The 57671-nt window shown below is 56.1% G+C and carries 51 protein-coding genes (1 of these 51 only partly in view); 28 read left to right on the forward strand and 23 right to left on the reverse strand.

The genetic code is table 11. The annotated features are described in order from the left end of the window. From AC3CHX_RS00280 to lpxC, 22 genes are all read left to right on the forward strand, one after another. Nucleotides 1–1044 carry the 3' portion of a sensor domain-containing diguanylate cyclase gene (locus tag AC3CHX_RS00280; protein ID WP_488631521.1) on the forward strand. Its footprint begins 174 nt before the window's first position, so 1044 of the gene's 1218 nt are visible here — the last part of the coding sequence; the start codon falls outside the window, past its left edge; it ends in the stop codon at nucleotides 1042–1044. A 95-nt stretch (nucleotides 1045–1139) separates the two neighbouring features. Beyond that, nucleotides 1140–2153, forward strand: a complete 1014-nt coding sequence (dusB, locus tag AC3CHX_RS00285; RefSeq protein WP_488631522.1) for a tRNA dihydrouridine synthase DusB — start codon at nucleotides 1140–1142, stop codon at nucleotides 2151–2153. A gap of 99 nt (nucleotides 2154–2252) precedes the next feature. After that, nucleotides 2253–2486 (forward strand): Fis family transcriptional regulator, encoded by a 234-nt coding sequence (locus AC3CHX_RS00290; RefSeq protein ID WP_488631523.1) that lies wholly within the window; start codon nucleotides 2253–2255, stop codon nucleotides 2484–2486. 186 nt (nucleotides 2487–2672) lie between these two features. Continuing rightward, nucleotides 2673–4238, forward strand: coding sequence for a bifunctional phosphoribosylaminoimidazolecarboxamide formyltransferase/IMP cyclohydrolase (gene purH / locus AC3CHX_RS00295; protein WP_488631524.1), 1566 nt, complete (start codon nucleotides 2673–2675; stop codon nucleotides 4236–4238). 120 nt (nucleotides 4239–4358) lie between these two features. Then, nucleotides 4359–4901, forward strand: a complete 543-nt coding sequence (gene ruvC, locus AC3CHX_RS00300; RefSeq protein ID WP_488631525.1) for a crossover junction endodeoxyribonuclease RuvC — start codon at nucleotides 4359–4361, stop codon at nucleotides 4899–4901. Nucleotides 4902–5308: 407 nt separating this feature from the next. Next, nucleotides 5309–5737 (forward strand): division/cell wall cluster transcriptional repressor MraZ, encoded by a 429-nt coding sequence (gene mraZ, locus AC3CHX_RS00305; RefSeq protein WP_488631526.1) that lies wholly within the window; start codon nucleotides 5309–5311, stop codon nucleotides 5735–5737. A 10-nt stretch (nucleotides 5738–5747) separates the two neighbouring features. After that, the gene (gene rsmH / locus AC3CHX_RS00310) at nucleotides 5748–6734 is read left to right on the forward strand and encodes a 16S rRNA (cytosine(1402)-N(4))-methyltransferase RsmH (RefSeq protein ID WP_488631527.1); all 987 of its coding nucleotides are present in this window, start codon (nucleotides 5748–5750) and stop codon (nucleotides 6732–6734) included. Continuing rightward, nucleotides 6731–7003, forward strand: a complete 273-nt coding sequence (gene ftsL / locus AC3CHX_RS00315; RefSeq protein ID WP_488631528.1) for a cell division protein FtsL — start codon at nucleotides 6731–6733, stop codon at nucleotides 7001–7003. The genes rsmH and ftsL overlap by 4 nt, the downstream gene beginning before the upstream one ends. Next, nucleotides 7000–8763, forward strand: a complete 1764-nt coding sequence (locus tag AC3CHX_RS00320; RefSeq protein WP_488631529.1) for a peptidoglycan D,D-transpeptidase FtsI family protein — start codon at nucleotides 7000–7002, stop codon at nucleotides 8761–8763. The genes ftsL and AC3CHX_RS00320 overlap by 4 nt, the downstream gene beginning before the upstream one ends. Beyond that, nucleotides 8763–10319, forward strand: coding sequence for a UDP-N-acetylmuramoyl-L-alanyl-D-glutamate--2,6-diaminopimelate ligase (locus AC3CHX_RS00325; protein ID WP_488631530.1), 1557 nt, complete (start codon nucleotides 8763–8765; stop codon nucleotides 10317–10319). Before AC3CHX_RS00320 ends, AC3CHX_RS00325 begins: the two co-directional genes overlap by 1 nt. Further along, complete coding sequence (locus AC3CHX_RS00330; protein WP_488631531.1) at nucleotides 10316–11746, forward strand: UDP-N-acetylmuramoyl-tripeptide--D-alanyl-D-alanine ligase; 1431 nt, start codon at nucleotides 10316–10318, stop codon at nucleotides 11744–11746. The genes AC3CHX_RS00325 and AC3CHX_RS00330 overlap by 4 nt, the downstream gene beginning before the upstream one ends. Continuing rightward, the gene (mraY, locus tag AC3CHX_RS00335) at nucleotides 11746–12915 is read left to right on the forward strand and encodes a phospho-N-acetylmuramoyl-pentapeptide-transferase (RefSeq protein ID WP_488631532.1); all 1170 of its coding nucleotides are present in this window, start codon (nucleotides 11746–11748) and stop codon (nucleotides 12913–12915) included. The genes AC3CHX_RS00330 and mraY overlap by 1 nt, the downstream gene beginning before the upstream one ends. A gap of 9 nt (nucleotides 12916–12924) precedes the next feature. Continuing rightward, complete coding sequence (murD, locus tag AC3CHX_RS00340; protein ID WP_488631533.1) at nucleotides 12925–14451, forward strand: UDP-N-acetylmuramoyl-L-alanine--D-glutamate ligase; 1527 nt, start codon at nucleotides 12925–12927, stop codon at nucleotides 14449–14451. Next, nucleotides 14448–15698, forward strand: a complete 1251-nt coding sequence (ftsW, locus tag AC3CHX_RS00345) for a putative lipid II flippase FtsW (protein WP_488631534.1) — start codon at nucleotides 14448–14450, stop codon at nucleotides 15696–15698. Before murD ends, ftsW begins: the two co-directional genes overlap by 4 nt. After that, nucleotides 15695–16783, forward strand: a complete 1089-nt coding sequence (gene murG / locus AC3CHX_RS00350) for an undecaprenyldiphospho-muramoylpentapeptide beta-N-acetylglucosaminyltransferase (RefSeq protein WP_488631535.1) — start codon at nucleotides 15695–15697, stop codon at nucleotides 16781–16783. The genes ftsW and murG overlap by 4 nt, the downstream gene beginning before the upstream one ends. Next, on the forward strand, nucleotides 16780–18189 hold the full coding sequence (gene murC, locus AC3CHX_RS00355) for a UDP-N-acetylmuramate--L-alanine ligase (RefSeq protein WP_488631536.1): 1410 nt from the start codon (nucleotides 16780–16782) through the stop codon (nucleotides 18187–18189). Before murG ends, murC begins: the two co-directional genes overlap by 4 nt. A gap of 63 nt (nucleotides 18190–18252) precedes the next feature. Further along, complete coding sequence (locus AC3CHX_RS00360) at nucleotides 18253–19239, forward strand: D-alanine--D-alanine ligase (RefSeq protein ID WP_488631537.1); 987 nt, start codon at nucleotides 18253–18255, stop codon at nucleotides 19237–19239. Nucleotides 19240–19313: 74 nt separating this feature from the next. Then, the gene (locus AC3CHX_RS00365; RefSeq protein WP_488631538.1) at nucleotides 19314–20081 is read left to right on the forward strand and encodes a cell division protein FtsQ/DivIB; all 768 of its coding nucleotides are present in this window, start codon (nucleotides 19314–19316) and stop codon (nucleotides 20079–20081) included. A 10-nt stretch (nucleotides 20082–20091) separates the two neighbouring features. Next, nucleotides 20092–21324: a cell division protein FtsA gene (gene ftsA / locus AC3CHX_RS00370; protein WP_488631539.1), complete on the forward strand. Its 1233-nt coding sequence runs from the start codon at nucleotides 20092–20094 to the stop codon at nucleotides 21322–21324. Nucleotides 21325–21534: 210 nt separating this feature from the next. Beyond that, the gene (gene ftsZ / locus AC3CHX_RS00375) at nucleotides 21535–22728 is read left to right on the forward strand and encodes a cell division protein FtsZ (RefSeq protein WP_488631540.1); all 1194 of its coding nucleotides are present in this window, start codon (nucleotides 21535–21537) and stop codon (nucleotides 22726–22728) included. 217 nt (nucleotides 22729–22945) lie between these two features. Continuing rightward, nucleotides 22946–23449, forward strand: coding sequence for a redoxin family protein (locus AC3CHX_RS00380; RefSeq protein ID WP_488631541.1), 504 nt, complete (start codon nucleotides 22946–22948; stop codon nucleotides 23447–23449). Between the two features lie 181 nt (nucleotides 23450–23630). Next, the gene (lpxC, locus tag AC3CHX_RS00385; RefSeq protein WP_488631542.1) at nucleotides 23631–24566 is read left to right on the forward strand and encodes a UDP-3-O-acyl-N-acetylglucosamine deacetylase; all 936 of its coding nucleotides are present in this window, start codon (nucleotides 23631–23633) and stop codon (nucleotides 24564–24566) included. 138 nt (nucleotides 24567–24704) lie between these two features. Here the strand turns inward: lpxC and AC3CHX_RS00390 are convergent, their stop codons facing one another. Continuing rightward, the gene (locus AC3CHX_RS00390) at nucleotides 24705–25226 is read right to left on the reverse strand and encodes a hypothetical protein (protein ID WP_488631543.1); all 522 of its coding nucleotides are present in this window, start codon (nucleotides 25224–25226) and stop codon (nucleotides 24705–24707) included. A gap of 66 nt (nucleotides 25227–25292) precedes the next feature. Between AC3CHX_RS00390 and AC3CHX_RS00395 the strand changes: the two genes are divergently transcribed. The 5 genes from AC3CHX_RS00395 to AC3CHX_RS00415 all read left to right on the forward strand — a co-directional run bounded on the left by AC3CHX_RS00395 (nucleotide 25293) and on the right by AC3CHX_RS00415 (nucleotide 32167). Then, nucleotides 25293–26255 (forward strand): M23 family metallopeptidase, encoded by a 963-nt coding sequence (locus AC3CHX_RS00395; protein WP_488631544.1) that lies wholly within the window; start codon nucleotides 25293–25295, stop codon nucleotides 26253–26255. Between the two features lie 305 nt (nucleotides 26256–26560). After that, nucleotides 26561–29329, forward strand: coding sequence for a preprotein translocase subunit SecA (gene secA, locus AC3CHX_RS00400; protein WP_488631545.1), 2769 nt, complete (start codon nucleotides 26561–26563; stop codon nucleotides 29327–29329). 200 nt (nucleotides 29330–29529) lie between these two features. Next, entirely contained in the window at nucleotides 29530–30768 is a 1239-nt protein-coding gene (argJ, locus tag AC3CHX_RS00405; RefSeq protein ID WP_488631546.1) for a bifunctional glutamate N-acetyltransferase/amino-acid acetyltransferase ArgJ, read from the forward strand. 95 nt (nucleotides 30769–30863) lie between these two features. Beyond that, a complete protein-coding gene (locus AC3CHX_RS00410) occupies nucleotides 30864–31745 on the forward strand; it encodes an ATP-binding protein (RefSeq protein WP_488631547.1) in 882 nt (293 codons plus the stop codon). Next, on the forward strand, nucleotides 31742–32167 hold the full coding sequence (locus AC3CHX_RS00415) for an NUDIX domain-containing protein (RefSeq protein WP_488631548.1): 426 nt from the start codon (nucleotides 31742–31744) through the stop codon (nucleotides 32165–32167). The genes AC3CHX_RS00410 and AC3CHX_RS00415 overlap by 4 nt, the downstream gene beginning before the upstream one ends. A 3-nt stretch (nucleotides 32168–32170) precedes the next feature. On the opposite strand, the gene yacG is transcribed toward AC3CHX_RS00415, so the two are convergent. The 21 genes from yacG to AC3CHX_RS00520 form a co-directional block, all read right to left on the reverse strand. Continuing rightward, complete coding sequence (gene yacG / locus AC3CHX_RS00420) at nucleotides 32171–32356, reverse strand: DNA gyrase inhibitor YacG (RefSeq protein ID WP_488631549.1); 186 nt, start codon at nucleotides 32354–32356, stop codon at nucleotides 32171–32173. Between the two features lie 23 nt (nucleotides 32357–32379). After that, entirely contained in the window at nucleotides 32380–33135 is a 756-nt protein-coding gene (gene zapD / locus AC3CHX_RS00425; protein WP_488631550.1) for a cell division protein ZapD, read from the reverse strand. A gap of 84 nt (nucleotides 33136–33219) precedes the next feature. Continuing rightward, nucleotides 33220–33855 (reverse strand): dephospho-CoA kinase, encoded by a 636-nt coding sequence (gene coaE, locus AC3CHX_RS00430; RefSeq protein ID WP_488631551.1) that lies wholly within the window; start codon nucleotides 33853–33855, stop codon nucleotides 33220–33222. A 7-nt stretch (nucleotides 33856–33862) separates the two neighbouring features. Continuing rightward, nucleotides 33863–34741 (reverse strand): prepilin peptidase, encoded by an 879-nt coding sequence (locus AC3CHX_RS00435; protein WP_488631552.1) that lies wholly within the window; start codon nucleotides 34739–34741, stop codon nucleotides 33863–33865. A 249-nt stretch (nucleotides 34742–34990) separates the two neighbouring features. Continuing rightward, nucleotides 34991–36232: a type II secretion system F family protein gene (locus AC3CHX_RS00440; RefSeq protein ID WP_488631553.1), complete on the reverse strand. Its 1242-nt coding sequence runs from the start codon at nucleotides 36230–36232 to the stop codon at nucleotides 34991–34993. Between the two features lie 24 nt (nucleotides 36233–36256). Then, nucleotides 36257–37981, reverse strand: coding sequence for a type IV-A pilus assembly ATPase PilB (gene pilB / locus AC3CHX_RS00445; protein ID WP_488644678.1), 1725 nt, complete (start codon nucleotides 37979–37981; stop codon nucleotides 36257–36259). 240 nt (nucleotides 37982–38221) lie between these two features. Further along, a complete protein-coding gene (locus tag AC3CHX_RS00450) occupies nucleotides 38222–39517 on the reverse strand; it encodes an HlyC/CorC family transporter (RefSeq protein ID WP_488631554.1) in 1296 nt (431 codons plus the stop codon). A gap of 161 nt (nucleotides 39518–39678) precedes the next feature. Continuing rightward, complete coding sequence (ispB, locus tag AC3CHX_RS00455; protein ID WP_488631555.1) at nucleotides 39679–40629, reverse strand: octaprenyl diphosphate synthase; 951 nt, start codon at nucleotides 40627–40629, stop codon at nucleotides 39679–39681. Nucleotides 40630–40861: 232 nt separating this feature from the next. Next, nucleotides 40862–43216 (reverse strand): Tex family protein, encoded by a 2355-nt coding sequence (locus AC3CHX_RS00460; RefSeq protein ID WP_488631556.1) that lies wholly within the window; start codon nucleotides 43214–43216, stop codon nucleotides 40862–40864. Nucleotides 43217–43377: 161 nt separating this feature from the next. Next, a complete protein-coding gene (gene prmC / locus AC3CHX_RS00465) occupies nucleotides 43378–44259 on the reverse strand; it encodes a peptide chain release factor N(5)-glutamine methyltransferase (protein WP_488631557.1) in 882 nt (293 codons plus the stop codon). Next, nucleotides 44256–44753 carry a disulfide bond formation protein B gene (locus AC3CHX_RS00470; protein ID WP_488631558.1) on the reverse strand — a complete coding sequence of 166 codons (498 nt, stop codon included), beginning with the start codon at nucleotides 44751–44753 and terminating at the stop codon, nucleotides 44256–44258. The genes prmC and AC3CHX_RS00470 overlap by 4 nt, the downstream gene beginning before the upstream one ends. A 249-nt stretch (nucleotides 44754–45002) precedes the next feature. Further along, entirely contained in the window at nucleotides 45003–46085 is a 1083-nt protein-coding gene (gene prfA / locus AC3CHX_RS00475) for a peptide chain release factor 1 (RefSeq protein ID WP_488631559.1), read from the reverse strand. A 101-nt stretch (nucleotides 46086–46186) separates the two neighbouring features. After that, a complete protein-coding gene (gene hemA, locus AC3CHX_RS00480; RefSeq protein WP_488631560.1) occupies nucleotides 46187–47476 on the reverse strand; it encodes a glutamyl-tRNA reductase in 1290 nt (429 codons plus the stop codon). A gap of 97 nt (nucleotides 47477–47573) precedes the next feature. Continuing rightward, on the reverse strand, nucleotides 47574–50003 hold the full coding sequence (locus AC3CHX_RS00485) for a CHASE2 domain-containing protein (protein WP_488631561.1): 2430 nt from the start codon (nucleotides 50001–50003) through the stop codon (nucleotides 47574–47576). 34 nt (nucleotides 50004–50037) lie between these two features. Then, entirely contained in the window at nucleotides 50038–51711 is a 1674-nt protein-coding gene (locus tag AC3CHX_RS00490; RefSeq protein WP_488631562.1) for a FecR family protein, read from the reverse strand. Nucleotides 51712–51738: 27 nt separating this feature from the next. After that, nucleotides 51739–52428: a response regulator transcription factor gene (locus AC3CHX_RS00495; protein ID WP_488631563.1), complete on the reverse strand. Its 690-nt coding sequence runs from the start codon at nucleotides 52426–52428 to the stop codon at nucleotides 51739–51741. 212 nt (nucleotides 52429–52640) lie between these two features. After that, entirely contained in the window at nucleotides 52641–52892 is a 252-nt protein-coding gene (gene minE / locus AC3CHX_RS00500) for a cell division topological specificity factor MinE (protein ID WP_488631564.1), read from the reverse strand. Nucleotide 52893: 1 nt separating this feature from the next. Continuing rightward, entirely contained in the window at nucleotides 52894–53709 is an 816-nt protein-coding gene (minD, locus tag AC3CHX_RS00505; RefSeq protein WP_488631565.1) for a septum site-determining protein MinD, read from the reverse strand. 27 nt (nucleotides 53710–53736) lie between these two features. Continuing rightward, the gene (gene minC, locus AC3CHX_RS00510) at nucleotides 53737–54504 is read right to left on the reverse strand and encodes a septum site-determining protein MinC (protein WP_488631566.1); all 768 of its coding nucleotides are present in this window, start codon (nucleotides 54502–54504) and stop codon (nucleotides 53737–53739) included. 99 nt (nucleotides 54505–54603) lie between these two features. Next, the gene (locus AC3CHX_RS00515; protein ID WP_488631567.1) at nucleotides 54604–54810 is read right to left on the reverse strand and encodes a hypothetical protein; all 207 of its coding nucleotides are present in this window, start codon (nucleotides 54808–54810) and stop codon (nucleotides 54604–54606) included. Beyond that, nucleotides 54791–55237, reverse strand: coding sequence for an Lrp/AsnC family transcriptional regulator (locus AC3CHX_RS00520; protein ID WP_488631568.1), 447 nt, complete (start codon nucleotides 55235–55237; stop codon nucleotides 54791–54793). The genes AC3CHX_RS00515 and AC3CHX_RS00520 overlap by 20 nt, the downstream gene beginning before the upstream one ends. A 186-nt stretch (nucleotides 55238–55423) precedes the next feature. On the opposite strand from AC3CHX_RS00520, the gene AC3CHX_RS00525 reads away from it, so the two are divergent. Continuing rightward, the gene (locus AC3CHX_RS00525; protein WP_488631569.1) at nucleotides 55424–56515 is read left to right on the forward strand and encodes a saccharopine dehydrogenase family protein; all 1092 of its coding nucleotides are present in this window, start codon (nucleotides 55424–55426) and stop codon (nucleotides 56513–56515) included. 70 nt (nucleotides 56516–56585) lie between these two features. On the opposite strand, the gene AC3CHX_RS00530 is transcribed toward AC3CHX_RS00525, so the two are convergent. Further along, complete coding sequence (locus AC3CHX_RS00530) at nucleotides 56586–57647, reverse strand: M29 family metallopeptidase (RefSeq protein WP_488644679.1); 1062 nt, start codon at nucleotides 57645–57647, stop codon at nucleotides 56586–56588. Between the last annotated feature and the right edge of the window lie 24 nt (nucleotides 57648–57671).

Raw genomic sequence — 57671 nt, forward strand, 5'->3', positions numbered from 1 at the left:
TCGCATGAGAATGGTGGCCGCAATAGCTTGCGACGTGCATGTGAAGCGATTTTGGCGGCGACGCCGAAATTGCGCCTGGTGTGGGTCGGGTTTTGCCATGACGATGTCGGCGCAGCGATCGAGCCGACGGCGGTCATGGGGCCGGCCCTGGCTGAATCCGGAATGTGGCAATTGCCGAAGGACAGTTTCGATTTTGTCGCCCCGTATACGCAGGTAGTTGATTGGCATGCCGCCCAGGAGCATGAATTTCACGCATTGTTTACACCGTGGCAAAACAATCAGCAGCAATGCTCTGCCACGAATGCGCTGGCGATTCCATTGCGGGTGGAAAAATCCCGGATGTGCGGCATGATTGTATTTTATGCAGAGGACCCCGAATACTTCAGCGCTACCGGTTTAGCCTCGTTTCAAGCCTTTGCCTATGTCTGCGAAGTGATCTGGAAGCAGTCGCATGTATCACATTTGCTGAGCCAGCACACGCGCCTGGATCGTTTGACAGGACTATTGAATCGGCAGCGCGTCGCCCGTGTTTTTGAGCGCAGCGTAGCTGAAGCTCTGCAGACCGAACCAGCGCAGGCGCTATCGGTCATATACTGTTGCCTGCACGATTTTGGCAAGCTTAGCGCCTTGTATGGTTGGGTAGCCGCCGATAACATGTTGGCGGCTTTTGCCAAGGCTACCAGTGCCCAGTTGCGGGAAACGGATAAGGGCGGGCGCTGGAGCAGTACCGAGTTCCTGTATGTATTGCCCGGCGCTGATGCGGACTTGGCGGCCAGCATGGTGGCATCGTTCATCGCGTATTTCAAGCAATCTCCCGTGATCGCCGATAACTGGTCGATTCGGATCGGGTTCTCGGTCGGCGCGGCGACCTATGGCGTCGATGGCCACGGACTGGATGAGTTGCTGCATCATGCCAGCCAGAACATGCGCAATTCCGCTGCTCCGACGGTGGCGTATGACAGCCCGGCGTATGACGACGCGGTGCGCTGGCGCACGGCAGCAACGGCACTCAATGGTGCGCCCGACGTCGAACCGCCGAGATGAGACGGATCCGGCACATTTCAGCTAGGCCATCGTCATTCGCGATAAAATACGCGCATTCCCCCGATTAATGCCCTCCTAACACTGCCCAAACTGCCGTGAATATTGGCCCTTATTTACTTCGTAACAATGTCTTTGTGGCACCGATGGCTGGTGTCACGGACCGTCCTTTTCGGCAGCTTTGCAAAGAACTGGGGGCCGGTTACGCAGTCTCCGAAATGGCAGCCTCCAATCCGCGTCTATGGCAGACCGAGAAAACGTCGCGCCGCATCAATCACGATGGCGAAATGGAGCCGCGTGCGGTGCAAATCGCCGGCGCCGATCCGAACATGTTGGCTGAGTGTGCCAAATACAACGTTGATCATGGCGCGCAAATCATCGACATCAACATGGGCTGTCCTGTCAAAAAGGTATGCAATAGCTGGTGTGGTTCCGCCTTGTTGCAGGACGAGCAACTGGTGGCGCGGATTCTGGATGCGGTAGTGGCCGCGGTCGATGTCCCTGTGACATTGAAATTCCGGACTGGCTGGGATCGCCTGAACAAGAACGCACTGAATATCGCGCGCCTGGCAGAAGCCAGCGGGATTGCCATGTTGACGCTGCATGGCCGCACGCGTGCCGACGCTTATCGCGGTGACGCCGAATATGCAACTATCGCTGCAGTCAAGGCGGCTGTGTCGATTCCAGTGGTAGCCAACGGTGACATTACGACCCCGGAAAAAGCCCGCGAGGTGTTGGATCTCACCAAGGCCGACGCCATTATGGTCGGCCGTGCCGCACAAGGGCGGCCATGGGTATTTCGTGAGATCGAACATTTTTTGCGCACTGGCGAGTATTTGCCGTCACCGCTGGTGACAGAGGTGCAGCACCTGATGGACGAGCATTTGCGTGCGCACTACGGGTTTTACGGTGAGTATTTAGGGGTCCGTACTGCGCGCAAGCACATAGGCTGGTACGTGCGCGACCTGCCTGGCGGCGAGGAATTCCGCCAGCGCATGAACTTGCTGGAAGATTGCGGACAACAACTTGCGGCGGTAAATAGCTTTTTTGAAATGCAGTTTGCGCATGGCGAGCGGTTACAATACGGACTCACCGAGCAGTTGGCGGCTTGAACAAAAGCAGGCAGGGATGTAGATCAGATCGTGCCGTAATGCCCGCTTCGGTCGAGTAAATAACATCAGATCAATAAAAAAAGAATAGCAAAGCAAAGAATGAGCAAAGAAAGTATTCAGGATGTCGTCAGGAAAAGCCTTGAAAAGTATTTCAAGGACTTAGGCGAACAACCACCATCAAATGTGTATGACATGGTGATTTCCACGGTTGAAAAGCCAGTGCTGGAAGCGGTCATTGCACGCGCCGAAGGTAATCAGTCGCATGCGGCCGAGATGCTTGGGATCAATCGCAACACACTGCGCAAGAAGCTGCAGCAGCACGGCTTATTGTAATTTTTTAAACCCTCGAAACGAACAATGCAAAACAAGGTGTGTCGGTAGTGGACAGTCTGATGTGCCGGGCGGATAGCTTCCGCTGGAGTAAGCAAGCGCTGCAGGCGCATGTGGTTAAACAGATTTCACGCCGGTTTGATTGTTCGTTGTTTGTCAGTTATTCATCATTTCCCGAGTTCCCCCACCATGATTAAACAAGCTCTCATATCCGTCTCCGACAAGACCGGCATTCTCGAATTTTCCCGCGAGCTGGCCGCGCTGGGTGTGAATATTCTGTCGACCGGCGGTACCGCCAAGCTACTTGCAGACAACGGCATCAAGGTGACCGAAGTCGCGGATTACACTGGTTTCCCGGAAATGCTGGATGGACGCGTCAAGACACTACACCCCAAAGTACATGGCGGCATTCTGGCGCGCCGTGATTTTCCCGAGCACGTTGACGCGTTGGCACAACATCAGATTCCTACCATCGATATGGTGGTGGTCAATCTGTACCCATTCCAGCAGACCATCGCCAAGGAACAGTGCACGCTGGAAGATGCGATCGAAAACATCGACATCGGCGGTCCCGCCATGTTGCGCTCGGCGGCCAAGAATCACAAAGATGTGATTGTGCTATGCGATCCATCCGACTACGCCAAGGTGCTGGCCGAGTTGACGGCGAATCAGGGCGAAGCCACTTACGAAACCAAATTTGCCTTGGCCAAGAAAGTCTTCGCTCACACCGCGCAATACGATGGCGCTATTACCAACTATTTCACTGCGCTCGGTGAAGACAAGCAGCACGCGACGCGCAGCGCCTACCCAGCCACGCTCAACCTGCATTTCGAAAAAGTACAAGAAATGCGTTACGGTGAAAATCCGCATCAGTCGGCTGCCTTTTACCGCGATATCAACCAGATGCAAGGTGCCCTGGCGAATTACCGCCAATTGCAAGGAAAAGAGCTGTCCTACAACAACATCGCCGACGCCGACGCCGCGTGGGAATGTGTCAAGACCTTCGACGAAACTGCCTGTGTCATCGTAAAACATGCCAATCCGTGCGGCGTTGCTGTGGGTGCGAACGTGCTGGAAGCCTACAGCAAGGCATTTCAAACTGACCCGACCTCGGCTTTCGGCGGCATCATCGCGTTCAACCAGGAAGTGGATGGCAGCGCTGCCGAAGCCGTTGCCAAGCAATTTGTCGAAGTCCTGATCGCGCCATCGTTTACCGAGCAGGCCAAGCAAATTTTCGCCGGCAAACAAAACGTGCGTCTGCTGGAAATTTCGCTCGGTAAAGGCCTGAATACGTACGACTTCAAGCGCGTTGGCGGCGGCTTGCTGGTGCAAGCGCCGGATGCCAGGAACGTCGCGCTGGCGGAAATCAAAGTGGTCAGCAAAAAACAGCCAACCCAGCAACAGCTGCAAGACCTGATGTTCGCCTGGCGCGTGGCCAAGTTTGTCAAGTCGAACGCCATCGTTTTTTGCGGCAATGGCATGACGCTGGGCGTCGGTGCCGGTCAGATGAGTCGTGTCGACTCTGCCCGCATCGCTTCGATCAAGGCGCAAAACGCCGGCCTGTCGCTGGTCGGTTCGGCGGTTGCTTCGGATGCATTCTTCCCGTTCCGTGACGGTCTGGATGTCGTTGTCGATGCTGGCGCAACTTGCGTGATTCAACCGGGCGGCTCGATGCGTGATCAGGAAGTGATTGATGCCGCCGACGAGCATGGGGTGGTCATGTTGTTGACCGGCACCCGTCATTTCCGTCATTAAGCCTGCGTCAGGCGACTGTCGTTGCTGTTTGGTTAAACGATCGTCGCCATCAATGTTGCGTCTGGGCTCGCCGGCTGATCGGTGAGCTGCAAGCGCTCTGAGTTAGTCTTCCGTCCGTATATGAGAATTCTCGGTATCGATCCCGGTTTGCGTACCACCGGCTTTGGTGTGATCGACAAGCAGGGCCACAAGCTGACCTATGTCGCGTCGGGCACCATCAAAACCCCGGATGCCACTTTGCCGCAACGTCTGAAGGTCATACTCGCCAGCGTTTCCGAAGTGGTGCGTACGTATTCCCCAGACTGTTCGGCGATCGAAATCGTCTTCGTCAACGTCAATCCGCAATCAACTCTGTTGCTTGGTCAAGCCCGTGGTGCGGCGATCTGCGCGTTGGTAAGCGCCGATTTGCCGGTGGCTGAATATACTGCGTTGCAAATCAAGCAAGCGGTGGCAGGGCATGGCAAGGCGCAAAAGCAGCAAGTCCAGGACATGGTGCAGCGCCTGCTGTCTTTGCCTGGCTTGCCAGGTACCGATGCTGCCGATGCATTGGCGGTCGCGATCTGTCATGCGCACAGCGGCGATGCGCTGGCGACGCTGGGGGCGCTAGCTCCCGCGCTGGCGAAAAAGGGCTTGCGCGTCAAGGGTGGTCGTTTAATCGGCTAGCTGGCTGCCAGATCTTTTAGGTGCACAAGCGTGTTCGTCTCATCCTCAGTCGGACCTCCAGTTGTTGCTTAAATCCGAATGGCGCCGCAAGCCAATTGCGCGGTTTTGCGAATAGTGATGCGCGCAAAACACATGTGTTTATCTCAGATGCGACTTTTATAGTGTTTTGTAAGTCCTTCATTTATTGAGGTATTTGGATTCCGAGTATCTCTGGAGTTGTTGAGAAGATTCGCTAAGTCATTGACTTTACACAAAAATTTGCAAATCACATGGGCTAAATGGCTTGACCGCACATAATGCATCCTCTAAAGTGGGTGCTAGTGTGAAAAAGTGTATTTTTGTGGGGCATTTTGCTGTTGTCGGTGCAAAATTTTTCCACTGTCCAAATAATTCAATAGGAGTCTGCGGTGTTTCAGGGTGCGTCAGCGTTAAATCTCGATGCAAAAGGACGGATGTCTGTGCCGTCCAAGCATCGTGACGCGCTGACCGTTCAGTGTGCAGGTCGCCTGACCGTCACCAAGCACCCGCATGGCTGCCTGCTGCTCTTCCCGCGCCCGACATGGGAAAGTCATCGCGAGCAAATCGCGGCCTGGCCGATGTCGGCGCGTGCCTGGCAACGTATTTTTCTTGGCAATGCCTCTGATGTCGAGCTCGATTCTGCAGGGCGGATTTTGATCGCTCCGGAATTGCGCACGGCAGTTGGCTTGTCGCGTGAAGTGATGTTGTTGGGAATGGGAAGTCATTTCGAGATTTGGGATGCAGCCAAGCTGGCCGAGAGCGAGTCGCAAGCGGTGGCGGCTGGCATGCCCGAAGTGTTAAGTAACTTTTCATTCTGACGGCGCCAAGATGACTGAACAATCGGTGCCCGAATTCCAGCACCGCACGGTGTTGCTGGATGAAGCTGTAGATGCATTGAACATTACCGGCCTGCGTGCGGACGGCATTTATGTCGATGGCACGTTCGGCCGTGGTGGACACAGCCGGAAAATTTTAGAAAGCCTGGGGCCGCGCGGCCGCCTGATTGCGTTCGATAAGGACCCGCAAGCGATTGCGACCGCGAACACCATCGTCGATCCGCGTTTTGAGATCGTGCATGACAGTTTTGCAACGATGGCAGAGGCTTTGCAGGAACGCAATATTGCGCAAGTAGATGGCGTGTTGCTGGATCTTGGGATTTCATCGCCTCAGGTGGACGATGCCAGCCGGGGTTTCAGCTTTCGCGCGGATGGTCCGCTTGATATGCGCATGGATACTACGCGCGGCATGTCCGCAGCGGCGTGGCTGGCGATCGCGGATGAACAAACAATTGGAAAGGTAGTGCGGGAATATGGGGAAGAACGGTTTGCTGTTCAGATTGCAAAGGCGATTGTTGCTGGCCGGGCAGTCCAGCCAATTTCAACCACACGACAGCTTGCCGCGATCGTGGCAAACGCTGTCAAAACCCGCGAGAAAGGTAAAGACCCGGCCACTCGCACCTTTCAAGCTATACGGATTTTCATCAATAAAGAGCTTGAAGAACTCGAAATAGTCCTGGATCAGGCGTTTGGACAGATGTCGCTGCAGGGGAGATTGGTCGTGATCAGTTTTCATTCGCTGGAAGATCGCATCGTCAAACAGTACATGGCCTCCAAAGCCAAGCTACCGCAGCCTGACCGTCGCCTGCCGATTCGCGCAGTCGATTTGCCGCAGCCGCAGTTGAAGCTGGTGTCGCGGGTTAAACCCTCTGACGCCGAAGTCGCCGCCAATCCGCGTGCCCGTTCTGCCATCATGCGCGTCGGTGAGCGTCTCGCCGACAGTCCAAAACCCGGTGCCACGCCTGGAACTCAGGCATGACCGGCCGTCTCAATTTCGTGTTGGCGCTGGCTTTAGTGCTGTGCGCGCTGGCACTCGTCAACGCACAGTACCAGGCGCGCCAGCTATTCATCGAATTGGAGCGGGCACAAAGCCAGGCGCGGCAACTGGATATCGAGTGGGCGCAATTGCAACTCGATCAATCGACGCTGGGCAAGAACGCAAGAATTGAAGCCAGCGCCCGGCGCGACCTCAATATGGTGCCGTTGACACCGGAACGCACCCAGTATTTGATGACGGGGGGCAAATGACGCGTAATCCTCCGCGTACCGCTGCTTCCAAAGGTGTGCCTTTTTCCGCCAGCCCGGTATTGAAAGTCAGATTGCCGACATGGCGTTCGCGCGTCGTGCTGTTCATGCTGTTTGCCGCTTTTCTGGCCTTGGTGGCAAGGGCGTTGTGGTTACAGGGAGTGTCTACCGACTTTTTGCAAAAACAGGGTGCCTCGCGCTACGCCCGCACGCTGGAATTGCCAGCGACACGCGGCAAGATTACAGATCGCAACGGTCAGGTATTGGCGTCATCGGTACCGGTCAAGGCGGTCTGGGCGATTCCCGACGACGTTCAGCAAGCGCCGCCGGAAAAGTTGCAAGCGCTGGCCAGGCTGCTGGATATGACGCAGGCCGAGTTAACAAAAAAACTCGATTCTGACCGTAGTTTTGTTTACCTGAAGCGGCAAGTCGAAAAGGATGCCTCGGACCAGATCGCCAAGCTGGGTATTGCCGGCATCGAAACTCGGCCGGAATACAAGCGCTTCTATCCGGAAGGTGAGGTGGCGGCGCACGTGGTTGGTTTTACCAACGTCGAAGATGCCGGGCAGGACGGCATGGAACTGTCACAGCAAAAATCGTTGGCGGGAACAACCGGCAGCCGGCGCGTCATTAAAGACCGTCTTGGTCGTATCGTTGAAGATATCGAAGCAGTCAAGGAGCCGCATGACGGCCATGATCTGGTGTTGTCGATTGATAGCAAGATTCAGTACATTGCCTTCACGCAGCTGAAAGAAGCGGTTGAAAAGTTCAAAGCCAAAGCCGGCGGCATCGTGGTGGTCGACGCCAAAAGCGGCGAGGTGCTGGCATTGGCCAATCTGCCCAGCTATAACCCCAACGACCGCTCGGTACTCACCGGTGCACAATTGCGCAATCGCGTGATGACCGATACCTTTGAGCCCGGTTCAACGCTGAAACCATTCACCGTGGCATTGGCGCTTGACACCAATCGCGTGCAGGCAGACACCACCTTTCAGGTTCCCGATAAAATGACGATAGGCACTGCCACCATCGGCGATTCGCATCCGCACGGCTTGCTGACGATGAGCGTCGCTCAGATCATCCAGAAATCATCCAATCTCGGCACCGCCAAGATCGCACTGCAAATGCCGGCCGAAGAGATGTGGGAAATGTTCACCACCGTGGGCCTTGGTCAGCAACCAAAGTTTGGTTTCCCCGGGGCTGTCGCCGGTCGTGTACGTCCCTTTAAATCATGGCGCCCGATTGAGCAGGCGACCATGAGCTACGGCCACGGGATCTCGGTATCGCTGATCCAGATGGCGCACGCTTACACGATTTTTGCACGCAACGGCGATCTGATCCCGTTGTCATTCCAAAAAGTAACCGAGCCGCCGGTCGGTCAGCGCGTGGTCTCCGAAAAGACTGCGCTCACCATGCGTGCCATGCTGGAACGGGTGACCGCGCCAGGCGGTACGGCACCGAAAGCACAGGTGCCCGGTTATCGGGTGGGCGGCAAAACGGGTACTGCCTACAAGATCGAAGGTGGTAAATACGTCAAGAAATATATTGCCGATTTTGTGGGTTTCGCGCCGGCCTCCGATCCTCGCCTGATCGTCGCGGTGATGATCGATGAGCCCAGCGTCGGCTCGCACTTTGGCGGAGATGTGGCCGCGCCGGTGTTTGCGACGGTGGTTGCCAATGCATTGCGGACGTTAAATATTCAACCTGACTCGAGCATCACCGACATCATTATCCCAGCCGATGGTCCAAAGGAGAGCTTCTGATGACTGCCACGGTATCTGAGCTGGCTACTATCCAGACATGGTTGCAGGGGCTTGCAACGCCGGCGCGGCCGACCTTCGCGCTGGTGTCCGACTCGCGCAAAATTAATGTCGGCGATGTATTTTTTGCCTATCCGGGCGATGATGCCGATGGCCGCGCATACATTGCCCAGGCACTGCAAAATGGCGCTGGCGGCGTGCTGTATGAGGCCGATCAGTTTAATTGGGATGCGGCCTGGGAGGTGCCGCATCTGGCGGTCGATGGGTTGAAAAAAATCGCCGGTCCGATCGCGAACGGTTTTTATCAACAGCCCGACCGGGACATGAGCATCATTGCGGTGACCGGTACCAATGGCAAGACTTCATGCAGTCAATGGTTAGGACACGCATTGGCGCAACTGGGGCAAGCCACCGGTGTGATCGGCACGCTGGGTGTCGGCATCTTTGCCCCGCAGCAGCAGGCCGAATTCGAGGTCACAGGTTACACCACGCCCGATGCGGTCCTGCTGCAGGGCGAGTTAACCAGACTGCAACAGGCGGGAGTACAGGCGCTGGCGATCGAGGCGTCGTCTATCGGCCTCGACCAGGGCCGGCTGAACGGCATGCATGTCGATATTGCATTGTTCACCAATTTCACCCGCGATCATCTCGATTATCACGGTGATATGGCGAGCTACGAAGCGGCCAAGCGAGCGCTGTTTGACTGGCCAGGCTTGCAGCATGCGGTGATTAATCTGGACGATGAGATGGGCATACGCCTGGTGCGCCATCTGCAACAAAAAGGCGCGCCGATAGCGGTTATCGGCTACGCATTGACGGATTTGGCGATGGAGGCGGCTGCGGCGTTGGGCGAGTTTCCGATATTGCGCGCGAGCGCGGTGCGTACCAGCGCTAGCGGCACGGTATTCCACCTGGACTCGCCGTTCGGTAGCGGCCAGATTAAAACGCAGCTGGTTGGCCAGTTTAATGTCAGTAACGTGCTAGGCATCTTCGGCGTGCTACTCGCCAAAGGGATCGCATGGGACGCGGCGCTCAACGCGATTGAACGGCTGACTGCGGTTCCGGGACGCATGGAGCAATTTGGTGGGCATGATGCGCCGCTAATTGTGATTGATTACGCGCACACCCCGGATGCGCTGGAAAAAACATTGCTGACTTTGCGTCAGGTGGCGCAGCAGCGCGGCGGCGAGTTGTGGTGTGTATTCGGTTGCGGCGGCGATCGCGATCCGGGCAAACGGCCGCAGATGGGGGCAGTCGCAGAGTTGGCGGACCACTTGATCGTCACCAGCGACAATCCGCGCAGCGAAGATCCGGCCGTCATCATTGAGCAGATTCTGCGCGGCATGAAGTCAGCGGCAAGCGCACAGACGCAGGCAGACCGGGCTGCTGCGATTTTGCGTGCGGTGCGTAAGGCCGGTAAAGCCGATGTGGTGCTGCTGGCTGGCAAAGGGCACGAAACCTATCAGGAAATCAAAGGAAAGAAATTGCCGTTTTTGGATGCCGATCATGCTGCGTTGGCGTTAGCGTCGCGCGCGACGACGAAAGGTGGTGCCGCATGATCAAGGCCTCACTAACAGAATTGCAATCCTGGCTGCAGTCACGGCAACAGCAGGTCAGTGTTGTCGGCACTGCGGATGCCGACAATGCTGTCGTCAATGGACTCACCACGGACAGCCGTGCGGTCGTAGCGGGTAATCTGTTTGTCGCTTTACGCGGCGAGCGCTTCGACGCCCACGACTTTCTGGATCAGGTCGTGGCCCAAGGTGTCGGCGCGCTGGTGGTTGAGCGCGCGCCGGCGAATGCATCGGTGCCGGCACTGGTGGTGGCCGATACGCGTAGCGCACTGGGCGCAATTGCGAACGGCTGGCGTCGGCAATTTTCTTTGCCATTGATCGCCGTGACCGGCAGCAACGGCAAAACCACGGTCAAGGAAATGATCGCCGCGATTCTGGCAGCGGCGTTCGGTGCCGACGGCTATCTGGCGACCCGTGGCAATCTGAATAACGAGATAGGCGTGCCGCTGACCCTGCAACGACTGGATGCCGGTCATCAGGCGGCAGTGGTCGAACTCGGCATGAATCATCCCGGCGAAATCGCGCTGCTGGCCGCCATTGCCGAGCCGACTGTCGCGCTGGTGAATAATGCGCAACGCGAACATCAGGAATTCATGGCCAGCGTCGAGGCGGTTGCCAAAGAAAACGGCGCGGTAATCAAGGCCTTGCCGGTGCACGGGATTGCGGTATTCCCGGCGGATGATCCATACACCGGGTTGTGGCGCGGCTATGCTGCGAACAAGGCCGGCTGCATGACTTTTGGCTTGTCCGCGGATGCCGATGTGCGCTGTACTTATCAGCCGACCGTATTTGGCAGCGACTTGCAAGTCAGCACGCCCACGCAGGCATTTGCGGTGCGCCTTGACGCCGCTGGCGAACACAATGTGCGCAATGCGCTGGCGGCAATTGCCTGCACCCTGGCGATAGGGGTCGAGGTCGCGGCCATTCAACGCGGTCTGGAATCCTTTGCTCCGGTCAGCGGTCGCTTGCAGCGCAAACTGGCGCAGCACACCGCTTGTGCCGGTGCTTTGGTGATAGATGACACTTACAACGCCAATCCGGATTCGGTACGCGCAGCGATAGACGTGCTGGCACAAGCTGCGGCGCCGCGTCTGTTGGTGCTGGGCGACATGGGCGAGGTCGGCAATGACGGTCCACGATTTCATCAGGAAATCGGTGCTTATGCGCGCCAACGCGGCATTACCGATCTGCTGACATTCGGTGCGCTGGCAGTCGATGCCAGCCAGGCCTTCGGCGCAGCAGCGCAACACTTCAACGACATCGCGGCACTGATTGCCGCTGTCGATTCCATTATGACGTCTGGCACGACGGTACTAGTAAAAGGCTCTCGCTTCATGCAAATGGAGCGTGTGGTTCAGCATCTGGTGAGCGTAGCTGGTGTCGTTCATTCATCATCACAGGAGACTCACTAATGCTGCTTTGGCTGGCGCAAAACTTTCAGCAGGATTTCAGTTTTCTGCGCGTGTTTAACTTTCTCACCTTCCGTGCGGTATTCGCTACGCTGACGTCGCTGGCGATTGGCCTGGTCGCCGGACCGAGCGTGATCCGCATGCTGGCGCGTCTGAAAGTCGGGCAAGCGGTGCGCACCGACGGTCCGCAAACGCACTTGATCAAATCCGGTACGCCGACCATGGGCGGCGTGCTGATTCTGATCGCGATCGGGATTTCGAGCTTGCTATGGAGCGATCTCAGCAATCGTTTTGTCTGGATCGTGCTGGTGGTGACGCTGGGTTTTGGCGCAATCGGCTGGGTCGATGACTATCGCAAGGTGGTCTACAAAGACCCGAATGGCATGCGTTCGCGTGAAAAGTATTTCTGGCAATCGCTGATCGGTGTGGTGGCGGCGATCTACCTCGCATTTTCAGTAGCGGGCGCGACCAATTTGCAGGTCTGGGATTTGTTTGTGGCCTGGATTAAATCCGGTTTCAGCATGGATTTGCCGCCGAAGGCCGACTTGATCGTGCCGTTTTTCAAGACCGTCAGTTACCCGCTGGGTGTCTGGGGCTTCATGGCGTTGACCTATTTCGTCATCGTCGGCACGAGTAACGCAGTCAATCTGACCGACGGTCTGGATGGCCTGGCCATCATGCCGACCGTATTGGTCGGTTCAGCGCTGGGTTTGTTTGCGTATCTGACGGGTAACTTTACTTTCGCCAAATATTTGCTGATTCCGCACATTCCCGGCGCCGGCGAATTGTTGATCTTCTGCGGCGCGATGGCGGGCGCCGGACTGGCTTTCCTTTGGTACAACGCCTATCCCGCCCAGGTTTTCATGGGCGACGTTGGCGCACTGGCGTTAGGCGGCGCGCTTGGCACTATCGCGGTGATTGTGCGGCAGGAAATATTGCTATTCATCATGGGCGGGATCTTCGTGGTCGAAACTCTGTCGGTGATGTTGCAAGTGATCTATTTCAAATACACCAAGATGCGTTTTGGCGTCGGTCGCCGCGTGTTGTTGATGGCGCCGTTGCACCATCACTATGAACAAAAAGGCTGGAAAGAAACGCAAGTGGTCGTACGTTTCTGGATCATCACGATGATTCTCGTGCTGTTTGGATTGTCAACGTTGAAGTTAAGGTAAAGAGCTGTAATGAATTACACGGGTAAACATGTTCTGGTGCTGGGCCTGGGTGAATCCGGGCTGGCAATCGCCTTGTGGCTGGCGCGCTGCGGTGCGACGCTGCGCGTTGCCGATACGCGCGATGCGCCGGAACGTTTGCAGCAATTGCAACAGGCGGTTCCGGACGTCGAATTTATCGGTGGTAGCGACGATGGTATTTTTCATCCAAGGCTGCTGGAAGGCATCGATTTTGCTGCGGTCAGTCCGGGACTGGCGCCGACTCGCGAACTGAAGGAAATTATTCCCGCAGCAGCGGCCGCCGGGATGCCGGTATGGGGTGAGATCGAGCTGTTTGCGCAAGCGCTGGCCGCTCTGCGCGAAAGTCAGGCGTATGCGCCGAAAGTGATCGCCATCACTGGCACCAACGGCAAAACGACCGTCACCAGTCTGACCGGCCTGCTGTGTCAACGCGCGGGGTTGACGGTACAGGTAGCCGGCAATATCAGCCCCGCGGCGCTGGACGTATTGCGGACTGCGCTGGATCAGGAAACCCTGCCGCACATATGGGTGCTGGAGTTATCCAGCTTCCAGTTGCATACGACTTACAGCCTGCAGGCAGACGCCGCCACGGTATTGAACCTGACGCAGGATCACCTCGACTGGCATGGCGACATGGCCGCCTATGCCGCCGACAAGGCGCGCATTTTTGGGGCAAACACTGTGCGCGTGTTGAATCGCGACGACGCTCTGGTGATGCAGTGGGCGAATGCCGCAAGTATTACCTTTGGCGTCGATGAACCCGATCAGGCGGATTGTTTTGGCCTGACGAATGAGAACGGCATGCAGTGGCTGGCGGTGGCCGTCGAAGTTGCTGAAGAAAGTGAGAAAAAACGCGGCAAGAAGCATCAGGTCGAAGTACTGCCCGTCAGCATCAAGCGTTTGATGCCGGCCGATGCATTACGGATTCGCGGTCAGCACAACGCCGCCAATGCTTTGGCGGCGCTGGCCTTGGGGCGGGCGATCGGTTTGCCGTTTGCGGCGCTGTTGCATGGCCTGCGTGAATATCGCGGTGAGCCGCACCGGGTGGAACTGGTGACGAGCATCGGCGGGGTTGCCTATTATGACGACAGTAAAGGCACCAACGTTGGCGCCACGGTGGCCGCGCTGAATGGTTTAGGGCGCGGCCCGGACGGCAGCGCCAGCGCGAATCGGCTGGTGCTGATTGCCGGCGGCGACGGTAAGGGACAGGATTTTACGCCGCTGGCAGAACCATTGGCGCGCTACGGTCGCGCGCTGGTGCTGATCGGCCGCGATGCCGATGCAATCCGCCATGCCGTGAATAGTGCATTACTGTCAGCGGGAATCGAGATTGTCGATTGCGAGACGCTGGAGCAAGCGGTACAACGTGCGGCTGAATTCGCCCATGCCGGCGATGCGGTGTTGTTGTCGCCGGCATGCGCCAGTTTCGACATGTTCCGCAATTATGCGCATCGTGCCGAGGTATTTGTCGAGGCGGTACGTGAATTGGCGCTGGCACGCGGTGAGGTGGGCCTATGAAATTCGCTTTCCCATTTTTTTCAGGGAATGGCGATAAGCCTGCGGAAAAGCCGCAGGTACCAACACGGACGCGCTCGGTCGATGGCATCAAGCCCGGCGTGCAGCGCTCCAAGATGATGGAGTACGACCAGCCGCTGGTATGGGTGGTGGTGTTGTTAATGCTGTTCGGCCTGGTGATGGTGTATTCGGCGTCCATCGCGCTGCCGGACTCACCTAAATATTCGAACTATAAAAGTTATAACTTTCTGCTGCGCCAGGCGATCTTCATCTGCGTTTCGCTGGTCGCCGGACTGGCGACGTTCCGTATCCGGATCGCCACCTGGCAACGCTGGGCACCGTATTTGTTTGTGATCACGCTGGTATTGCTGGCGCTGGTGCTGGTGCCGGGTTTAGGCAAGGGCGTGAATGGCGCCAAGCGCTGGTTATCGGTCCGCGTCTTTAATTTGCAGCCATCGGAATTAATGAAGCTGTTCATCGTCTTATACGCTGCCAACTACACCGTGCGTAAGCAGCAAGTGATGCACAAGCTGACCAAAGGATTTTTGCCGATGACAGCGGCGGTTGGGTTGGTTGGATTGTTGCTGATGCTGGAGCCGGACCTTGGCGCACTTGGCGTAATAGTCTGCATCGCGATGGGCATTCTGTTTTTGGGTGGCATTAACGGAATTTGGTTTGGCGGAATTACGGCGATGCTGGCGGTGATGTTTTCGATGGTGATCTGGCTGTCGCCCTGGCGTCGCGAGCGGATTTTTGCTTATCTGAATCCATGGGATCAGGACAATGCATTGGGTAAGGCCTACCAGCTCTCGCACTCGTTGATTGCGTTCGGTCGCGGCGAAATATTCGGCGTCGGCCTTGGTGCCAGCGTTGAGAAATTGCACTATTTGCCGGAAGCGCATACCGACTTTTTGCTGGCGGTGATTGGCGAAGAACTGGGTTTCGTCGGCGTGCTGGTAGTGGTCATGATGTTTTACTGGATCATCAAGCGCGCTTTTGAGATCGGTCGTCAGGCGATCGCCATGGAACAGGTTTTTGCCGGCTTGACCGCCAAGGGCATCGGCATCTGGATCGGGGTGCAAACCTTCATCAATATGGGCGTGAATCTGGGCCTGCTGCCCACCAAGGGTTTGACCTTGCCGCTGATGAGTTATGGCGGTTCCGGGGTACTGATTAACTGTGTCGGATTGGCGATTTTGTTGAGAATTGATTACGAGAACAGAGTCATGATGCGCGGGGGACGACAATGAAAAAATTGTTGATTATGGCGGCCGGTACCGGCGGTCATATTTTCCCCGGTCTGGCGATTGCCGAGACCATGCGGCAACGCGGCTGGCAAGTGAGCTGGCTCGGCACTACCCATGGGATGGAAGGCGATCTGGTGCCGCGTCACGCCATCGAGATGGATCGCATCACGTTTTCCGGCTTGCGCGGCAAAGGTCTTGCGCATACCTTGCGCGGCGTCTGGCGTTTGCTGGCCAGTTTTCCCGCTTGCTTTGGCATCATCGGCCGGCGCAAGCCTGACGTGGTGCTCGGCATGGGCGGTTATGTCACGGTGCCTGGCGGTGTCATGGCACGGTTGCGCCGGGTGCCGCTGGTGCTGGTGAATGCGGACGCCGCGTTGCTATTGTCGAATAAAGCGTTGGCACCGCTGGCCCAGCGCGTGTTGTTCGGTTTCCCTGCGGAGTTTGGCGCTGCCGCTGATAAGGCGCAGGTGACCGGTAATCCGGTGCGTCAGGAAATCATGCAATTGCCGTTGCCCGAGCAACGTTACAGCGGCCGGATCGGTCCGCTACGGTTGCTGGTGGTCGGCGGCAGTCTGGGCGCCAAGGCGCTCAACGATTGTTTGCCGGCAGCACTGGCAATGATGCCGGCAGAATTGCGGCCAAGTGTGACGCACCAGTCCGGCAAACAGCATATCGCAGCACTGCAGGCGGCTTACCAGGCCGCGGGTGTCGCAGCTGAAGTGGTGGCCTTTATTGATGACATGCCGCGCCGTTATGCCGATGCCGATCTGGTGGTTTGCCGTGCGGGTGCGATTACGGTTTCCGAATTGACGGCGGCCGGCGTCGCCAGCATTTTGATCCCGCTGGTGGCCTCGACCACCTCGCATCAGCGCGATAACGCGCGCTGGATGGCCACCAGGCAAGCGGCGATTCATTTACCGCAAGCCGAATTAAGTAAAGAGCGTCTGTCTGCATTGCTGACGCGCATGACGCGTCAGGATTGTCAGGCCCTGGCACAGGCAGCATATGAAAACGGCCGGCGCGATGCGAATCAAACCATTGCGCAGGTCCTCGAAGAATTAGCAGGTCCGGTAAGAGAGCAGTCATGAAACATAAAGTTAAAAATATCCATTTTGTCGGCATCGGCGGCTCCGGAATGAGCGGTATCGCCGAGGTGCTGCTCAATCTCGGCTATACCGTGTCGGGTTCAGATCTCGGCAGCAATGCCGCGACACGCCGTCTGGCCAAGCTCGGTGCCAAAGTGACCAAGGGTCACGCAGCGGAAAATATTCAGAACGCCAATGCCATCGTCACCTCGACTGCGGTGCAAGCGGATAACCCGGAAGTCGTCGCGGCGCGCGAAAGACATATTCCGGTCGTGCCGCGTGCGGTGATGCTGGCCGAGTTGATGCGTCTCAAGCGCGGCATCGCGATTGCCGGCACGCACGGTAAAACCACGACCACCAGTCTGGTGGCGAGTGTGCTGGCCGAAGGCGGTCTGGATCCCACCTTCGTGATTGGCGGACGGCTCACCAGCGCCGGTGCAAACGCCAAACTGGGCTCTGGCGACTTCATTGTCGCCGAGGCGGATGAGTCGGATGCCTCGTTCCTGAATTTGTCGCCGGTGATTGAGGTCATCACGAATATCGATGCCGATCATATGGAAACCTATGATCACGATTTCGGCAAGTTGAAACAGGCTTTTGTCGAGTTCACCCAGCGTTTGCCGTTTTATGGTGTCGCGGTGCTGTGCATGGACGATGCGAATGTGCGCGCCATCATGCCGCAGATTTCCAAGCCGATCACCACCTATGGCTTCCATGAAGAAGCGCAGGTGCGGGCGATTGACGCCAAAGCGGTCGCCGGTTATATGCAATTTACCGTAATTCAGCATGGGTTCGCGCCAATGGCGATCAGCCTGAATCAGCCTGGCATGCATAACGTCCAGAACGCTTGCGCTGCGGTGGCGATCGCGCGTGAACTGGGCATTGCCGATGGCGCAATTCAAAAAGCATTGACCGAGTTTCATGGCGTTGGCCGGCGGTTTACCCGTTATGGCGAAATTCCTGTGCTGGCCACAGAGAGCAAGGCGGCTGGTACGTTCGCACTGGTGGATGATTATGGCCATCACCCGGTCGAAACCGCGGCAACGATTTCAGCTGCGCGTGGCGCGTATCCAGGACGTCGGCTGGTGCTGGCGTTTCAGCCGCATCGCTACACGCGAACGCGCGATTTGTTCGAAGATTTCGTCAAGGTGTTGTCCAGCGTCGATGTGCTGGTGCTGGCAGAGGTCTACGCCGCCGGTGAAACGCCCATCGTGGCTGCGGACGGGCGGGCGTTGGCGCATGCATTGCGCGTCGCCGGCATGGCCGAACTGGTGTTTGTTGAAGATATTGCAGATATGCATGCCGCGATTGTCAACATTGTGCGCGATGGCGACGTTGTTATGACGATGGGAGCCGGTTCGATCAGCAGCGTGCCAGCACAGTTGGTGAATCAGGCGGCACCGGATTAAAACGGATGCAGGATAGCTTGGAATTCTGGATGAACACTTTAGACGTAAGTGAGTAAACAAGACATGAGCACGCAAAATATGACCACGCAATTCGGAAAAGTCGGTGTGCTGTTCGGCGGTCGTTCGGCCGAGCGCGAAGTCTCGAAGATGTCGGGTAACGGCGTAGTGCAAGCGCTGCAAAGCCAAGGTGTCGATGCCCATTTGTTCGATCCGGCTGAACGCAGTCTGGCGGAACTGGCAGCAGAAAAATTTGATCGCGTATTCATCGCGCTGCACGGGCGTTACGGCGAGGACGGCAGCATGCAAGGCGCCTTGGAGCAGCTGGGTATTCCCTACACCGGACCGGGTGTCATGGCATCGGCAATTGCCATGGACAAGGTGATGAGCAAGCGTGTCTGGCAAAGCGCAGGCTTGCCGACGCCGCGCTTCCTGGTACTCGATTCAGCTACCTCGTCAAGCGAAGAACTGCGTCAGGTGCCGGATGTGCTGGGGCTTCCGTTGATGCTGAAGGCCCCGCATGAAGGCTCGACCATCGGTATCAGCAAGGTGGTCGGTTATTCGGACATGCATGACGGTTTCGCATTGTGTGCGAAATATGACGAGGTGGTACTGGCCGAGGAATTCATCGCCGGCCGTGAACTGACCGTGCCGGTGCTGGGCGCCGGTCGTAACGCGCGCGCTTTGCCGATCGTCGAGATACGTGCACCGGATGGCAACTACGACTATCAGCACAAATACTTTACCGACGACACCAAGTATTTATGTCCAGCGCCATTGGATGAAGCATTGACGCAGCAGATACAGTCGCTGGCGGTGCAGGCGTTCAATGCGATTGGTTGCGAAGGCTGGGCGCGGGTCGACTTTATGTTGCGCGCAAGCGATAACGCGCCATTCCTGCTTGAGATCAATACCTCGCCTGGAATGACCAGCCATTCGCTGGTGCCGATGTCGGCGAAACAGGCCGGATTGAGTTACGAAGAATTGTGCGTCGAGATATTGAAGTCGGCGGCACTTGATTTGACGCCGTCGAAGGACTGGACGCCGGATTGAGTGTGCGGAAGTGTCGGGTAGTCCCAGCAAGTATCAATCAACAGTAGCAAGCACCGGCGATAAAGACAGCAACCATGTGGCAAGACATCAAAACATTGAATGCAACCTCGAATGCCCTGTTCGGGCTGGTTGCGCTCGTCTTGCTGGTGTCCGGTATCTGGTGGCTGGCGCAACGGCCGATGTTTACGTTGAAGGTGATTCGGGTTGAAGGTATTGCGCCGGGCGAGCTGCGCCGTGTCAATCCATTGACGATACGCGCCAGCGCATTACCGCGGATTAAAGGCAATTTTTTCACCGCGAATCTGGATTCGGTACGCGCGGCATTTGAGTCTGTGCCATGGGTACGCAAGGCGTCGGTGCAGCGCGAATGGCCGAATCAGCTGGTCGTGACTGTCGAGGAGCATCAGCCACTCGCTACCTGGGACGATGACGGGCGTTTGTTGTCGGCCAAAGGCGATTTGTTTATCGCCAATCTGGACGAGGCCGAAGAGGATGGCGACTTGCTGAAGTTTGGCGGTCCAACCGGCAGTGAGAAGGATGTTCTGGCGCGATTTGCGGATTTTCAGAAATGGTTCGCACCCCTCAAGCTGAGGCCTACCGGCGTCGAACTGTCGAGCCGTTATGCCTGGAGCGTCAAACTGGATAACGGTATGACCGTGGCACTGGGACGAGAACAAAGCAAGACGACCTTGCATGAGCGGGTCGAACGGCTGGTAGAGATTTATCCGCAGTTGCGGTCGCGTTTGCAGGATCGAATTGAAAGTGTGGACATGCGTTATCCGAATGGTCTGGCGTTAAAGGCAAGTGGCCTGAGCGCTGGATTGGGAAGCAAAAAAAAATAAGCGAAACATTATGACTAAAGACGCAAAGAATTTGATCGTCGGCCTCGACATCGGCACTTCCAAGGTAGTGGCGGTGGTGGCTGAGGTGCTGCAGGACGGGCGACACGAAGTTATCGGTCTCGGTCAGCACGAATCGAAAGGCCTGAAGAAGGGGGTCGTGGTCAACATCGAGGCCACCGTCGAGTCTATCCAGCGCGCGCTGGAAGAGGCCGAGCTGATGGCCGACTGCAAGATCCGGAATGTGTATACCGGCATCGCCGGCAGCCACATACGCAGCTTCAATTCCAGCGGCATGGTGGCGATCAAGGACAAGGAAGTGACTGCAGCCGATGTCTCGCGCGTGATCGAAACCGCCAAAGCCGTCAACATTCCGACCGATCAGCAATTGCTGCATACCGTGCCGCAGGAATTTATTGTCGATAGTCAGGACGATGTGCGCGAACCAATTGGCATGAGCGGCATCCGACTCGAGGTCAAGGTACATATCGTCACCGGCGCGGTGTCGGCGGTACAGAACATCGTCAAGTGCGTGCGCCGCTGCGGACTGGAAGTCTCGGATCTGATTTTGCAGCCGATGGCGTCGGCCGATGCGGTGCTGACCACCGATGAAAAAGAACTGGGCGTAGTACTGGTCGATATCGGCGGCGGCACTACCGATGTGGCGGTCTTCACTGAAGGTGCGATTCGGCACACGGCAGTGATCCCGATTGCCGGCGATCAGATCACCAATGACATCGCGATGGCATTGCGGACGCCGACTGCGGAAGCGGAAGAAATCAAGCTGCGCTACGGCGTCGCCAAACAGATTCTGGCGGACCCGGGGGAAACCCTGGAGGTGCCGGGCCTGGGTGACCGGAATTCGCGCAATCTGTCACGGCAAGCACTGGCCGCGGTGATCGAGCCACGTGTCGAAGAGTTGTTCGCGCTGGTGCATCAGGTCGTGCGTGAGTCGGGTTATGAAGAGGTGCTGTCGAGCGGCATCGTGCTCACCGGCGGTTCCGCATTGATGCCGGGCATGATCGAACTGGCCGAAGATATTTTCCTGAAACCGGCGCGTTTGGGGACGCCGCACTACAACGGGCAATTGGCGGATGTGGTGCGCAGTCCGCGCTACTCGACGGTGTTGGGATTGTTGCTGGAAGCGAAAAAACAGTATCTGCGCGGTTACATCGTCACGCGCCAGGAAGGTTCGGCGAAAGCGATCTGGCAGCGCATGAAGGAATGGTTTCTGGGTAATTTCTAGCTGTCCGAATTCGACGTCGAAGCAAGTCAACCGATTCAACCGATGCAGTCGCTTTCGCAGTAAGCAGTAGAACAAGCGCAGTAGATGTGGCAATAGATTATTTAAATTGGTCTGGTTAATGTTGTTAGTGTAACGCGCAGTTGTCAGTTGCTAGGCCTCACACCGCGTGATGCCTATTGACTGGATGCTGCAACTTTATGAGGAAACATCATGGAAATCGATATGCTTGACAATGCAACGCTGGGTACCGTGATTAAAGTCGTTGGCGTCGGTGGCGCTGGAGGCAATGCGGTTCAGCACATGATCAACAAAGGTGTCTCGGGGGTCGAGTTTATCGCCGCCAACACCGATGCTCAGGCGCTGAAACAATCCAAGGCGCACAACGTGATTCAGATCGGCGATACCGGTCTGGGTGCGGGGATGAAGCCGGAAGTCGGCCGCAAGCTGGCAGAAGAGTCACGTGCGCGCATCGAAGATGCGCTGCGCGGTGCACACATGGTATTTATCGCCGCCGGTATGGGCGGTGGCACTGGCACAGGTGCAGCGCCAGTGGTAGCGCAGATTGCCAAGGAGTTGGGCGCGCTGACTGTGGCGGTGGTTTCCAAACCGTTCTCGTACGAAGGCCAGAAGTGCATGGACCTCGCAGACGAAGGTCTGGAAGCGCTGTCGCAACACGTTGATTCGCTGATCATCATTCTCAACGAAAAACTCGAAGAGATCTATGAAGACGACAGCATGATGGAGTGGCTGGAACACGCCGACGATGTGCTCAACAACGCTGTGGCCGGGATTGCCGAAATCATCAACGTGCCGGGTCATATCAATGTCGACTTCAATGACGTCAAGACCATCATGGGCGAACAGGGCAAGGCGATGATGGGTACCGCGACGGCGCACGGTGTCGATCGCGCCCGTCTGGCGGCCGAGCAGGCGGTGGCATCGCCACTGCTGGATGGCATCGATCTGTCGGGCGCGCGCGGCGTGCTGGTGAATGTCACTGCCAGCCGCAGCCTGAAGGGTAAGGAAATCAAGGAAGTCATGGCGACCGTGCGTGCGTTTGCGGCACCTGACGCTTCGATTGCACAAGGTATCGCGTACGACGAAACCATGGGTGACGATATCCGTGTCACCGTGGTCGCAACCGGCCTTGGCCGTGCGCGCAAGTCGGTGCAACTGGTGCAGCCGCAAATGCTGCGTACCGGTACCCATAACGAGCCGCTGATGCAACACGGCCATGCCAGCGTGAATTCGGGCGGACACGGACATGGCGGTGCGTCGTTCGAAGGGATGAAAGCGCCGGCAGTGTGGCGTCGTGAATCCGCTTCGGACACTGTGCGTGCGCTGGAAAAAAATGGCATGGAGACCTATGACATTCCGGCTTTCCTGCGCAAGCAAGCGGACTAACTGAGACTGCTATCGGAGCATCGGTTTGTAGCGGCGCAACCGGTACAAATCGATGAGGAAAGCGCTTCAAGGCCTGCAGAGATTTACGGAACAAGGCATACTTCGGTTTCTACGCCGCGTCGATCAGGCGCGGCGTTTTCTTTGGTAAGTATTGAAGGAAAGTTTTCTCAAATTTTCTTGGTGCCAACAAAACTATACAGACATAAGGACAGTCATCATGACAATCAAAATCGGCGACAGCCTGCCAGAAGGCCAATTAGCAGAATTCATCGAAACCGAAACAGCGGGTTGCTCGCTCGGTCCGAATACTTTTAACGTCAGCGATTTAGTCAAAGGCAAGAAGATTGCCTTGTTCGCCGTGCCGGGCGCATTCACACCAACTTGCTCAGCCAAGCATTTGCCAGGCTATATTCAGCACGCTGCTGAATTCAAAGCCAAAGGCGTAGATGAAATCTGGGCGATCTCGGTCAACGATGCGTTTGTCATGGGTGCTTGGGGCCGTGACCAAAAAGCTGCCGGGGCAGTACGCTTGCTGGCTGACGGCAATGCCGCTTTCGTCAAGGCGCTGGGTCTGGACGCGGACTTCAGCAAGTTCGGTATGGGAACACGTTCGCAGCGTTTTTCGGCATTCATCGACAACGGCGTGGTCAAGCAATTGAACGTCGAACAAGGTGGCGCATTTGAAGTGTCGAAGGCAGAAACACTGCTGGCGCAAATCTGATATTTGCCAATGCAACCTCTGGTTGCATTGGCAGTTGGATAAGTAGAAAAAACGGCGCGCTGTGCGCCGTTTTCAATTTGCGCTGACAAGCGGCTAATTAAATGCCAATTCCGTATTATTTATCCAACAACGGCAACACATCGTTACAGAAGATCGTTTCGGTAACATCTATAATGACAACATGTTGAAACAACGCACCATCAAAAAACTTGTCAAAACCGTAGGGATCGGTATGCACTCCGGCACCAAGGTTGAATTGACCTTGCGCCCGGCAGCCATCGATACCGGTATTATCTTCCGCCGTATCGACCTCGATCCGGTCATTGACTTTCCGGCGACTGCGACCTCGGTCGGTGACACGCGCATGGCATCGGTGCTGTCCAAAGATGGAGAGCGGGTGTCGACGGTTGAACACTTGTTGTCGGCCTGCGCGGGACTCGGTATCGACAATCTGTATGTAGACGTGACGGCGGAAGAAATTCCGATCATGGATGGATCGGCTTCATCGTTTGTGTTCCTGATGCAGCAAGCCGGTCTGGAAGAGCAGGGCGCAGCCAAGAAATTCATACGTGTAAAAAAGACCGTTGAAGTCCGCGAAGGTCAGGGCGACAAGGAAAAGTGGGCGCGACTGGAGCCCTGCGACGGTTTTAAGTTAAAGTTTTTTATTGAATTCAATCATCCTGCCGTCGATGGCACCGGTCAGACTGCCGAAGTCGACTTCAGTATCCAGTCCTATGTGAAAGAAATCGCGCGTGCGCGTACTTTCGGCTTCATGCAGGATGTCGAAACCCTGCGCGGTATGGGTTTGGCACGGGGCGGTTCGCTGGAAAATGCGATCGTCATGGATGAATATAGAATTTTGAATAGCGACGGCTTACGCTACGACAATGAGTTCGTCCGTCACAAGATTCTGGACGCGATCGGTGATTTGTATTTGATTGGCCATCCGCTGCTGGCAAGTTACAGTGCGCACAAGTCCGGTCATGCCATGAATAACCAGTTGCTGCGGGCACTCCTCGCTCAGCCGGATGCTTATGAAGTCGTCAGCTTCGACGAGCTGGAGTCGGCGCCCAGCACTTATCAGCGCCAGGTTGGTCAGGAATGGGCGCTGAATTAAGCAGATTGACGTTTTCCGGTGCCAATCAGGGCACCGACCGATGATCGCAATCACCTTCGCAACTCCCCATCTCGCCTGCCCCGGAATCAACTTTTTCTGATGCCGGCGTAACGGCGGGCGGGAAATCGCGTCGACGGTTTATCCGGAGTCGGATTGCTCTTCTTTGTAGCGTCTTACCATCGCCGCAAGTGCGGCCTTCAATGCTTCGTTACGTGGCGATTGCTCCAGCGACCCGGCCAGATTTGCAAATGCCGAAACCGCTTGCGGGGTAAGGCTGAAGCGCTTGACCGGCGTCAATTTTTTCAGGTTTTGGCTGACTTGCACTTTGATTCGGATTGCATTAACCTGCCAGTTTCCCGCGAGCAAATAACTCTGCAGCTTAGGCAGTTGCTGTTTCAGTTTTGTCGCCAGTGCCGCGTTGGGCGCCGACAGTACCAGTTGCCCGGCCTCAAAGTGCAACACTTCGCAAGCTTCAAACATGCTCGGTAATCCGGCTGCACATTGTTTTTGCAATGCCGCCATGCGCGTCAGCGTAGGCAGCAACGCTGCCATTTTGTCGTTGCCGCGCAGAAAATCCGAGGCGTCCCGTGAGGTCAAGCCGGACGACTTGGCCCCTGTCGCCGCTTGCACAAAAGAAGAAGAAAATGAGAGTTTGCGCATGATCATGAAACCATATCACACCTGCACCGCCAAGGGCGATGTAAGCAGCAAGTCCGGGCGCCGGCGATGCAAGTAATTCTGCTGCATCCGCGCTTTACACGCGCCAAATCGATTACCCTGGGAGGTCGCCATATTGCGCTGATGGCTGCCGTTTTTCTGGGGACGGTGTTATTGGCGACTGCGCTGCTATATTTCCTGACCTTTCGCTATGCTGCCAGCATTCCTATTCCGTTTATTTCGCATCAGCTGGTGTCCGGGAACGTCGGTGGTACCCAGGATAAAGATAAATACCTGAAGGAAAACATTGCGGCCATGGCAATCAAACTAGGCCAGATGCAGGCGCAGCTGCTGCGACTCGACGCACTTGGAGAGCGGGTGCAAGGTCTGGCGGGTGTCAAGCCGGAAGAGTTTAATTTCAAGGAACTGCCGGGCCGTGGCGGTGCCGAGTCCAGCAGTCTCGGCGAGCGCAAACCGCACGACCTGAGCATGGCCGCGTTTCAACAGGCATTAGCCTCAATGTCGCGCGACATAGGCTATCGCGCCGACTATATGAATGTGGTCGAAACCACATTGATGAACGACAAAATCAAGTCGAAGCTGCTGCCCACCAATCAACCGGTCGACGTTAATTTCAACTCGTCCAGTTTCGGCTGGCGGGTTGATCCGTTCACAGGTCGCAGCGCCTTTCATGAAGGCCTGGATTTTCCAGCGCTGACCGGTACCCGGATCGTTGCTGCTGCCGGCGGCGTTGTGATCGCCGCCGAATATCATCCAGCCTACGGCAACATGCTCGACATCGATCATGGCAATGACATCATTACCCGTTACGCACATGCCTCCAGATTACTTGCGAAGGTTGGGGATATTGTGCAGCGTGGCCAGCACATTGCAGATATTGGCAGCACCGGCCGTTCAACCGGTCCGCATCTTCATTTCGAGGTCAGGATCAAAGGTGTGGCCCAGGACCCGCGTAAATTCCTTGCTGCCGGCACCGATCAGGCCAAAATGGCGGCACTGATGGCTAAATGATTAACGCTCGATCCAGTGACAAGCATGGTATACGCGGTTAACTGCATACAAATTGGGCGACTTGCTATTGTTTCCCCATGCATAACCCCAACCTGTCGAGGGTCGCATGATAAAATCTCCCGATTAATTAGCCACAGTCCGGTTTCACGTTAATCCATTTCTACATCAACTATGCGTTTTGTCGGCGTCGCTTGCCTTACTTGCTGAGGTCCGCGCCAAAGCCTTCGCGTTCATGGCTGATGTAAAAATGGAATTGTCCATATGGAAACGCGAAATGCCTCCGACACCTTTTTTAGAATCCAAGCATGTCATTACTGACCCAGATTTTCGGTAGCCGCAACCAGCGACTGCTCAAGCAATACCAAAAAACTGTAAGCCAAATTAACGGCCTTGAGCCGGCAATGGAAAAATTGTCGGACGATCAGTTACAAGCTAAAACGCCAGAGTTCAGGCAGCGCATCGCCAACGGCGAAAAACCGGATGACCTGTTGCCGGAAGCGTTTGCCGTTTGTCGGGAGGCCAGCAAGCGGGTCCTGAAGATGCGCCACTTCGATGTCCAGTTAATCGGCGGCATGGTACTGCATTACGGCAAGATTGCCGAAATGGGTACTGGTGAAGGCAAGACGCTGATGGCGACATTGGCGGCGTATCTGAATGCCTTGGCCGGCAAGGGCGTGCATGTGGTGACCGTCAATGACTACCTGGCGCAGCGCGATGCCGACTGGATGGGGCGGTTGTACGGCTGGCTCGGCCTGACTACCGGTGTGAATCTGTCCGCCGTTGAACACGATGCCAAGCAAGTCGCTTACGCAGCCGATATTACTTACGGTACCAATAACGAATTCGGCTTCGATTATCTGCGCGATAACATGGTGTACGAAGCGCGCGACCGGGTCCAGCGCGCACTGAACTTCGCTATCGTCGATGAAGTTGACTCGATCCTGATCGATGAAGCGCGGACACCGCTGATTATCTCCGGTCAGGCTGAAAATCATACGGATCTGTATTACAAGATCAATGCAGTGCCGCCGATGCTCACGTTGCAAATTGGCGAAGAAACACCTGACGGCAAGGGAATAATTGAAGTTCCTGGCGACTATACCAAGGATGAGAAGGCGCATCAGGTATTGCTGACCGAAGCCGGCCACGAAAAAGCCGAACAAATTCTGACCAGCATGGGTCTGCTGGCTGAAGGCGCATCGTTGTATGACGCCGCCAACATCAGCCTGATTCACCATTTGTATGCTGCGCTGCGTGCGCATTCGCTGTATCACAAGGATCAGCATTACGTGGTGCAAAACAACGAAGTCATCATCGTCGATGAATTTACCGGCCGGATGATGCAGGGGCGACGTTGGTCGGATGGCTTGCATCAGGCGGTTGAGGCCAAGGAAGGGGTTCAGATTCAGAACGAGAATCAGACGCTGGCATCGATCACTTTCCAGAACTATTTCCGCATGTACGGCAAGCTGGCCGGCATGACCGGTACTGCCGATACCGAAGCCTACGAATTCCAGGAAATCTACAGTCTGGAAACCGTCGTGATCCCGCAAAACCGTCCGAATCAGCGTAAAGACAGGCAAGATCAGGTCTACAAGACAGCGATGGAAAAGTACAACGCAATGCTGATCGATATTCAGGATTGTTACGAGCGTGGGCAACCGGTGCTGGTGGGTACCACCTCGATCGAAAACTCCGAGTTGCTGTCGGGAATTCTGGACAAAGCGAAGCTGCCGCACAACGTTCTGAACGCCAAGCAACATGCGCGCGAAGCAGAAATTATTGCGCAAGCGGGCCGTCCCAAGGCGATCACGATCGCTACCAACATGGCGGGTCGCGGTACCGACATCGTGCTGGGGGGCAGCGTTGAAAAGCAAGTCCAGTTTATCGAAGCCGACGATCAACTGAGCGAGACCGAAAAGAAATTACAATCGGCCAAGTTGGTCGATGAGTGGCAATCGCTGCATGATCATGTGACGAATGCCGGTGGTTTGCACATCATCGGTACCGAGCGTCATGAATCGCGCCGGGTCGATAATCAGTTGCGCGGCCGTGCTGCGCGTCAGGGCGATCCGGGATCGTCGCGCTTTTATCTGTCGCTGGACGATGCGTTGCTGCGGATTTTTGCCGGCGACCGCGTGCGCGCGATCATGGACCGTCTGAAGATGCCGGAGGGCGAGCCAATTGAAGCGGGTATCGTTTCGCGCTCAATTGAATCGGCGCAACGCAAGGTGGAAGCCCGTAACTTCGATATTCGTAAGCAATTGCTCGAATATGATGACGTCGCCAACGATCAGCGCAAGGTGATTTATCAGCAGCGCAATGAATTGCTGGAATCGAAAGATGATGTCTCGGAAATGATCAGTTCGCTGCGTCACGGCGTGTTGCACGATACCTTCCGTATCTATGTGCCAGCCGAGTCGGTCGAAGAGCAGTGGGATATCCCATCGCTGGAAGCCGCGCTGGTCAGTGAATTGCAACTGGAAGTGCCGCTCACCAAAATATTGGAGGCGGAACCTAATCTGACCGATGACGACTTGCTGGACCGTGTGCTGGCCGCTGCGGACGCCGACTACGCTGCCAAAACCGAAGTGGTAGGCAAGGAATCGTTCGCCGGTTTCGAGCGTAGCGTCATGTTGCAAAGCGTTGACAGCCATTGGCGCGAGCATCTGGCCGCGCTGGATCATCTGCGTCAAGGGATCCATTTGCGCGGTTACGCGCAAAAGAATCCGAAGCAGGAATACAAGCGCGAGGCGTTTGAATTGTTCGGCCAGATGCTCGATCTGATCAAGAATGAAGTGGTGCGTGTGGTGATGACCGTTCGTATCGAAAACCGCGAAGAGATTGAGGCGGCGGAAGAAGGCTTGGCGCAATCGCATCCGGAAAACGTGCATTATCAACATGCCGACTTCAATCCAAATGCGGCAGCGGAAGAGTTATTGGCGCCGACTGCGCATCCCGATGAGGTGAAAGCACAATTGCACATCAATGCGGTGCCGAAGGTTGGTCGCAACGATCCATGCCCATGCGGTAGCGGTAGAAAATACAAGCAGTGTCACGGCCAACTGGTCTGATGCAACTGCTGTGACGTAAATAAGCACTGACGACGAGGGCGGAGCCGGGAAACCTGCTCCGCCATTGTTTTTGGTGCGACCGATGTTAGCGTATGCCCTGATGTCCGCCCATCCGATTTAAAATAGCACCCTTAAGTGGCCGCAATGCGTACCGATTTGTTTTATTCATATTTTTCCTATTTGCCTAATAAAGGATACTCATGGCCGTCAATTCCCCTATCCCTGTTGCCGCTGATCTGCTTCCTGTTGCCGGTATCGAACTTGGTTACGCAGAAGCCGGCGTGCGGAAAGCCAATCGCAAGGATTTGCTGGTCATGAAGCTGGCATCGACGGCGACCGTCGCCGGCGTTTTTACGCTGAATCGTTTTTGCGCGGCACCGGTTCAAGTCAGCAAGGCGCATCTGGAAGCCGCGCTGATTTCGGGCGAGCCGATTCGTGCGCTGGTCATCAATACCGGGAATGCGAATGCCGGTACCGGCGAATCGGGCCTGGCTGCGGCGAATGCCACTTGTGCCTCACTGGCCGAATTGATGGGCTGCGACACGGCACAGATTTTGCCGTTTTCAACCGGTGTGATTCTCGAACCACTGCCGGTTGAGCGGATCCAGGCAGGCTTGCCACAGGCGTTGAAAAACCTGCAGGTCGACAACTGGTTGAACGCGGCGGAAACAATCATGACCACCGATACGCAGCCGAAAGCGGCGTCGCGCACGGTCACGATAGACGGCAAAACGGTGACGATGACCGGCATCAGCAAGGGCGCCGGCATGATCAGGCCGAATATGGCGACCATGCTCGGTTTCCTGGCGCTTGACGCCAAAGTTGCACAGCCTGTGCTGGAGCGGCTGGTCAAGCAGACCGCCGATCAGTCCTTTAATTGCATCACGATTGATGGCGATACGTCGACCAACGACGCATTCATGCTGATCGCGACCGGCGCCGGTGCGCTCGAAGTCAACAGCGTCGATTCGCCGGAATATGTGGCGCTGGCAGCTGCGGTGATGGACCTGTCGCAGCATCTGGCACAGGCTATTGTGCGCGATGGAGAAGGGGCGACCAAATTCATTACCGTCACCGTGGAAGATGGTCTGAATGTCGAGGAATGCCGCAAGATTGCATATTCGATCGGTCATTCACCGCTGGTGAAAACAGCATTTTTTGCTTCCGATCCTAACCTTGGGCGGATTTTGGCGGCGATTGGTTACGCTGGCGTGGATGATCTCGATGTTAGCCAACTCAACCTGTATCTGGACGATGTCTGGGTCGCCAAAAATGGTGGGCGCAATCCTGACTACCAGGAAGCCGACGGCCAACGCGTGATGCAGCAGAGTGAAATCACGGTACGTGTGAAACTGGCGCGTGGTGATGCCGCCGCCACTATCTGGACCTGCGATCTTTCGCATGATTACGTGACGATCAACGCCGACTACCGTTCTTGATCGATGAATAATATTCAAGCTGCGATGGGGCGCCTTCCCTGACAATTGCTGCTAGTTCACATTGCTGTTTGAATAACCGGATTAAATGCCTTTACATGACTCAATTAGACCAATTCCTTATCCGCGCTGAAGCCGTTCTGGCACGCCTGGAGTCGATTTTGCCGAACGCAAATGCCGCGCCTGACTGGCAGACGGCGATCGCTTTCCGCTGGCGCCGCCGCAATGGCAATCACGGCGGCGGATATCTGCAAGCGGTACGGCATATGTCGGATATCGGCTTGTCGGACCTGCATAACATCGAACCGCAAAAGCTGCAGATCGACCAGAACACGCGTCAGTTCGTGGATGGCAAACCAGCCAACAATGTATTGCTGACAGGTGCTCGCGGTACCGGCAAGTCGTCGCTGATCAAGGCCTGCCTGAACCAGTATGCGCGCCAGGGATTACGTCTGATTGAAGTCGATAAGGATGATCTGGCGGATTTGCCGGATATCGTCGACCTGGTTGCCGGCCGTGCCGAGCGCTTCATCATTTTTTGTGACGATTTATCGTTTGAAGAGGGCGAGAGCGGCTACAAGGCGCTCAAGGTGGCGCTGGACGGCAGTATTGCTGCGCAATCCGATAATGTACTGATTTACGCCACGTCGAATCGTCGTCATTTGTTGCCGGAAAAGATGTCCGATAACGCCTCCTACAAAACGACCGAGGATGGCGATCTGCACCCGGGCGAAACCGTCGAAGAAAAGATTTCACTATCCGAGCGTTTTGGTTTGTGGGTGTCGTTCTATCCGTTCAAGCAGGACGATTACCTGGATATCGTCGCGCACTGGCTAGGCCATTTCGGTTGCAATGCCGAACAGGTTGCCGAGGCCCACGGCGACGCATTGCGCTGGGCTTTGCAGCGAGGCTCACGTTCGGGCCGGGTGGCATGGCAGTTTGCCAAGGATCATGCCGGCCGGATGGCGTCATCAACATGACGGCAGCTAACCCTGCCCCAATCAATGTAGCCGTCGGTATTCTGCTGCGGCCGAATGGCGATGTCTTGCTGGGCCAACGACCGGATGGCAAGCCGTATGCCGGCTATTGGGAATTTCCCGGTGGGAAAGTGGAGAGCGGCGAATCGATTTTTGCCGCGCTACAGCGGGAATTCGTGGAGGAGCTGGGTGTCGAGATCATCTCGGCCGAGCCATGGTGCGGTGTGCAGCATCAATACCCGCATGCGAACGTGCGCCTGCATTTCTACATTAGCAGAGAGTGGCGCGGCGAGCCGCAAAGTCTGGAAGGTCAGGCGTTCGCGTGGCAGGGCAGCGTCGCCGTAGAGCCGCTGCTGGAGGCGACGATTCCACTGATTGAATGGCTGGACCAGTTGCGCGAAGAAGAAGGTCGTCTGACGGTATAGCTGCTATTGCGGCAACTTGTTGTCATCGTCAATATCATCCGGCGGATTCACAGCCGGGATCGTGTATTTCTCTTCGGCCCACGCGCCCAGATCAATTTGCTTGCAGCGTTCAGAGCAAAAAGGCCGGAATTTGTTGGCCTCGGTCCATTCAACTTTGGTACCGCAGGTAGGGCAATCGACAATAGCCATATATCTTATTCGGAAATCTTCAATCAGAAATTACAGAGGGTCAGTTCGAACGGTACTTCACCTTCGAAGGTCTTGGGTTTGAGGTCGCCGCCCTGCGTCGTGTAGCGGATCCACAGCATGTATTTGTTGGCCGATATTTCCGGGATCGCACCGAGTTGTTCATCAAGCACTATGCGCAGCATCTGGTACGACTTGCCTTGCAACATTTGCTGATAGCTGCCGTTGTCGGCACCGATCTTGATCGGGTGGCCGGTTTCTCGTAGCAGTCGCAATACGATGCCGATGGCATCGAATAAAGGCGCCAGCGGGGCGAACCAGCCGAGGATGTCGGCAAAGCGTTGCTCTGCAGGACGCTGTTGCCAGGCGTAGTAGGAGGGCAGGTCGAATTCGCAAGCGCCGCCAGGGATGATGGTGCGGCCGCGAATGCTCATCAGCCATTCGTTCTCGCGGATATGCTGGCCGGTTTTGCCTTGCATTCCCATCAACGCGGTGCTGGTCTGATCCAGTTCCTGTAAAACCGAGTCCAGCATTTCCGGCTGGACGTTGGGATTCGATCTGAAGCCCAGCAGGGTTTGTCGCTGGCGCTCCAGTTCTTGCAGCAGATCCAGTTTTAGATCGGCACGTCCGGCAACTTCCAGCATCTCGAAGATGGTGGACAGCGCGACGTGATGTTGCAGCGGGCTTTCCTGATGCACAAAGAAAACGAATTTTTCGTGCAGATCTTCCAGCCGCAGCAATGTACGAATGCGCTCGTTGAAAGGATATTCGTAGACGATCAAAGTGACATCCCTTAATGTATGGGCCGGACAAGTAGTGATTCTGAACGATGCTAACGGAAATTACAAACGCTCAACCATTTTTCTTCAAGAATGGTGTACTAACGACATGTATAAAGTGTGCAGTCGTTCTACCTGCGGCGCTAACATTTCGGCTTCGGCGTTATTAATAATGACATCATTTGCTGCCTGCAGGCGCTGCTGCCGTGTAGCTTGCACGGCCATGATAGCGCGGACCTGAGTTTCGTTCATTGCGTTGCGTTGCATCACGCGCCGGATTTGCGTCTGTTCGTCGCAATCAATCACCAGTACGCGCGTTACGCGCTGTTGCCAGTTGCCGGACTCAACCAATAACGGCACTACCAACATCACGTATAAGCCGCTCGACTGTTGTATCGCCAGCGCGGTTTCGTTGCGTATCAGTGGATGCAGAATTGCCTCCAGGCGCTGCTTGGCAGTCTGATCGGAAAATACGTGTTCGCGCATTTTTTTGCGATCCATCGCACCATTGGCGGCGATGAAGTCATCGCCAAACGCGGCGCGGATTGCGGCTATCGCGCTGCCATCGACGGCTGTCAATTGGTGGGCAATCAGATCGGTATCGATGACCGCAACACCGCGTTCGGCAAACAGGTTGGCAACAGTGGTTTTGCCGCTGCCGATGCCGCCAGTCAGACCTATGGTAAAGCGCTTCGGTGCGGCTGGAGCATGTGGCGAGTGCATGGTGGCGTCAGATTACAAAGCCGAAATAGGTTGCCAGAATAGGCCGGCCATAGAGCAGCGCCAGCAATCCGGCTGCCGCCAAATAGGGACCAAACGGAATCGGGTTGTCGCGTCCACGACGGGTGAAGACAATCAGCGCAATTCCTGCCAGAGCACCCACCAGCGATGAAAACAGGATGATGATAGGCAGCATTTTCCAGCCCAGCCAGGCGCCCAGCGCGGCCAGCAACTTGAAGTCGCCGTAACCCATGCCTTCTTTGCCAGTCGTCAGCTTGAACAGCCAGTATATCGACCATAGCGCAAGATAACCTGCAGCAGCACCTATCACTGCGTCGGTCAACGGTACGAAAGTGCCGCTAACGTTGATCAGCAGGCCACACCACAATAAGCTCAGGGTCAGATCATCCGGCAGCAACTGCGTATCGGCATCGATGAACGTCATTGCAATCAGCAAGTAGGCAAACAGCAAAGTCGCCAGCCCGGTCCAGCCACTGCCAAAATGCCAGATCAGGAAAGCTGACAGCGTACCGGTCAGTAGCTCGACGATAGGATAACGCGCCGAAATGGCGGTCTTGCAGGATGCACATTTACCGCGCAACACCAGGTAGCTGATGACGGGGATATTCTCTAATGCACCGATCTGATGGTGGCATTGCGGACATGCGGAACGCGGCACGGTCAGATTGTAGCGGTCGGTATGCGGGAATGGTTTGCCGCTTTCTTGCGCCACATAATTATCGGATTCGCGCTGCATCATCTGCGGCAGACGATGAATCACGACGTTCAGAAAACTGCCGATCAGCAATCCGAGGACAGCGGCAAATACGGTGGGAACCAGACTTCCCGCCGCCGCGAACAATACGCCACCCAACACCTCATTGAACATCAGACAACCGCCCGTGTACGCGAATTTTTTTGTTCACTACGCGGCTGGCACGCGGCGAAGCCCGAAAGAGTGCGAAGCACTTGAGTGAATAATGTGATCATTTGGTGACCGTCCTTGTCCATTGGTTCGGCTCATTATATCTCCAGTGTTGTCGGAGTTGCCTATATGCACAGCTAGGAATTCCACTTTTCGGCGCTCACTGCGCAGGGCACGGCGAGCGGCGCAGTGGATCATCCTACAACAAACATTTCACACAACCGAACCCAGTTTGAAGATCGGCAAATACATTGCAATTACCAGACCGCCGATCAGCACGCCCAGAATGACCATAATCAAAGGTTCCATCAAACTCGACAGCGACGCCACCGCCTCATCGACTTCAGCCTCGTAGAAATCGGCGACTTTACCCAGCATCTGATCCAGCGAACCTGATTCTTCGCCAATCGACACCATTTGCGTCACCATGTTGGGAAATACGTCGGCATTTTGCATCGCTACCGTCAAACTGGTACCGGTGCTGACTTCACTCTGAATCTTTTTGGTGGCGTCCAGGTAGACCGCGTTGCCGGAGGCGCCGCCGACTGAATCCAGCGACTCTACCAACGGCACACCGGCTGCGAACATGGTCGCCAGTGTGCGGGTCCAGCGCGCAATGGTGGCCTTGCGTATGACAGCGCCGAAGATCGGCGCTTTCAATAACATGGTGTCCATGAAGCGCTGGACTTTCAACGAGCGTCGCCAGGATTGAAAGAATAGATACAAACCGCCGAACAGCCCGCCAAAGATGATGTACCAGTTAGCGACGAAGAAGTCGGACATCGCCATCACCACCAGCGTCGGTCCAGGCAAATCGGCGCCAAAGCTGGAGAAGACGCTCTTGAACGCCGGCACCACCCAGATCATGATGACGGCGGTGACGATAAATGCCACGGCCAGAATCGAGACGGGATAAAACATGGCCGATTTGATCTTGCCTTTGATGGCGAGCGTCTTTTCCTTGTAGGTCGCGAGCCGTGCCAGCAGCTCGTCGAGGATACCGGCTTGTTCGCCGGCACCGACCAGATTGCAGAACAGCGGATCGAAATACAGTGGAAATTTGCGGAAAGCCTGATTCAGGCTGGTGCCGGTTTCGACATCGGAACGGATGTCGTTGATCAGTTTCGAAACAGAAGGATTGGCATGTCCCTTGGCGACGATATCGAATGATTGCAGCAGCGGCACGCCGGCCTTCATCATGGTCGCCAACTGACGGGTAAACAGCGCGACATCTTTCTCGGAAATCTTTTTGCCGCTGCGGAAACTCTTCTTCTTGAGCTTGAGGATCTGAATACCTTGCCGGCGCAGCGTGACGTTGACCAACGCTTCACCGCTGGCGCGCATTTCTCCCCGTACCAGCTGGCCTTTCTTGTCCTTGCCCTCCCAGGCATACACAAATTCTTTGACCTGGCGCGCGTTAGCCGTGTTGCGTGCATTCGGTGCAGCAGTTGCCATGACCCGTGTTCCCCTTTATACCGTCTATATGTTGGTGCAGCCGAGCACTTCTTCGAGGCTGGTCATCCCTAGTTTGACCTTGACCAGCCCCGATTCACGTAAAGTTCGGACACCCTCCCGTTTTGCCTGCGCCTCAATTTCCAGCGCGGTGCCATGCGCCAGAATGATGCGTTCTATTTCTTCTGTAATCGGCATGATTTGATAGATGCCGAGGCGGCCTTTGTAGCCGTTGCCGTTGCAGCGTTCGCAGCCGACCGGTTTGTACGGCATCCAGACACCATCCAGGTCGTCCTCGGTGAAGCCTGCTTCGAGCAGTGCTTCATCTGGAATTGAGATGGGTTGTTTGCAGCTGCACAGACGGCGTGCCAGGCGTTGCGCGGTGATCAGAATCACGGATGACGCGATGTTGAACGCCGGTACGCCCATGTTCATCAGGCGCGTCAGCGTCGAAGGCGCATCGTTGGTGTGCAGCGTCGAAAACACCATGTGTCCGGTTTGCGCAGCCTTGATCGAAATATCCGCTGTCTCCAGATCGCGGATTTCCCCGACCATGATGATGTCCGGATCTTGTCGCAGGAATGCCTTCAGCGCCACCGGAAATGTCAGGCCGGCACGATCGTTGATGTTGACCTGGTTGACGCCGGGTAAGCTGATTTCGGCCGGATCTTCGGCGGTCGAGATGTTGATGCCGGGCTGATTCAGAATGTTCAGGCAGGTGTACAGCGACACCGTTTTACCGGAGCCGGTAGGGCCTGTGACCAGCACCATGCCGTAGGGGCGCTGGATCGCCTCCATCAGAATTTCTTTTTGGTCCGGGTCGTAGCCGAGCGCGTCGATCCCCATCTGGGCCTGACTTGGGTCGAGAATACGCATGACGATTTTTTCACCGAACAAGGTCGGCAAAGTGCTGACGCGGAAATCGATGGTGCGGGTCTTGGAGACCACCAGCCGCATGCGGCCGTCTTGCGGCACGCGTTTTTCCGAGATGTCGAGCTTCGACAGGACCTTGATGCGCGAGGCCAGTTTTTCCTTGATCGACAGCGGTGGCTGTGCCATGTCGCGCAACACGCCGTCGACCCGGAAGCGGATCCGGTAAAATTTTTCGAACGGTTCGAAGTGAAGGTCCGATGCGCCTTGATTGATCGCATCGTTCAATATTTTTTGCAGAAAACGCACCACTGGCGCATCGTCAATATCATTTGTCGCCGCATCGTTTGCGGACGCAGTATCTTCTTCGACGAAGTTGATTTCCTGATCGTCCCCGACCATTTCGTTGAGACTTTGCTCGGCGCTTTTGGCGTTCCTTTGAATCAGATTCAGCAGCGCCGGATGTTCGACGATGATCGGTTCGACCGTCAGCTCGGTTTGAAACTTGATCTGGTCCAGCGCCTGCGTATTGGTTGGGTCGGAGATGGCGACGTAGATCTTGTTGCCGCGCTTGGCCAGCGCAAGGACCGATTGACTTTCCATCAACTTGGCATCGATGGCTTTTTCTGGCAATAAGCTTAAATTGAAAGCGGCCAGATTGACCAGAGGGTAGCCAAAAGTTTCTGCACAAAATTGCGCCAGGCCACCTGCATCCAGATGCTTGCTGGTGAGCAGGGCGTCGATAAAACGGATCCGTTCGCTGCCTGCTTGCTTATTCAAACCATCAACTTGCTCTACCGTCAGGCGTCCGGCCTGCACCAATGCGCGGGCAAGACCCGACATCGGACCACTCGAGTTAATGTTAGGGAGGACTGCAGCCATAGGGGGATAGGTGTAAAGATGCATTGGAGCAATTCCAATTATGCAGATGATGCCCTATGCGTAACTGACTTGTAAAGGATTTGCGCGCAATTCTAAGCTTGATGCCATGCTGTTGCTTAGTTGGCGTGTTGTTACAAAACGGCCCACGGCAATCTACGTAATCTGCTAGCTTGGCGGGTTAAGCAAGGTAGCCAATCAGGTGGCGGGAAAAGGCAATATTGTGGGTTGCTTTAGTGGCCGTTATTTACTCACCGAGCGCTGGTTGGCTGGACGGATCAGCTTGGCGATTTTGATCGCCTGGTTTTGAACCTGGGTGATTTCGATCACACAACCGTATATCTTCAAACTGACGTTGTTCTCAGGAATATCCTGCAGCCATTCCAGCAGCAAGCCGTTCAGCGTTTTCGGGCCGTCGAGCGGAAAATTCAGGCTCAGACGTTTGTTGATGTCGCGCAACGAGGTGACGCCTTCCAGCCGGCATTCGCCCTTTTCGTCCCAGTCAAAACTGTCAGCGCGTGCGGCGCCCGGTTTGGAGGTGGTGAACTCGCCGATCATTTCTTCAATGATATCTTCCAGCGTTACCAGTCCCTGGACCTCGCCATATTCATCGACGACGATGCCGAGGCGTTCGTGGTTTTCCTGGAAGTATTGCAATTGCGTAAATACATCGGTGTCTTCCGGCACGAAATACGGCGCGGTCAGCAGGGCGCGGAAATGGTCGACGGTCAACTCATCTTCCTGATTCAGCAGCGCCATCGCTTTGCGCACGTGCAGGATGCCGACGATCTGGTTGATTTCGCCTTCATACACCGGCAGCTTGTTGTGATAGCAAGTTGTTAACTGGTGCTGGATTGCTTCTACCGAGACCGACAGATTCAGCGCTTCGACCTGAGCCCGGGGTGTCATCACGTCTTCGACCGAAATTTTTTCGAGATCGAACAGGTTCAACAATATGCTTTTGTGTTTTTGCGGCATGAAATTGCCGCCTTCGAGGACGATCGAGCGTAACTCTTCCGGCGATACGCGTTGGTCCTGGGCGCTCTTGCCGGTCTTCAGGTGCAGTATCTTCAACAGTCCCGATACGAATAAATTGACGAACCAGATGATCGGCTTGGTGAGCCCCATCAATGGCTTCAGTACGAAACTGGCGGTGAGGGCGATGCGCTCGGGAAAGGTCGCACCGATGACTTTCGGTGTGATTTCCCCAAATACAATGAGCAGGAAGGCCACGCCCGCGGTAGCAATCGTGATGACTTCCTGGTGATTGCCAAACGCATTGATGGCAATCGCCGTCACCAGCGCGGTTGCCAGCGCGTTCACCAGGGTGTTGACGATCAGAATCAGCGATAGCAGCTTATCGGTACGATCCAGCAGCCACATCGTGGTGGTGGCGGCTTTGCTGCCGCGTTTGGAGAGGTGGCGCAGGCGATGTTTGTTGGCCGCCATTAACGCGGTCTCGGACATCGCGAAGCAGGCCGATAGCAGGATCAGTAATGCAAGTGCAAGAAATTGCACCCATAAGGGAACGGTATCCAAAGGGTCACCGCAAAAGAAAGGTGGGAGTGATGGCGGCTATGGTCATTTTTGCTTGGAGTGGGAAGCTTCGATTCTTCCCCATAATCCGGACGCAGCACGCCAACCGACTGTGCTGCACCCCGATTTGACTCCGGAACTCCTGATCTTCCTGGTTTCTTTGATTAATGATTGCGGTTGACGGCGAATGACGCCAATTGTAGCAAAGAGTTTTTAAATTCACTATTTGGCAGCAGCGCGATCGCGGCAGCTGCACGTTGTGCCGATTTTTCAGCTTCTTTACGCGTGTAGGCTAGCGCTCCCGAATTGGTAATGGCTGCCAGGATCTCATCGAAATGTTGCTCATCGCCGTTTTCGATACAGCTGCGCACCAGCTCACGCTGCGCCGGGCTGCCGTGCTGCATCAGGTAAATTAGCGGCAGCGTCGGTTTGCCTTCGCGCAGGTCGTCACCGACATTTTTGCCGATGTCAGCTGCGTTGCCCGAGTAGTCCAGCACGTCGTCGATCAGCTGGAACGCGGTGCCCAATGAGCGGCCATATTCGCCGGCAGCGTCAATCACCTTGTCGTCCGCGCCGGCAATCAGTACGCCGATTTGTGCTGCTGCTTCAAATAGCTTGGCGGTTTTGGAGCGGATCACTTGCAGATAGCGTTCTTCGCTGACATCCGGATTGTGCATGTTGAGCAACTGCAGCACTTCGCCTTCGGCGATGACGTTGGTGGCATCGGCGACGATTTGCATCACGCGCGGGTTGTTGACATCGACCATCATCTGGAAAGCGCGTGAGTACAGGAAGTCGCCGACCAGTACCGAGGCGGCGTTGCCAAACAAGGCATTCGCCGTTTTGCGGCCACGGCGCAGGGACGACTCATCGACTACGTCGTCATGCAGCAGCGTCGCAGTGTGTATGAATTCGATCACTGCGGCGAGTTCATGGTGCTTGTCGCCCTGATAACCATACGCCTGTGCCATCAGCAGCACCAGTACCGGACGCAGGCGTTTGCCGCCGGCACTGATGATGTACTCGGCAATCTGGTTGACCAGAGGGACTTCTGAATGCAATTTATGACGGATGACCGCATTGACCGCTTCCATATCGGTCACGATCGGGTTCATGATGGACTGCTGAGATGGCGTATTGAGAGCGGCGGACAAGATAAAGACCTGTTGAGAATCGTTAAAATCGTAAGTGCCGTGATTATACGATGCCAGCCTCCGAAGCCAGCCTCGTTTATGCGCCTTTGACTTGTTTTGCCTGAATTTACCAGGAATGCGGTGTGGCTGTCCTGCGCTGGCAGAGTAATTTGACGTGTCTCAATCGCTCTGCTGCGCAGACCCGGGTCTGTTATCAGCCTTTCAACTTGGCAAATGCTGCCGCCATCGCGCTGTTGGCGGGTGCCGCAGCCGGTGCGGTTTGTCGCTGTTGATGTTGTGACAAACGCTTGGCATCGTTACGGTCCCCGCGTTGTTCCGGCTTGCTGCCAGCGACTGGTGCGCTGTCGGCCAGGCGCATGGTCAACGCAATACGTTTGCGCTTCTCGTCGATTTCCAGCACTTTAACCTTCACCACCTGACCGGCTTTCACCACGCTGTGCGGGTCTTTGACGAAGGTATTCGAGAGTGCCGAAATATGCACCAGGCCATCCTGATGCACGCCGATATCGACAAACGCGCCGAACGCTGCAACGTTGGTGACTACGCCTTCCAGTATCATGTCCGGGCGCAGGTCACGGATTTCTTCAACGCCATCCTTGAAGGTCGCGGTGGTGAATTCAGGGCGTGGATCGCGGCCTGGCTTTTCCAGTTCTTTCAGAATGTCGGTAATCGTCGGCACACCGAATTTTTCATCCGCGTATTTGGCCGGATTCAGCGATTTCAACAGCTTGTCGTCGCCGATGACTCCTTTTACATCCTTCTTGATGTCGGCCAGAATTTTTTCGACCAGCGGGTACGATTCCGGGTGGACTGCCGACGCATCGAGTGGGTTGTTGCCGTTCATCACGCGTAAGAAGCCGGCGGCCTGCTCGAAGGTCTTGTCGCCCAGGCGCGGGACTTCACGCAAACCGGCGCGTGAGGTGAACATGCCTTTCATGTCGCGGTAGGTAACGATGCTTTGCGCAACGCTGGAATTGAGCCCGGAGACCCGTGCCAACAGCGGTGCCGAAGCGGTATTCACATCAACGCCGACCGCATTCACGCAATCCTCGACCACTGCATCGAGCGAGCGCGCGAGTTGGGTCTGGCCAACATCGTGCTGATATTGACCGACGCCGATCGACTTCGGATCGATCTTGACCAGCTCGGCCAGCGGATCTTGCAGACGCCGTGCGATCGACACGGCACCGCGTATCGATACATCCATGTCAGGCAATTCGCGGGAGGCGAATTCGGACGCCGAGTACACCGACGCGCCAGCTTCCGACACAACGATTTTAGTCAGTTTCAGTTCCGGCCGCAGCTTGATCAGGTCTTGCGCCAGCTTGTCGGTTTCACGCGAAGCCGTGCCGTTCCCGATCGAAATCAGCGCAACCTTATGCTGCTCAGCCAGTTGCGACAAGGTGTGCAGTGCGCCGTCCCAGTCATTGCGCGGCTGATGCGGGTAGATGGTGCTGGTTGCCACTACTTTGCCGGTGGCATCGACCACCGCCACCTTGACGCCGGTGCGCAGGCCCGGGTCCAGGCCCATGGTGGCGCGCGGTCCGGCCGGCGCAGCTAACAGCAGCGCCTTCAGGTTGAGCGCGAAAACATTGATGGCTTCGACTTCGGCTTTTTCGCGTAGATTGGTCATCAGCTCTGTTTCCAGATGCATGAAGACTTTGACGCGCCAGGCCCAGCGTACGGTGTCGCACAGCCATTTGTCAGCAGGGCGATTTTTGTTGCTGATGCTGAAACGGGCAGCGATACGACCTTCGCAAGGGTTGTGCGGCGCATCCCACTTTGGCTTTTCTTCTTCGGTATCCAGCCGTAAAACGACGCTCAGCATCTCTTCACGGCGACCGCGGAATAGCGCCAGCGCGCGGTGCGACGGAATGGTGCCGATCGTTTCGGAATAGTCGAAATAGTCAGCGAATTTTTCGCCGGCGTCTTGCTTGCCTTCGACCACTTTCGATTCGACCACACCGTGTTCGGTCAGGTATTCGCGCAGGGCTTGCAGCAACGATGCGTCTTCAGCAAAGCGTTCCATCAGGATTTGACGGGCGCCGTCCAGTGCGGCTTTGGCGTCGGCGACGCCCGGATTATCGCCATTGTCGGTGCTGAAAGCGGGCTTGAAATATTTCGCCGCCTCTTCTTCAGGATTTAATTCCGGGTTGGCCAGCAGGGCATCGGCCAACTCGGTCAATCCGGCTTCGGCAGCAATCTGGGCTTTGGTGCGGCGTTTTGGCTTGTACGGCAAATACAGGTCTTCGAGACGGGTTTTGTCTTCCGCCAGGGTGATGGCGCTGCGCAATTCCGTTGTCATTTTTCCCTGTTCCTCAATCGAGGCCAGGATCGCCGCACGGCGCGACTCGAGTTCGCGCAAATAGCGCAGACGTTCTTCCAGCAGGCGTAATTGAATATCGTCGAGGCCGCCGGTGGCTTCTTTACGATAGCGGGCGATAAATGGCACGGTCGCACCTTCATCCAGCAGGGCGACAGCAGCGGCGACTTGGGCTGGTTTGGCAGCGAGTTCAAGGGCGAGACGTTGTTCGATCGAAGGCAGCATGGGAGTCTAGAGAATCGGATTCAGGCGTTGGACAAGTGGACGATCATACGCAATTCAGATAATTGCGCCAGTCTTGACAGCTTAAAAAAACCTGCGTTGGAGAACGGCAAGTTGAGAGTGGGAGGGGAAATAAATGCTTGTTGTACATGGTTTTAGCCGATTTATATTGTCTTTTTTAAACGGCCGCCGCTGACGCGTTCTATTCCGGCCAGGTCCTGCCAACTTTGTATCGACTCAAACGGCAGCGCTTGCAACAAGCCTTGCACCGCTGCAGCCTGGTCGTAGCCATGCTCCATCAGGAGCCAGCCGCCCTCTTTCAAATAACGGACGGCGCCGTTGATGATGACGCGTAACGCGCTCAAGCCATCGGCGTGATCGGTTAGGGCATTCAGCGGCTCAAAGCGCAGATCGCCTTGCGCCAGATGTTGATCGCCCTTCACGATATACGGGGGATTGGCGACGATCAGATCGAAGCGCTGTTCGCTGAGTGCCGAGTACCAGTCGCTTTGCAGCAGACTGAAATTGGCGAGCTTGGAAGCCAGATGGCGCTCGGCATTGCGGCGCGCTACCGCCAGCGCAGCAGCGCTGACATCCAGCGCCGTCACCCTGGCATCAGGGCGCATATGGGCGATCGCGATGGCGATGGCGCCGGAGCCGGTGCCGAGATCCAACGCCGACGCTGTCGGTGGCCCGCTGGGTAAGCGTTCCAGCGCCAGTTCAACCAGCAATTCGGTTTCCGGACGCGGGATCAGCACGTCCGGCGTGACTTCCAGCATCAAGCCAAAGAATTCACGTTGGCCGACAATGTAGGCGATCGGCTCACCTTGCAGACGCCGCTGGAATAAGCGGCATAACTGCTGGGCTTGCTGTGCATCGAGTACGCGCTGATCTTGCGTGATCAGTTGGGTACGGGTCAGCCGCATCACGTGCATGAGCAGGATCCGATTTTCGAGCGCTTCCAGCGGGGCGTTTTTCAGCACCGTTGCGACACTGGCGCCGGCTTCGATCACGCATGCCGGCGGCGGCTGATCCATCGGCGTCATTCAAAATCGCCGCTGTTGCTGCGCTGGAGCAGGACTTTACCCAATATCACGATCAACACTACAAACCAAAGCAACGACCATTGTGGCAGCGATAGCCCGAGTATCGGGTCGTAAGCCGCTGAGCAGAGTGCCCAGGCGTCGACCTTGAAAACAGACGGCAACAACGTGGCTGTCGGCAACGCGTTTAACGGCGCTTCCAGCGCATCGCGGCCACATGAGGTTGACGGGTGGGCGATTACCCACAGATGCCAGCCGGCAGTCGCGGCGCCACCGAGACCGGCGAGGATACCGATGGCGGCACTCGCTTTGCGAATGCTATCCGGCATGCTGGCCGAGATCAGGCAAATCAGCGCGATGGTCGCAAAAGCGTAACGCTGGATCACGCATAACGGGCATGGCTGCATGTCTTTGACATGCTGCAAGTACAGGGCGCCGCCCAATACGGCAAGGGCGATGAAGGCGACAGCTAGCAAGATGGATTTGGATGATTTCATTTTCGGTTGAAGAGGGTGAGTGTCGAGGAATGTGGTTGAACAGCAAGCATACGATGCCGAACGCGGCATTTGGTTGCGCACTAGGAGCCTGTCGGACTTGGGAGTAATCGGCTGCAAAAATATCTGGACGGTCCATATTTCACCGCCTTCTCGGTCAATAGCTCGCTATTGACACTTCGAATCCGGCAAAATCTGTCCTCGCCCAGCTATTTTTTCGCTTCGATTCCCCAAGTCCGACAGGCTCCTAGCTTACCTTTCCTCGCCCAAAGCTGCCAACAATTCGGCCTGATGTTCGGCCGCCAGCGCATTGCTCAACTCTTCCAGGTCGCCATCCATGATCTGGTCGAGTTTGTACAAGGTCAGATTGATGCGGTGATCGGTCATTCTGCCCTGCGGAAAGTTGTAGGTGCGGATCCGCTCGCTGCGGTCGCCGGAGCCGATCAGCGATTTGCGGGTCGCGGCTTCTTTCGATTGCTGTTCGCGCAGCTGACCATCCTTGATCCGTGCCGCCAGCACTTTCAGGGCCGAGGCCTTGTTCTTGTGCTGGCTGCGATCGTCCTGGCATTCGACCACGATGCCGGTCGGGATGTGGGTAATCCGCACCGCCGAGTCGGTCTTGTTGATGTGCTGGCCGCCAGCGCCGGAGGCGCGGTAGGTATCGATCCGAATGTCGGCCGGATTGATGGCAACGTCGCCGACTTCATCCGCTTCCGGCATGATCGCCACGGTACAGGCCGAGGTATGAATCCGGCCCTGTGTTTCGGTGGTCGGTACGCGCTGTACGCGATGGCCGCCGGATTCGAACTTGAGTTTCGAGTAAGCGCCAAAACCGACCAGGCGCACGATGACTTCCTTGTAACCGCCGACTTCCGAGGCCGATTCCGACACCATCTCGATTTGCCAGCGATTGCGCTCGGCGAAACGGGTGTACATCCGCAATAAATCGCCGGCGAATAACGCCGATTCATCGCCGCCTGTACCGGCGCGGATTTCCAGAAAGATATTCCGTTCGTCGTTGGGATCTTTCGGCAGCAGCATTTTTTGTAAATCCGCTTCCAGCTGTTCCATGCGGGCTTTGGCGCTGCCGATTTCCTCTTGCGCAAATTCTTTCAGGTCGGGATCGGACTGCATTTCCATGGCGGTCCGGACATCCGCATCGGCCTGGGTATAGCTTTGGTACAGTTCGACCAAAGGCCCCAGTTCGGCGTGTTCACGCGACAGCTTGCGGTAACTGTCCATGTTGGACGTCGCTTCTTCCTGGTTCAGCAGGTCGTTGACCTCGACCAGTCGATTCGACAAGTGGTCAAGTTTGGCAAGCATTGATGGCTTCATGGCGTAGAGGGTAGCGTTGCGAATGAATGGTGGACCGACAAATGGCGGAGGAATGTGCGCCGCACCGGCGCGGCGCCAGCGGACGATAATGGGATGCTGCGCTAACGCTTGCCGCGGAACAGCTGTGGCAGCAAGGCTGCCAGGCGTGCGCGTTCGTCGCCTTGGGCATGGTGCAGCGCTTGTTGCGGGCCGTGCAGGAATTTTGCGGTGAGGCCTTTGGATAGTGCTTCGAGCACGGCGTCGATATCCTCGCCTTTGGCGAGCATCTTGCGGGCCCGCTCCAGTTCCAGCATGCGCATCAGTTCGCTGCTTTCATGCAGGTCTTGAATCACCGGCACTATCGCGCGATGGTCGATCCAGTGCATGAAGGACTGCACCCGGGTTTCGATAATGGCTTCGGCTTGCGATACCGCCGCCTGGCGATTCTCCATGCCGGCCTGGACCACGGAGCCGAGGTCGTCGACTGTGTACAGAAAGACGTCGTCGAGACGGCCGATTTCAGTTTCAAAATCGCGCGGCACGGCCAGATCCAGCATGAACATCGGCTTGTGGCGACGTGCCTTGACAGCACGTTCGACCATGCCGAGACCGATGATGGGCAGTGAGGATGCGGTAGACGAAACAATGATGTCGTAATTGCCGAGCTGATTGGGCAAATCCGCCAGTCGCAGCGCCTGGCCGCTAAACCGATGTGCCAGCATTTCAGCGCGCTCGAGCGTGCGATTCGCCACTGTCAGGCTTTTCGGGTTTTGTGCGGCAAAGTGCGTGGCGCACAATTCGATCATTTCGCCGGCGCCGATAAACAGCACATTCTGGCCTGAAACGGCATCGAAGATGCGTTCCGACATCCGTACCGCAGCGGCTGCCATCGAGACGCTATGGGCGCCGATCTGGGTAGTAGTCCGGACTTCCTTGGCCACCGCAAAAGTGCGCTGAAATAATTGATGCAAATAAGTGCCAAGTCCGCCAACCGCTTCGGCATGACGCACGGCATCTTTCATCTGGCCGAGAATCTGCGGTTCGCCCAGTACCATCGAATCGAGCCCGGATGCGACTCTGAAAGCGTGGCGTACCGCATTGTCGTGCGGCAGCGTGTACAAATGCGGGCGCAGATCGGCGTAGGAAAGCTTGTGGTAATGCGCCAGGAAATGGGCGCTCGAATCGATTGCCGCCTCGACGCCGCTATGCAGGTCGCTGGCGGCGTACAACTCGGTGCGATTGCAAGTCGACAGGATTGCTGCTTCATCCGTCATGCCGGAGGCATCGTTGCCGCCAAACCATGCACGCGCTGCCGTCACCGCCGGGCCAATCTGGTCAGCGGGGAAGGCCACCTGTTCGCGCAATGAGACGGGCGCGGTGGTGTGGTTGAGTCCGACGGCTAGCAAGTGCATTGTGGTGGCAACTCAGGGGGGAATAAAGGCTAACTTTGATAACTGGCAATTATACCCTGAGCCGCGCTTGATGAATTTTCGGCACGAATTAGCAGGTTCAGGCCGTTAGCATTGGCAGGGTGATCGAGAATGTGGTGCCCGCTCCAACCTTGCTGTTGAAAAAAATGTTGCCAAAATGGCGTTCGACCACCGTTTTGACAAACACCAATCCGAGGCCGACTCCTTCCGATTTCGGCTGGCCCGGAATATTGACGCGTTGGAAACGATGAAACAATTTGGCTTGGTCCGCCGCTGCAATGCCATAGCCCTGGTCGCTGATCTCGCAGACAATTTTTGCTGCACCGTGCGCAGTTTCACTGCGCACGGTGCACGTAATGCGGGTCCCGGCCGGACTATAGTTGATCGCATTCGAAATCAGGTTGCACAAGGCGCGCGCCATCAGGGAGCGGTCGATTTTGGTAAGACATTCGCGCTCGGGAATAACCGTCACCAGTTCAATGTTCTTGTTGTGGGCAAGTGTCCACATTTCATCGGTGGCATCGAACAGGACGTCCTGAAAGTCGATTTCTTCCAGCCGGTATTCCTCGGATTCAGCCCGCGCCAATTGCACAAAGTTGTCGGCCAGACCCAGTGTTTTACGCGAAGCGCGCGCGATGCGGGAGAAGAATTCCTTTTGCGGCAATGCTGAAATTGGATCACCTTGCAACTCCAGCAACGCCAGAATCGACGCCTGAGGGGCGCGCATGTCGTGCGACAAAAAGCGCAAGGTCTCGTCGCGGCTGCGTTCTGCTGCACGAATGCTGGTGATATCGACAATGCTGACGACCCAGCCGCTGAGTACCTGCCGGGCTGAATAGCAAGGCGCGCTCTTGATCAACAGGTCGCGTCCTTGTTGGTCCTGAACGGCAACGCCTCCCGCCAGCAATGGAATATATTGCACGTCGAGCAGATCCTGCCAGCCGAATGCATGCTGTGCCGCCGCTTCAAGCGGCTGCGGCAATGCCATTCTGGAAAACAGGTGCGGGAGCAGAGTACCGCTGATGTCGCGGACATCAAACGCATTAAAGTAGTCTTTGGCAACCTGATTGGCCACCAATATGTGACCGTTGCTGCCGGTGATCAGCGTCGCATCCGGCAGGCTATCGAGATTGTCGGAAATAAACCGGCGTAAATCGCGTACCCGACGTGCCGCGTTACGCATGGCATTGATACGTTGTTCCAGCAGGTCTCCACCTTGTTGGCGGATACTGCCGGCAGGACTTGCTTCCGGCAGCAAATGCGGCTCCTGATCGAGCAGCATGAATTCCTGTCCAAGATAAGCAATGGCGGCCTCCAGTCGACACCAGCTCCATACCGGATAGGCTAGCGCCAGCCCGATCAAGGCGGCGCTGGGCGCGAGCCACAACCCATGGGTCTGAAACAGGTAACTCAGCGCCGCCGTGACCAGCATCAGGCATGCCGTCAGTATCAACGCAAGCCGCGGCGTGAGCAGCAAGTAGCTCAACAGCGCCAACAGTACCGGCACGATGCAAAATAGCGTCGTTGGCAGCGCCGCTGCGATACGAATGGTTTTATGGTCGAGCAGGCCGGCTAAAATATTGGCGTTGATTTCGATGCCGGGCATGACGCCGGAGGTGCCGGAAACCGGGGTCGGAAAAGCATCCGCCATGCCGAGCGCGGTGGCACCGATCAGGACATATTTATCTTTGAAAAAATCCTTGGGGACCTCGCCTCTCAGGACCGAGATATACGGCACCGAGCGGAAATGTCCGGTGCCGCCCGCGTAGGGAATATGGATTTGATAGTCGCGTTGCCAATGTCCGGCCAGTGCCGTCGCTGCGATCGTGCCGGGCAGACGGTTGCCGCCACTGTCGGGCCTAAGATGGGCGCCGGGTAGCAGACCATCGGAATCAGTGACTTGTTGGCCGGCAGTTTCCGCCAGCGCCAGTGCAAAGTGCGGCCACCAGACGCCATTCTGACCTTCTTTCAAAAATACGCTGCGCACCACGCCATCCCGATCAAGCTCCAGGTTGATATGACCGATGGCGCGCGCGCTGCTCAGAAATTCCGGTATCGGCAACAGGCCGGTGATGCCGTTCCCCTCGATTGCCGTGACCATTGGCAGAACGACCAGATTGCCGGCCTTCAAGGTCTTGGCTAGCGTGGCGTCGCTATTGCGCGCGGCATCGGTTGACCCTATTTCGCGCTCGGGCATGATGACATCCAGCCCGACCGCCTGCGGTCGTGCCTGCATGATGGTGTTCAGTAGCTGCGCATGCAGCGTGCGCGACCATGGCCAGCGCCCCAGTTGGGAAATGCTGTAATCGTCGATGCCGACAATGATGATGTCGTCGCGGGCAGGCCGCGAATTGAGGCGCATGAACAGGTCATACAGCGGTTGGTCGAGTTGCACCAGACCGTTTTGATACCCGAGTGCTGCGGTCAGTAACAGCAATAGCAGCGTCAGCGCCAGCCATTGACGTAACGCCACGCGGCTGTTGACGCGCCGGATAAGCGGTTCGACCATGTTGTGCTCCGGAAGCTGAGGCGGACGCAAGGACTTAGTAGCCGGCCGGAGTGAGGCCGCCGCCATTCAGGAGTGGCGAGCCGTCGCCGGTAACCCAGCGACTGCCGACAACGATCTTTTGCACCGCCGAAAATGGGCCGACATAGCCATCCGGATCAATTGCCTTGATGCGGATGAAATAGCTGCCGTCAGGCGGGTTCGGTATGGAAATTTCCGAGGCGCTGGTTGCTTGCGTTAAAAATAGCGACGTGAACCCCGCATCCCGCGCGATTTCAGTCACAAATTTCTGACCGGGTTCGGCTTGCCAGCTGAATGCCAAGGCATTACCCGTTGGGTCAATTTTTGGCAATTGCAGCGGCGACATCAAGGTAAATGCCTGGGTGTCGCCGAATGGGCCGTGATCAGCCTTGCCATCCCGATTCAGCACGGTCGCCACGCGCCAGAAATAACTGCCGAGCGGCAACTTGCCGGTACTGAATTGCGCCGACGTCAGCGTCGCTTCATCAATCACCGGATTGCTGAACTTGTCGTCGGTGGCAACCTGCAAATGGTAGCTTCCTGCGGCAAGCATTTCGGACCAGCTGAAGGTCAGGTTGGCACTACGGGTCTTGCCTTTCGGTTGAATATTCAGAGGCGGTTCAGGTCGGGCTTTCAGTTTGAAGGCGTGGACATGCGGCAAGCCTTGCAGACCTTGCGCGTCGATTGCGGTCATGCGCGCAAAGTAGTTGCCGTCGGCAAGACCATCGATCTTGATTTCGCCGCTGCCGGTGTCGATTTCCGTCAGGATGTTTTGGGCGGCCCGATCGGTTGCAATCTGCGTTCGGTAGCCGCGCGCACCGGGTACCGGCACCACTGTGATGCGCACAGTTGTCCGTTCTTGCAGCGCAGGATGCCCGGACACCTGCGGTTCCGGTAGCAGTTTGACGGCTTTGCCGACGCCGTGCGCATCGGTGATGTTGCCTTGCCCCGCTTGCAATGTCAGCGCCGCAGGGCGGTTATTTTTGGCAACGGCCACGCCGCCACTCAAGACTTCGGTTGTCATCTTGTTATTGCTGACATCGACCCGGAATTTGGTGCCACGGACACCGGCGACTGCCAGCGGCGAGCGCACTTCGAAGCGCCCCTTGTTTGCTTTGAGAGACGATACCCTGGAATCGACACGTCCTTGCAATACGGTGATTTCGGTGACAGGGCTTTTCGTATACCGCGCGTTACGCAGACTGGTGAGCTTTACCTGGCTGTTGGAGGGCAATGCAATCCGCGATTCGTCGGCCAGCGCCAGTGTCAAAAAACTGTTTTGGCCGGTTTCAATGCGCGTACCTTCATACAGCGTCGAACCGATTTCCAGGGAGCTTGTTTTGCCATCAGCAGAGATAGCGCTAACATTACCGGACAGGGCAACTACTTTTGCGCTGCCGGGATCTTGCTGCAGCAGTGCTACCGGAATCACGATTGCAGTACCGATCGGAATGGCGCGGTCGTTGCGGATGGCATTGATTTTTGCCAGTGAGATCCAGTTGCTGCGCTTGGTCGTGAGCTGCTCGGCAATCATGCTTAAGGTGTCGCCCAGGCGAGCGCGATAGATAATCGCAGAGGGTGCTATCTGAACTGCATCGGAGTCAATGGGGGCTGGCGCGGCGGTGGCTTGCGCGCCAGCTAGTAACAGTAGAAAGCCGAGTTGAGTGATGTGACCTGAAACGCCGCGCATTTTTTCTCCTGCGCAGCACTGTGCGCATTATCCTGATAATTGTTCCAGTCGATAGCCGTAGCTATAAACGGGAGCAAGCCGAAATCCGTTTTCCGGCCGCAATTGTAACTTAGTGCGAACCCGTGATACATGCGTGTCCATCGTCCGCGACGGAATGTCGATATCGCGCGACCAAACGGCCTCAAGAATGTAAGCGCGCGACAGTGGACGGCCCAGGTTGCGGAAAAACAATAGAGCCAGGTCGAATTCTTTCTGCGTGATTTCAATCGGCACGCCCGCCAGTGTCAGACGCGCAGAGCGGGTTTCAAAAATGTAGTCGCCGAATATGATTTGCTCGCTGGCATTTTGAATCGGGTAAGCGCGACGTAACAGGGCTTGTACGCGTGCCACCAATTCACCGCGGCGTATCGGCTTGATCATGTAGTCATCGGCACCGGCAGCGAGTCCAGCCACAATGTCATCCTCACCAGAGCGGCTGGTCATGAACAAGACCGGGATTGTCAGCGGCAATTTTTCTCTTACCCAGTGCAGGACTTCAGGGCCGCTCAGATCGGGCACCTGCCAGTCGAGAATCAGCATGTCGTAGCTCTCGCGACGCAGCTGGTTCAGGATTTCCTTGCCGCTTTGAAATGGATGACACACATGACCGTTAGCGGTGAGCACCTGGCAAACCAGATCGGTTTGACTTGGATCGTCGTCAAGGACAGCAATTCTCATAGTTGATTTGGCAGTTCGCAGAAGGTGTTAAGAGATCAGAGAGACTGGGTTGTCTGACGCACTATAGTTTATGACGAAATGTGTAAAATGCCAGATTTCGCGATGTTACGATTCGCGCCGGGCCTGCCTCATACGAGGCAAGCAAACCGGGCGGTTGGCGTACGGGTGGGATGTGGGTTGCCGGGGATTATTTTTTTAGATCAAGTAACTGTTCAAATATCCGGTAGCACAACATTGACGTCCAGGACTTCCAGATCGCCTTGACGATCCAGCGAAATTTTGATGTCGCTGGCATTGACTCTGGTGTATTTCGAAATCACCTCAATCAACTCCTTGTGCAGCGCCGGCAGAAAATCATGGCCTCCACGACCGCTACGTTCACGCGCGATGATGATCTGCAGGCGCTCCTTGGCGGCGGATGCGCTTTTCGGCTGCTTGGCGAACAAGAACGAGAGCAGAGCCATATTACTTCCCTCCAAAGATGCGCGAGAGCAAGCCAGGTTTTTGATAGTTGGTAAAGCGCAGCGGCACCTCTTCACCGAGGAAGCGCGAGACCACGTCCTCGTAAGCCATGGCGACATCGCTGCCCTTGACGTGAATGGCCGGATTCCCCTGGTTGGACGCGTGCAACACATGTTCCGATTCCGGAATGATGCCGACCAGCGGAATCCGCAAGATGTCCTGGACGTCGGTGTATGACAGCATTTCGCCGGCGTCGACCCGCTTTGCCGAGTAACGCGTGATCAGCAGATGTTCCTTGACCGGTTCGCCACCATTCTGGGCGCGCCGCGACTTGGCCTGAATGATGCCGAGGATGCGGTCCGAGTCACGCACTGACGATACTTCCGGATTGGTGACGATCACGGCTTCATCGGCAAAGGTCAGCGCCATCACCGCACCACGCTCGATACCCGCCGGCGAGTCGCAGATGATGAATGCGAAGTCCATTTTGGCCAGATCGTTCAGCACGCGTTCGACGCCCTCTTCGGTCAGCGCGTCTTTATCCCGGGTTTGCGACGCCGGCAAAATAAACAGATTTTCGCAATGCTTGTCCTTGATCAAGGCCTGGTTGAGTGTCGCTTCGTTGTTGACCACGTTGATCAGGTCGTACACCACGCGTCGTTCGCAGCCCATGATCAGATCAAGATTACGCAGGCCAACGTCAAAATCGAGTACCGCTGTCTTATGGCCGCGCATAGCCAAGCCGGATGCAAAGCTGGCGCTGGAAGTGGTCTTGCCGACGCCGCCTTTGCCGGATGTAACAACGATGATTTTTGCCACGAAAACTCCTATTTGGAAATGCTAAAACTATGATCGGGAAGGCGAATTGAGCGATATTACGTCAATCCGGTCGCCGTTCAGGCGAATTTGCGCCGGCTGACCTTTCAGCTCCGCCGGTAAACCATTCTCAAAAGTGCGGTATACGCCAGCGATCGACACCAGTTCGGGCTCCATGCTGGTGGCGAAAATACGTGCTTCGGTATCGCCGCTGGCCCCCGCCAGCGCCCGCCCGCGCAACGGCGCATACACATGGATACTGCCATCGGCGATGATTTCGGCACCGTTGTTCACCATCGCAGTGATGATCAGGTCGGTGCCGCGCGCATAAATGCGTTGACCGGCGCGTACCGGTGTGTCGACGATCATGGCGCTGGCGGAAGGTGTCGCTGGCGCTGCAGTTTCCGCCACGACCGGTGCGACTGTTGCCGAGGTATCAAGTATGGGAGAGGGAGTGGCGGGCTCCGTGCGTGGCGCGACCACCGTGTCGATACTTAGGCCGTTGGCAATGATTGCCGCCTGCATCTCTTCCGGAGCATTGCGTACGGCAACCGCGTTGAGTTGATATGTTTTCAGCAAGCTGATGAGAGCGCCCCAGTCAATCTGGCGCTGCTCGGGTGCCAATGAGGCAATATCAATTACCGCAAATTCATTGTCGAAAAAATCAGCCATGCCGCCCGTCATCTCCTTTAATGCGGTATCCAGTAACACCAGATCCGAATCATGGAGAATGACTGAAACCGCCACGACCGTTGCTATTTTTATCTCAATTGGCTTACGTGTCTTGTTGTTTGGCATAAAGCAGCAGATTGAATAAGCGAACCAGAGTGCAGCCAGAAGCAGCAGACGAATCGCGAATAGGGTTAGGAATCGGTTTGGCTTGCATTAAATGACGCATCAGAATTTTTCGGAATGAACGATCTTACCAAATCCTTGCGGGATAGCAAAAAAACGCCTGTCAGGCTGTTGGATTCGCAACGGACTGGCGATAAAGCTGATCGCGCAGGCGGCTTGCCCGTTCCGCACTTGTTGCGGGTGAGTTTTATTCCAGGCAGCGGTAGTTGCGTCGCCAACCGCCATCATTTCAAATGGCGCTGCGGTCAATTCTGTTACTCAAAATGATCGAGGTCGATGTTTGTCTAACGCCTTCAATCGCACCTATCTGATCCAGCAACCGGTCCAGTATGCTGGTCGACTGGCAGCGTAATGTCAGCATATAGTCGATCATCCCGCTGACGGCACACAAGGTTTCGACCTCGGGCATTTTCTGCAGCATGTTGACCAGTGTGGCGGCACTCCCAGGATTCATCGAGATTCCGACGTAGGCCCGTACCGCGGGTTGATATAGCGTCTGATTGAGTCGCACGCTATAGCCGGCAATCACCCCCTGCTTTTCCAACGCGCCGATACGCGCGATCGCGGTCGTCCGCGCAATCCCGACCCGCTTGGCAATGGTTGCCATCGGCAGGCGTGCGTCATCCATCAGCAAGGCCAGGATTTTATTGTCAATTTCGTCCAGGTTTTGTTTCATGCAGTACGTTCTGTCTGATTCAGTGGTCGTTATGTATCGTAATCATGCAATGTGACGATAACTTGCTATCTATTAGCTGACAAGCATTGAATTTACAATTTCCGTCAGGCGTCGAGCCGAGTTTGACTGCCACAGGTGGTTATTACAGACATTAACAATGCAATCATAAAGATACGAGAGACAACCATGACCACTAAACTAATTCTTTTGGGTGCCGGAAAAATCGGTGACGCCATTCTCAATTTGCTGTCCCACACCGGCGATTACATGGTGACGGTGGCCGACCGCGATCCGCTGCGCCTGCAAGCCGTCAGAGAGGCCGCCTTTCCCAACGTCCAGGTAGTCGAGGCCGACATCTCCGATCCGATGACGGTGACGCATCTGATCGAGGGCCATGCCGTCACTTTGTCTGCTTGCCCTTATTTTTTGACACCGGTGATTGCCGCTGCCGCTAAAACAGCCAAGTCGCATTATTTTGATTTAACCGAAGACGTTGCAAGCACCCGTTTCGTCAAGCAACTGGCTGAAGATTCTGTCACGGCGTTTGTGCCGCAGTGTGGCCTGGCACCGGGTTTCATTTCGATCGTCGCCAATGATGTGGCCAGCCGTTTTGAACAGTTAAGAGACATCCACATGCGCGTCGGCGCACTACCGACTTATCCCAGCAACGCGCTTAAATACAATCTGACGTGGAGCACCGATGGACTGATCAATGAGTACTGCAATCCCTGCGAAGCGATTGTCGATGGCAGTTTGCGTGAAACGTCGCCGCTTGAAGAAATCGAACGTTTTTCTCTGGATGGCATAGATTACGAAGCGTTTAATACCTCCGGCGGGCTAGGAACGTTGTGTGAAAGCCTGGCCGGAAAAGTACAAAATCTGAATTACAAAACAGTCCGTTATCCGGGGCATCGGGATATCGTAAAAGTCCTGGTGCGCGATTTGCAATTAGGTCAGCCGGAGCGCCGCCATATTCTTAAAGAAGTGATGGAAGCATCGATCCCGATCACCAAGCAGGATGTGGTGCTGGTATTCGTCACCGTCTGCGGCATACGTGACGGTCGGCTGGAACAAGAGACCTACGCCAAAAAAATATACAGCCAAAAAGTGAATGGCCAGTTGTTGTCGGCGATTCAGTTGACGACAGCATCCGGCATCTGCACTATGGTGGATCTGGTGGTACAAGGAAAGTTACCCAATCATGGCTTGGTACGCCAGGAGGACACCCGCCTGGATGATTTTCTGTCCAATCGTTTTGGCCGTTATTACGCTGCTTGATATAAGAAAGTGGTGCTGAGCCAGGCTTGGATGCATGGCGGGATGTATCCGCAACGGAGCACCAGCACCATCAGACCTGCCAGGCGCCGTTTCTATACACAACATCATCATCAAGGTAGACGGCATCCGTTACCGCAAAGACGTCAATGTGATATCTGGCGTCAGCGCGCTTGATATGGGTTTTGTTGTAGACCCCGTGTTTGGCGCCGAGCGACAGGTGGATGCCGCACATCCGCTCGTAGGTACCAATATCGCTGACCATCCGTTCCCGTGAAAAAGCACGGTTCATCCCAAAGCCAAGTTCACGTAGCCACACCTCACCCTCATCGGCCCGGATATTCGCGAGCACCTGGTCGAAATCGGGGGTGGAATCGATCACGCCGCTCACCCGGCCTTTGGTGACCACCAGCGTGATGGGTTTCTCTGGTTTGTTGACCCGGAATGAAGTGTCGCCAAAAACAAAAATACGCACGCGTCCGTTCACGGCCTCCAGGTCTTGCGCTTCGGTGAAAACCTCGCCGATGGGGAATTGGCCGCCAACGTTGTTCATGGCGCTGTAGTCGCCTATGTTCAGTTTGGCCGACTCGAACGGAGATGCAAAGACCAGGCGTTCGCCGCCGCTGTCGACCGCTCCGGAACGTGCGCGATCAATGCGCGTCTTCAGCGCGTAGCCAACGTCACGGTAATACGCGGGGTCATACGCCAGTGACTCGATGTAGTAGAGCGCTTGCGGCCACGGCATGCGCGAAAGATGCGGATGTTCTATCACCTTGAGCGACCGCTTGAAGAGTTCGACGCGTATGCGGAAAGCCTCCAGACGAAAATTGGTTGATTGAATCAGTATCACCAAATCGCTGGCCTCAAGCGGCGCAAAAGCGGCGAGGACAGCTTCTGGCGAGACCGCATCAAAGTCGATGAATGTCGCTGTTGGCAGACAGCGCCGGTAGGCCTCCGTCAGGGCAACTGCGAGATCACAGCGCGCATCCGATACCACCACGGCGGCACGCGGGTGCGCATGCTGGATCGCAATTGAAAGAATATCGCGCAGATGTTTTTCCGCAGCATCAACCGCCTCCCTGGCTATGGTGCCGGAGGGGCGCTTCGAGGGTTCTTCGTTCGCAATTGGGATCATCGTCAATTTATCGCATCGGGGTAT

It is taken from the genome of Glaciimonas sp. OK215, assembly GCF_057787885.1.

Excerpts from the sequence above, each read along its gene's own strand:
- AC3CHX_RS00290 (WP_488631523.1), top strand. The coding sequence starts at position 2,253 with ATGAGCAAAGAAAGTATTCAGGATGTCGTCAGGAAAAGCCTTGAAAAG.
- purH (WP_488631524.1), top strand. The coding sequence starts at position 2,673 with ATGATTAAACAAGCTCTCATATCCGTCTCCGACAAGACCGGCATTCTC.
- ruvC (WP_488631525.1), top strand. The coding sequence starts at position 4,359 with ATGAGAATTCTCGGTATCGATCCCGGTTTGCGTACCACCGGCTTTGGT.
- rsmH (WP_488631527.1), top strand. The coding sequence starts at position 5,748 with ATGACTGAACAATCGGTGCCCGAATTCCAGCACCGCACGGTGTTGCTG.
- ftsL (WP_488631528.1), top strand. The coding sequence starts at position 6,731 with ATGACCGGCCGTCTCAATTTCGTGTTGGCGCTGGCTTTAGTGCTGTGC.
- AC3CHX_RS00320 (WP_488631529.1), top strand. The coding sequence starts at position 7,000 with ATGACGCGTAATCCTCCGCGTACCGCTGCTTCCAAAGGTGTGCCTTTT.
- AC3CHX_RS00325 (WP_488631530.1), top strand. The coding sequence starts at position 8,763 with ATGACTGCCACGGTATCTGAGCTGGCTACTATCCAGACATGGTTGCAG.
- AC3CHX_RS00330 (WP_488631531.1), top strand. The coding sequence starts at position 10,316 with ATGATCAAGGCCTCACTAACAGAATTGCAATCCTGGCTGCAGTCACGG.
- mraY (WP_488631532.1), top strand. The coding sequence starts at position 11,746 with ATGCTGCTTTGGCTGGCGCAAAACTTTCAGCAGGATTTCAGTTTTCTG.
- murD (WP_488631533.1), top strand. The coding sequence starts at position 12,925 with ATGAATTACACGGGTAAACATGTTCTGGTGCTGGGCCTGGGTGAATCC.
- ftsW (WP_488631534.1), top strand. The coding sequence starts at position 14,448 with ATGAAATTCGCTTTCCCATTTTTTTCAGGGAATGGCGATAAGCCTGCG.
- murG (WP_488631535.1), top strand. The coding sequence starts at position 15,695 with ATGAAAAAATTGTTGATTATGGCGGCCGGTACCGGCGGTCATATTTTC.
- murC (WP_488631536.1), top strand. The coding sequence starts at position 16,780 with ATGAAACATAAAGTTAAAAATATCCATTTTGTCGGCATCGGCGGCTCC.
- AC3CHX_RS00360 (WP_488631537.1), top strand. The coding sequence starts at position 18,253 with ATGAGCACGCAAAATATGACCACGCAATTCGGAAAAGTCGGTGTGCTG.
- AC3CHX_RS00365 (WP_488631538.1), top strand. The coding sequence starts at position 19,314 with ATGTGGCAAGACATCAAAACATTGAATGCAACCTCGAATGCCCTGTTC.
- ftsA (WP_488631539.1), top strand. The coding sequence starts at position 20,092 with ATGACTAAAGACGCAAAGAATTTGATCGTCGGCCTCGACATCGGCACT.
- ftsZ (WP_488631540.1), top strand. The coding sequence starts at position 21,535 with ATGGAAATCGATATGCTTGACAATGCAACGCTGGGTACCGTGATTAAA.
- AC3CHX_RS00380 (WP_488631541.1), top strand. The coding sequence starts at position 22,946 with ATGACAATCAAAATCGGCGACAGCCTGCCAGAAGGCCAATTAGCAGAA.
- lpxC (WP_488631542.1), top strand. The coding sequence starts at position 23,631 with ATGTTGAAACAACGCACCATCAAAAAACTTGTCAAAACCGTAGGGATC.
- AC3CHX_RS00390 (WP_488631543.1), bottom strand. The coding sequence starts at position 25,226 with ATGCGCAAACTCTCATTTTCTTCTTCTTTTGTGCAAGCGGCGACAGGG.
- AC3CHX_RS00395 (WP_488631544.1), top strand. The coding sequence starts at position 25,293 with ATGCAAGTAATTCTGCTGCATCCGCGCTTTACACGCGCCAAATCGATT.
- secA (WP_488631545.1), top strand. The coding sequence starts at position 26,561 with ATGTCATTACTGACCCAGATTTTCGGTAGCCGCAACCAGCGACTGCTC.
- argJ (WP_488631546.1), top strand. The coding sequence starts at position 29,530 with ATGGCCGTCAATTCCCCTATCCCTGTTGCCGCTGATCTGCTTCCTGTT.
- AC3CHX_RS00410 (WP_488631547.1), top strand. The coding sequence starts at position 30,864 with ATGACTCAATTAGACCAATTCCTTATCCGCGCTGAAGCCGTTCTGGCA.
- AC3CHX_RS00415 (WP_488631548.1), top strand. The coding sequence starts at position 31,742 with ATGACGGCAGCTAACCCTGCCCCAATCAATGTAGCCGTCGGTATTCTG.
- yacG (WP_488631549.1), bottom strand. The coding sequence starts at position 32,356 with ATGGCTATTGTCGATTGCCCTACCTGCGGTACCAAAGTTGAATGGACC.
- coaE (WP_488631551.1), bottom strand. The coding sequence starts at position 33,855 with ATGCACTCGCCACATGCTCCAGCCGCACCGAAGCGCTTTACCATAGGT.
- AC3CHX_RS00435 (WP_488631552.1), bottom strand. The coding sequence starts at position 34,741 with ATGTTCAATGAGGTGTTGGGTGGCGTATTGTTCGCGGCGGCGGGAAGT.
- AC3CHX_RS00440 (WP_488631553.1), bottom strand. The coding sequence starts at position 36,232 with ATGGCAACTGCTGCACCGAATGCACGCAACACGGCTAACGCGCGCCAG.
- pilB (WP_488644678.1), bottom strand. The coding sequence starts at position 37,981 with ATGGCTGCAGTCCTCCCTAACATTAACTCGAGTGGTCCGATGTCGGGT.
- ispB (WP_488631555.1), bottom strand. The coding sequence starts at position 40,629 with ATGAACCCGATCGTGACCGATATGGAAGCGGTCAATGCGGTCATCCGT.
- AC3CHX_RS00460 (WP_488631556.1), bottom strand. The coding sequence starts at position 43,216 with ATGCTGCCTTCGATCGAACAACGTCTCGCCCTTGAACTCGCTGCCAAA.
- prmC (WP_488631557.1), bottom strand. The coding sequence starts at position 44,259 with ATGACGCCGATGGATCAGCCGCCGCCGGCATGCGTGATCGAAGCCGGC.
- AC3CHX_RS00470 (WP_488631558.1), bottom strand. The coding sequence starts at position 44,753 with ATGAAATCATCCAAATCCATCTTGCTAGCTGTCGCCTTCATCGCCCTT.
- prfA (WP_488631559.1), bottom strand. The coding sequence starts at position 46,085 with ATGAAGCCATCAATGCTTGCCAAACTTGACCACTTGTCGAATCGACTG.
- hemA (WP_488631560.1), bottom strand. The coding sequence starts at position 47,476 with ATGCACTTGCTAGCCGTCGGACTCAACCACACCACCGCGCCCGTCTCA.
- AC3CHX_RS00485 (WP_488631561.1), bottom strand. The coding sequence starts at position 50,003 with ATGGTCGAACCGCTTATCCGGCGCGTCAACAGCCGCGTGGCGTTACGT.
- AC3CHX_RS00490 (WP_488631562.1), bottom strand. The coding sequence starts at position 51,711 with ATGCGCGGCGTTTCAGGTCACATCACTCAACTCGGCTTTCTACTGTTA.
- AC3CHX_RS00495 (WP_488631563.1), bottom strand. The coding sequence starts at position 52,428 with ATGAGAATTGCTGTCCTTGACGACGATCCAAGTCAAACCGATCTGGTT.
- minE (WP_488631564.1), bottom strand. The coding sequence starts at position 52,892 with ATGGCTCTGCTCTCGTTCTTGTTCGCCAAGCAGCCGAAAAGCGCATCC.
- minC (WP_488631566.1), bottom strand. The coding sequence starts at position 54,504 with ATGCCAAACAACAAGACACGTAAGCCAATTGAGATAAAAATAGCAACG.
- AC3CHX_RS00520 (WP_488631568.1), bottom strand. The coding sequence starts at position 55,237 with ATGAAACAAAACCTGGACGAAATTGACAATAAAATCCTGGCCTTGCTG.
- AC3CHX_RS00525 (WP_488631569.1), top strand. The coding sequence starts at position 55,424 with ATGACCACTAAACTAATTCTTTTGGGTGCCGGAAAAATCGGTGACGCC.
- AC3CHX_RS00530 (WP_488644679.1), bottom strand. The coding sequence starts at position 57,647 with ATGATCCCAATTGCGAACGAAGAACCCTCGAAGCGCCCCTCCGGCACC.